The sequence below is a fragment of the Kitasatospora sp. DSM 101779 genome, assembly GCF_025655475.1.
Classification (GTDB): Bacteria; Actinomycetota; Actinomycetes; order Streptomycetales; family Streptomycetaceae; genus Kitasatospora.
The window spans coordinates 3,744,032-3,801,702 of sequence record NZ_JAHTIK010000001.1 but is presented as its reverse complement, the minus strand read 5'-3'; the positions used below and the strand labels follow the sequence as shown (position 1 = coordinate 3,801,702).

Genomic DNA, 57,671 nt, shown 5'->3' with positions numbered 1-57,671 from the left:
ACGACGAGGCCCGCACCGACCTCGACGACCAGTTCCTGCACGCCCTCGGGGTGCGCACCACGCTGGCCGCGCTGCTCGCCGAGCCGCACGGCCCGGAGGAACTGCTGGACCGCCTGGTGGACGAGGCCTCCGAGGTGACCCACCGCCAGCTGCACGGCATCCACACCCAGCTGGCCGCGCTGCCGGCCGAGCGGGTCGAGCCGCTGGACGTCGTCCGGGCGCTCGCCCCGCTGGACCCGGAGACCGGGCGCCGCCCCGACACCACGGTGATCGTGGACGCCGCGCGGGCGGTCGTCGCCGACGCCCCGGACCTGGTCCAGCTGCTGCACGACCACCCGGTGCTGCCGGTGGCCCCCGAGCTGGCCGCGGCGCTCGCCGAGCGGCTGAACGTGTCGCTGGCCAGCGAGGTGGCGGGCGGCCGGGTGCTCTCCGACGGTGTCCTGCACCGGGTGCCGGCCGTGGTCCGCGAGCTGCTGCCGGGCTGCCCGGCCGCCTACGAGGAGCACGAGGAGCTGCTGGTCGTCGGCCCGGACGGCGAGGAGGCGCACGTCGACTGGCGCTGGGACGCGGCCGCCGGCACCCCGGAGGTGCCGTACGCCCCGGAGGACGCCGAGGCGGGCGACGAGGACGACGAGTTCGAGGTGCCGCCGGTGCCGGGCCTGTTGCACGCGGCCACCCCGGAGGGGCTGGCGGCCGGCCTCGCCTGGGCGGTCGGCCAGTGGCACCGCCGCTTCGAGGTCCTCGCCGCCCTCGCCGAGCCGGACCGCGCCTACGAGCTGCTGAACGCCCGCGACTACGAGTCCTGACCGCCCCGGCCGGGGCCCGCACCCGCGGGTCCCGGCCGCAGGCCTCGGTCCGCGCCGTTCCCCGCCGGTTCGGAGCGGAGCACGATCACCCGCCAGCTGATCTCCAGCAGCACGCCCGCGATCCCGGCGATCAGCACCCCGAGCCAGGGGTCGCGGACGCCGGCCAGTTCGAGCTGGAAGAAGTCGGAGAGCCAGGGCACCATCAGCACCAGCGCGAACGCCCCGCCCATCGCCGCGATCAGCAGGATCCGCCACCAGGAGTACGGCCGGGCGACGATCGCCAGCACCCACAACGCCACCAGGAACAGCGTCAGCGTCGCCACGCTGGTGTCCGCCTTCAGCTCGGTGCCGTTGTTGGCCCGGGCCAGCATGTACGAGGTGAAGGTGGCGGCGCCGGCGATCACCCCGCCGGGGACGGCGAACCGCAGCACCCGCCGGACGAAGCCCGTCCTGGCCCGCTCGTTGTTGGGCGCGAGCGCCAGGAAGAAGGCCGGCACGCCGATGGTGAGCGTGGAGAGCACGGTGGAGTGCCGGGGCAGGAACGGGTACGGCACGTGGGTGAAGACGACCAGCAGGGCGAGCAGCACCGAGTAGACGGTCTTCACCAGGAAGAGGTTGGCGACCCGTTCGATGTTGCCGATCACCCGGCGGCCCTCGGCGACCACCGAGGGCAGGGTGGCGAAGGAGTCGTCGAGCAGCACGATCTGGGCGACCGCGCGGGTGGCGTCGCTGCCGGTGCCCATGGCGACGCCGATGTCGGCGTCCTTGAGCGCCAGCACGTCGTTGACGCCGTCACCGGTCATCGCCACGGTGTGCCCGCGCGACTGCAGCGCGCCGACCAGGTCGCGTTTCTGCTGCGGGGTGACTCGCCCGAAGACGGACGCCAGGTCGGCCGCGTCGGCGAGGCCGGCCGGGTCGTCGTGGGGGAGGGTGCGGGCGTCCACCGGCTCGTCGGCGCCGGGCAGCCCGAGGTGGCCGGCGACCGCGCCGACCGCCACCGCGGCGTCGCCGGAGATCACCTTGGCCCGGACGCGCTGCCGCTCGAAGTAGCGCAGGGTGTCGGCGGCGTCCGCGCGCAGCCGCTGCTGCAGGACCACCAGGGCGAGCGGCTCCAGTCCGGCGGCCGGGTCGGGGTCGTCCAGCGGCACCGGGGAGCGGCCGAGCAGCAGCACCCGCAGCCCACGGGCGCCGAGTCCGTCAGACTCGGTCAGCGCCGGGTGCCCGGCCGGCAGCAGCACGTCGGGGGCGCCGAGCAGCCAGCTGCCCTCGCCGCCCTGCGGTTCGGCGAGCCGGGCGGCGCTCCACTTTCGGGCGGACGAGAACGGCACGGACTCGACCACCTGCCAGCGGCCGTCCGGCGGCGGGCCGTAGGCGTCGATGACGGCCTGCATGGAGGCGTTGGGGCGGGCGTCCGCGGCGCCGAGCGCACCGAGCGCCTCGCGGAGGGTCTCGGGTCCGCCGTGCTGGGCCCGGCCGTCGGCGAGCGGCCGCAGCTCCAGCAGGTCCATGCCGCCCTCGGTGAGGGTGCCGGTCTTGTCCAGGCAGACGGTGTCGACCCGGGCGAGGCCCTCGATCGCGGGCAGCTCCTGCACCAGGCACTGGCGCCGGCCGAGCCGGATCACGCCGATCGCGAAGGCGACCGAGGTGAGCAGCACCAGGCCCTCGGGCACCATCGGCACGATGCCGGCGACCATCCGGCGGACGGCCTCCTGCCAGTCGTTGCGCTCCACCGCGAGCTGGCTGATGATCAGGCCGAGCGCGGTCGGCACCAGCAGCCAGGTGATGAACTTGAGGATCTCGTCGATGCCGCTGCGCAGCTCGGAGCGGACGAGGGTGAACTTGGTGGCCTCCTCGGCGAGCCGGGCGGCGTAGGCCTCCCGGCCGACCTCGGTGGCGGTGAACGCTCCCGATCCGGCGACGACGAAGCTGCCGGACATCACGTGGTCGCCGGGGCGCTTGAGGACGGCGTCGGGTTCGCCGGTGAGCAGCGACTCGTCGATCTCCAGTCCGTCCGCCTCGGTGACGGTGCCGTCGACGACGACCTTGTCGCCGGTGCCGAGCAGCACGGTGTCGTCGAGCACGACCGAGGAGGTGGCCACGGCGACGGCGGCGCCGTCCCGGCGCACCTGCGGCTTGGCCTCGCCGATCAGCGCGAGGCTGTCTAGGGTGCGCTTGGCCCGCAGCTCCTGGACGATGCCGATCGCGGTGTTGGCCACGATGACCAGGCCGAACAGGCCGTCCTGGAGCGGGCCGACCACCAGGATGATCGCGAACATCACGCCGATGATGGCGTTGAAGCGGGTGAAGACGTTGGCCCGGACGATCTCGCGGACGGAACGGCTGGAACGCACCGGGACGTCGTTGACCTGGCCGCGGGCGACCCGCTCGGCGACCTCGGCCGCCGTCAGTCCGCCCCGACGCCCGGGCGGCCCCGGGTGTCCTGCCTCGGCCGTACCCTCCGCGGGATGCGTCATGGGACCGACTCTAGGTGGGGCCCCGGACCGGTGCCGCTCCGCCGAGGGGCGGTCAGTCCAGACGAGTGGCGGGGCCCCCGGGGCTACCGGCGCCCGTTCCGCCCCCGGCCGCAGCCTCGGCTTCGGCGGCGCGGGCGCGGCGGATGGCGTCCCGGCGGGCGCGGCAGTACCAGAGGCCGATCAGCCCGAGCAGGCCGCCGGAGAGGCAGATCCACGGCCAGGTGCCGTGGCCGTGCTGCTCCAGGGTGCCCTTGAAGGGCAGCAGAGCGAGGAAGGCGACGAACCACAGCACCGTGCCGCCGCCGACGATGGCGACGTCGTTGGCCTCCAGGGGCGGGGGCGAGGGGCGCAGCGGGGTCTTGGGCATGGCCCCTAGGGTACGGGGACGACCGGCCGCCGGTGCAGGGGTGCTGGGCGCCCGACGACCGATTCTGTGGGCAGATGGCCGTAAGGGCCTTCTTCTACGCGCGAAGATGGCGTGCGAACGAGCGAAAACTCATACTTGAGCTTCCGGTTGCTGCTACGCGCGTCATTCCGCCCGTCCGGCAGGCCGCCGGTGGACCAGGTCAGCGCCGACCCGGGTCCCGCCGTCACCACCCCCGTCCGTGCCCCCCACCCGACGAGGACCCCGCATGTCTCCGCAGGCCCAGTCGACGTCCGCGATCGACGCGCCCTCCGCGCCCGCTGCCGCACCCCAGCCCCCCACCGGTGTGCTCGACCGCTTCTTCCGGATCACCGAGCGCGGCTCCACGCTGCCCCGGGAGATCCGCGGCGGCGTCGCCACCTTCTTCACCATGGCCTACATCCTGGTGCTGAACCCGATCATCCTGGCCAACGCCACGGACATGACCGGCGCGCACCTCGACAGCGGCCAGCTGGTCACCGCCACCGCCCTCACCGCCGGCCTGACCACCCTGCTGATGGGCGTCATCGGCAACGTGCCGATCGCCCTTGCGGCCGGCCTCGGCGTCAACAGCATCGTCGCCCTCCAGCTCGCCCCGAGGATGACCTGGCCCGAGGCGATGGGCATGGTCGTGCTGGCCGGCTTCGCGATCCTGCTGCTGGTCGCCACGGGCCTGCGCGAGCGCGTGATGAACGCGGTGCCGCTCGGCCTGCGCAAGGCCATCGCGATCGGCATCGGCCTGTTCATCGCCCTGATCGGCCTGGTCGACGCCGGCTTCGTCAGCCGGATCCCGGACGCCGCGCACACCACCGTCCCGCTGCAGCTCGGCGGCAGCGGCCACCTGCTCGGCTGGCCGGTGCTGGTCTTCGTGCTCGGTCTGCTGCTCACCCTCGTGCTGCTGGTCCGCAAGGTGCCCGGTGCGATCCTGATCGGCATCGTCGTCGCCACCGCCGTCGCCCTGGTGATCGAGCAGGTGGTCGGCCTCGGGCAGGGATGGGGCCTGACCGTCCCGACCTGGCCGGGCAGCCCGGTCGCCGCCCCGGACTTCGGCCTGATCGGCAAGGTCAGCCTGTTCGGCGGCTTCCACCACGCCGGCGCGCTCACCGGTGCGCTGTTCGTCTTCACCGTGCTGATGTCCTGCTTCTTCGACGCGATGGGCACCATCCTCGGCGTCGCCGACGAGGCGCACCTGCTCGACGAGAAGGGCGACCTGCCGGGCATCAACAAGATCCTCATGGTGGACGGCATCGCCACCGCGGCCGGCGGCGCCACCTCCTGCTCCGCCAACACCTGCTACGTCGAGTCCACCGCGGGTGTCGGCGAGGGCGCCCGGACGGGCTTCGCCTCGGTCGTCACCGGAGTGCTGTTCCTCCTCGCGCTGTTCCTGACCCCGGTGGCCACCATGGTCCCGGCGCAGGCCGCCACCCCGGCGCTGGTCGCGGTCGGCTTCCTGATCCTGGCCAACTCGATCAAGGAGATCGACTGGGCCGACCACACCATCGCGATCCCGGCGTTCCTGACCATCGTCCTGATGCCGTTCACCTACTCGATCACCAACGGCCTCGGCATGGGCTTCATCGCCTTCTGCGTGCTGCGCCTGGCGGCCGGCCGCGGCCGCGAGGTGCCCGCGGCGATGTACGCGGTGTCCGCGGTGTTCGCCTTCTACTACCTGATGCCGGCGCTCGGCCTGCTCTGACCGCCGCCGCCGTACGGGCCCTCCCTCCGGTTCCCGGGGGAGGGCCCGTCGCGTTCCCGGCGTCCTCGGGGTCCGCGAGTGCCCCACGGGTTCCCGGGAGGGGGAGCGGGCCGGCGCGCAAGGGGGCGTACGGGTGGTGATCCGGCGCCGATTCGACGGAGGGGTCGGCCGTTCCGGGCGGGTGTTGTGCAGGGGCCGTCAACACGCCCCGATCTGGCAACTTGCGTGTGCATGACCATGCTTGGATGGCCGGACCCCGCCCGGCGGCGGCCCGTCCGGCCGACCCGGGGCCCGGACCCGGTGACGCCGGCAGCGCTCCCGGGTAGGCATCTTCGGCATTCGGAGCCGACCGGTCGGGACACCCCCCACCACCGTGACATGTCGTCGGAGGGCCACCTTGCGCATCCTGCTGGTCGCCAGCGCGTTCAACAGCCTCACCCAGCGTGTCCACACCGAGCTGCGCGACCGCGGCCACACCGTGGCCGTCGAACTCGCCCTCGGTGACGAGCCCGTCCGCGCCGCCGTCGGCCGGTTCGAACCCGACCTCGTCCTCGCGCCCATGCTCACCCGGGCGGTGCCGGAGGACGTCTGGCGCAGAATCCCCGTCCTGATCGTCCACCCCGGCCCCAAGGGCGACCGCGGGCCGTCCTCACTCGACTGGGCCATCCACGAGGGCGCCGAGGAGTGGGGCGTGACCGTCCTGCAGGCCGTCGCCGAGATGGACGCCGGGCCGATCTGGGCGTCCGTCCCCTTCACCCTGCCCGCCTGCGGCAAGAGCGAGGCGTACCGCACCGAGGTGGCCGACGCCGCCGTGGAGGCCGTGCTGCTCGCCGTCGAGCGCTACGGGAGCGGCTGGTTCGAACCCGAGCCGCTCGACTACTCCCGCTGGGACGTCCGCGGAAAGCCGCGGCCCTACCACTCCCAGGAGTACCGGCGGATCGACTGGGCCGCCGACGGCACCGCCACCGTGCTGCGCAAGCTGCGCTCCGGCGACTCCCAGCCCGGCGTCCTCGACGAGCTGTACGGCCGCGAGTACTTCCTGCACGGCGGCCACCCCGAGGACCTGCTGCGCGGCGCCCCCGGCGCCGTCCTCGCCACCCGCGAGGGCGCGATCTGCCGGGCCACCACGGACGGCGCCGTGTGGATCCCGCAGCTGCGCCCGCGCCGCGCCCCCGGCGGCCCGGCCACCTTCAAGCTGCCCGCCGCCCGGGTGCTCGGCGGCCTCCTCGACGGGGTGCCCGAGGTGCCCGTCACCCCCTTCGACGCCGCCCGCCGCCGCACCTGGTCCCAGCTGCGCTACCGCGAGGAGGCCGGGGTCGGGTACCTGGAGTTCGCCTTCCCCGGCGGGGCGATGAGCACCGAACAGTGCCGCCGGCTGCTCGCCGCCTACCGGGAGGCCTGCGCCCGGCCCACCTCGGTGCTGGTGCTCGGCCCGGCCCGGGACTTCTACTCCAACGGCATCCACCTCAACACCATCGAGGCGGCCGCCGACCCCGCCGAGGAGTCCTGGCGGAACATCAACGCCATGGACGACCTCGTCGAGGCGGTCCTCACCACCACCGACAAGCTCACCGTCTCGGCCCTGGCCGGCAACGCCGCGGCCGGCGGCCTGATGCTCGCCGTCGCCGCGGACGAGGTCTGGTGCCGCGCCTCCGCCGTGCTCAACCCGCACTACCGGCTGATGGGCCTGTACGGCTCCGAGTACTGGACGTACACGCTGCCCCGCCGGGTCGGCGAGGAGACGGCCCGCCGGCTCACCACCGCCGCGCTGCCGGTCGGCGCCCGGGAGGCCGAGGCGGTCGGGCTGGTCGACCGGGTGCGCCGCGGCGGCGCCGCCGAGTTCCGCCGCTGGGTCGAGCGGGAGGCCGCCGCGCTCGCCGACTCGCCCGAACTGGGCGCCCGGCTGCTGGACAAGAAGCGCCGGCGGGCCTCCGACGAGGCCGTCAAGCCGCTCTCCGCGTACCGCGCCGAGGAGCTGGCCCGGATGCGGCGCAACTTCACCGCGCCCGACGAGCCGTACCACCGGCTGCGCCGCGACTTCGTGCACAAGGTCTGCCCGACGGCGACCCCGGAGCACCTGCGGGGCTGACCCGGGAACGGCAATGGGCCGGTCCGCCCCCGTGGCGGACCGGCCCGCTGCCGTACGTGCGGTTGCCCGGGTGTCGCAGGCTCAGTACTGCGGCTGTCCGTCGGCCTGCGGACCCGACCAGGCGGGCACGACCCGGCCGCTGACCGGGGCGGCCTGTGCCGGGCGGGCCCGCCGCCGACCGTTCTGCGCGGTCTGCCCCGCGCCGGGAGCGAACAGGTCCGGCCCGGCGGCGCCGCCCTGCAGCGGCCACTGCGGCCAGTCGTCCGGGGCACGGCGCGCCGCGGCGGGGCGGGACGGCAGCGGAGCCGCCGGCCCGGTCACCACCGGGCGGTGCTTGCTCGGCGCCACCGCGAAGGCCAGCGAACTGATGAAGACGTACGTGCCGAAGCCGACCGCCAGCGGGAAGACGAACTGCAGTGCGACCGGCCCCGGCGGGGCGTGCTCGGTGTCCGAGAGCCGCACCGAGACCGCCAGCATTCCGGTGTAGTGCATGGCGCACACGGCCACGCCCATCACCGGGGAGGCGGCCAGCACCGCCCCGGTGCCCTGGATGTTGAGGGCCGCCCAGAGCGCGGCGGTGGCGGCGAGGACGGCGATGCCGATCGAGGCGCCGACCAGCACCGGGTCGTAGTCGATCCGGCCGGGCAGCCGCATCGCGGCCATGCCCAGGTAGTGCATGGCGGCCACGCCGAGCCCGGTGGCGACGCCGCCCACCAGCAGGGCGGTGCGCCGGTGGGTGCTCTGGCCCACGGTGAAGATGCCGATGCCGACGAAGCCGATGGCGACCAGCAGGCTGACCAGGGTCAGCGGGACGTTGTAGTGGATCTCGACGCCGCTGACGGCGAAGCCGAGCATGGCGACGAAGTGCATGCTCCAGATGCCGCCGCCGAGGGAGATCGTGCCGAGCAGCAGCCAGTTGCGCCGCGAGCGCCCTTCGGCGATCAGTGCCCAGCGGGTGCTGCGCAGCGCCACCATGGCGCCGAGGCATGCGACGAGGTACGAGAACGCCGGTGTCACCCAGCCGTAGACAGCGTGGTGGATGTGACCCATGAGGACTCCCGGGGCGGAGTAGGGGTGCACAGTGCCGGCGTGCTGTGTTCCTGACAAGCCTGAACCCTAGCGACCCGCTCCGCTCGTGGGCAACGCCGGGAGATTCAGTGAACTCGCAGGTCAGTAGCGGTACTTCACGTTTGGCCCAAGATCTTGTCACCGGAGATCGACACGATGTCCCGCCGGTCTTCGCATCGTGGCGGGCGGTGCGCCGGTGGTGCCGGTAAAGGATTTTCCTTAGCGAGAGTAATGACATAGGCTAAGGACCATGCCCGAGATGTCCGAGGACGATCTCGCAGCCGTCAGCCAGCTGCGGTCGTCCACGATGCGCCTTGCCCGCCGGCTGAGACACCAGCGTGTCGAGGAGTCGCTGAGCCCCACCGAAATGGGGGTCCTCGGCACCCTGGCGCGCTGCGGCAAGGCAACCCCTGGCGAGCTCGCCCGCCGCGAGCACGTCCAGCCGCCGTCCATGACGCGGATCATCGCGATGCTGGAGGAGAAGGGGCTGGTACGGCGCGAGCCGCACCCGGACGACCGCCGCCAGGTGGTCGTCAGCAGCACCGAGCAGGCCGACGCGATCCTCGCGGAGAGCCGCCGGCGGCGGAACGCCTGGCTGGCCGAACTGGCCGAAGGGCTGAACGAGGAGGAGTGGGCACTGATCCGCGCAGCGGCACCGGCCCTCTACAAACTCGCTCACCTCTGAGTCGCGCACCCCGAGGAGCACGACGTCTCACGGCACCCGAACGAAGGAGTACCGCATCACCGCAGGACACATCCGCGACACCAGCCGCGCGGCGGCGCACCTGCCCGCCGCCGCGCCCCGAGGGGAGACCACCTTGACACCGCCGGCCGCAGCCAGCGCCGCCGCCACCCGCACCGACGACCTCGCCGCAGACCCCGCAGCCGACCGCGCTGCCACCGCCGAGAGCCAGGCACCCGCCCCCGTGGGCCTGCCGGGCACCGGCGACGACGACCCCGACGAACGCCCCGCGGCGGCCACCACCGCCGCATCCGCCCCTGCCGCCACCCGAGCGGGGGACGGCCCCACCGGGGCCCGCTTCACCCGGCCCGGCGGGATGTTCTCCTCCCTCCGGATCCGCAACTACCGGTACTACTTCGCCGGCCAGGTGGTCTCCAACACCGGTACCTGGATGCAGCGCATCGCCCAGGACTGGCTGGTGCTCAGCCTCACCGGCAGCCCCTTCGCGGTCGGCGTGACCACCGCCATGCAGTTCCTGCCGATGCTTCTGCTGGGTCTGTGGGGCGGCGTGCTCGCCGACCGGCTGCCCAAGCGCCGGCTGCTGCTCGCCACCCAGGGCGCGATGGGCCTGCTCGCCGCCGGCCTGGCCGTACTCACCGTCACCGGCGTCGTGACGGCCGGCTACGTCTACGTCTTCGCGCTGCTGCTCGGCCTGGTCACCGTGGTCGACAACCCGACCCGGCAGGCCTTCGTCAGCGAGATGGTGCCCGCCAAGGACCTCGCCAACGCGGTCAGCCTGAACGCCGCCAACTTCCAGACCGCCCGACTGGTCGGACCGGCCGTCGCCGGCCTGCTGATCGCCGCGGTCGGCAGCGGCTGGGCGTTCGCGGTCAACGCGCTGTCCTTCGCCGCCGTGCTCGGCGGCCTGCTCGCCATGCGCGAGAGCGAGCTGCGCCCCTCCGCCCCCGTCGCCCGGCAGCGCGGCCAGCTGCGCGAAGGCCTGCGCTACGTCCGCGAGCGGCCCGAACTGCTGTGGCCGATGGTGCTGGCCGGATTCATCGGCACCTTCGGCTTCAACTTCCCGACGCTGCTCTCCGGCTTCGCCTACGACACCTTCAAGGTCGGCGCCGGCGAGTACGGCCTGCTGAACACCGCGATGGCGGTCGGCTCGCTGGCCGGCGCACTGCTGGCCGCCCGCCGCGGCGCCCCCAGGCTGCGCCGGCTGGTCGGCGCGGCGATCGCCTTCGGCCTGTTGGAAGTGCTGGCCGCGCTCGCCCCCGGCTACTGGACCTTCGCCGCGCTGCTCACACTGATCGGCGTCTTCGGCCTGACCTTCAACACCTCGGTCAACTCGGCGCTCCAGTTGGGCACCGACCCCGCCGTGCGCGGCCGGGTGATGGGGCTGCTGGTCCTGGTCTTCACCGGCGGCACCCCGATCGGCGCCCCGCTGGTCGGCTGGGTCACCGCCGCGTACGGCCCGCGACTCGGCCTGCTCGCCTGCGGCCTGGTGTCGGCAGCCGCCGCGGCCGTGATCGCCGTGGTGCTGGCCCGCGCCGCCGACCTGAAGGTCCGGGTCGACCTGCACCCCGGTGCCGGCCGCCGGGTGGTCGCGGTGGTGCCGCGCACCCTGCCCAGGAAGGACCTCGCCACCGCCTGCTGAACCCCGGCCCGGCCGGCACCCGTCACCGGGCGCCGGCCGGGCCGCCGTCACACCCGGATCGCCGGGACTTGCCCCCGGGCGGCCAGCCCGGCGAAGGCAGCGTCGAGCAGGGCGAGGGTGGTGGCGGCGTCCTCGGGGCCTCCGGTTCTGATCTTCCTACGGATCGTCGTTCCAGCCGCGCGATCCGCCCGGCGGAAGGGCAGCGACGGGGAAGATGGGGCCCATGAGGCTCTTTGTGGCGGTCAACCCGCCGAGCGAGGCGGTGCAGGAACTGGTGGACGCCGTGGCCGCACTCCGCGGGCAGCCCGGTGCGGACCGGCTGCGCTGGAGCGGGGTCGACGGCTGGCACCTCACCCTGGCCTTCCTGGGCGAGATCCCGGTCACCGAGGTACCCGCACTGGAGGCCGTCCTCGCCCGGACGGCCGGCGAGCACGGCGCGCACCGGCTGCGGATCGCCGGCGGCGGCACCTTCGGCGACCGGGTCCTCTGGGCCGGCGTGGACGGCGAGGTCTGGGCACTGCGGCGGCTCGCCGAGGCCGTCCGCGGGGCGGTCGGAGAGGCCGGCGTGGAGACCGACGAGTACGGCTTCCACCCGCACCTCACCCTGGCCCGCGCCGGGTCGAGCCGCGGGCGGCGCCGGGCGGAGCAGCGGGTGGCCGCCGCCGAGCTGCAGCACCTCGCGGCGGGGCTGGACGGCTTCCGCGGGCTGGAGTGGGAGGCCGGCGAGATCCACCTCGTGCTCAGCGAAACCGGCTTCGGCCCCTCCCACTACCGCACCCTCACCACCTGGCCTCTCGCCCACTGGCAAGCGGACTAGCCCCGAGGGGCACGGGGGACTGCGCAGGTCTGGTGAGGCCGGAACAGGGCTGCCCCGTGCTACGGGTTGCCCCTGTGCGCGCCCGGCGGAGCCTGTCCCAGGTCGGGGGTGGGGCGGAGTTCGATCTTGCGGGGGTGGGTGTTGCCGAGTTCGAGGAGGGTGATCTCGTTGCGGCCTGGGCGGAGGAGGGGTTGCGGGCAGTAGAGCGTGGTCTGCGGGCCCCGGGCGTCGTAGCGCCCCAGCAGGAAGCCGTTGACCCACAGGTAGCCCCGTACGCCGCCCGGCACCGCGAGGAAGGCGTCCCCGGTGGCCGACAGGTCGAGCACGCCGCGGACGAGGCGCTCCGCCTCCCCCGCACCGTCCGCCGGCTCCGGCCCGAAGTCCGCTGCGGGCAGCGGGTCGAGCCGCAGCGGTTCGGCCCGCCACCCGTGCAGGTACTGCCGCTCGTGCCGGACGCCGTCGACGCCCTTGGTCTCGCCCACCAGTGGACCGTAGTTGACCCGGCCGAGCGACTCCGCGAGCAGTTCGACGACGACCCCGCCCGGCACCGCGACCTCCGGCTGCGCCGCGCCGCGGTCCAGGTCGGCCACCCGGACTCCGTCCACCCGCAGCACCGCCCGGTCCCGCAGCCCCTCCACGGTGAGCGGCAGGTCCGGCCGTCCGGCCGGTACCCGGGCGGTGTACCGGACCAGCCCGTGTTCCAGCCCGAGTTCCTCGAAGCGGGGCGGCACCGGCGAGTGGACCGCCGGGCCGAACGGCAGCGGGGCGGATTCGGTGAGGGCGATCGCGGGCGCCTCCAGCACCGGTGGCAGCTCGGGCAGTGCCGGTTCCCGGTCGTCCGGGAAGCGTGCCTCGTCCGGGTGCGCCGCGGCGAACTCGGCCAGCACCTCGCGGAGGAGCGCGAACTTCTCGGTGGGCGCGCCCCGCTCGTCCAGCGGGGCGTCGTAGTCGTACGAGGTGGTCACCGGCTGGTAGGGCGAGTGCGTCCACGCGGTGGAGTTGAACGGCGGGTCGGCGTGGTTGGCGCCCGCGCCGGTGCCGAAGTTGGTGCCGCCGTGCGCCATGTAGAGGTTGACGGAGGCGCCGGCGGCGAGGATGCGGCGCAGCGTGTCCGCGGCGTCCTGCGCGTCGCGGGTGTGGTGCGGCCGGCCCCAGTGGTCGAACCAGCCGTTCCAGAACTCCATGCAGAACGGCGGGTCGTCGGGCCGGTGCCGGCGCAGCGCCCCGAAGCCCTCCTCGGGGGCCGAGCCGAAGTTGACGGTGGCGAGCACGCCGGGCAGCGTCCCGCCGGTGAGCATGTGGTCCTCCGGTCCGTCGGAGGTGAACAGCGGGACGGTCACCCCGCGCCGCAGCAGGCCGTCCGCGAGGTGTCGCAGGTAGCCGGCGTCGCTGCCGAAGGAGCCGTACTCGTTCTCGACCTGCACCATCAGCACGTTCCCGCCCCGGTCGACCTGCCGGGCGACCACGCCGGGCAGCAGTTCGTCGAGGAAGGCGTCCACGGCCGCCAGGTACTCCGGGTCGGCCGTCCGCACCCGCCGCCCCACCCGTGCGGTCAGCCAGCCGGGCAGCCCGCCGTTGTCCCACTCGGCGCAGATGTACGGGCCGGGCCGGACGATCGCCCACAGCCCCTGCCGGGCCGCCTCGTCGAGGAAGGCGCCCAGTTCCGCCGTCCGCTCGTACCGGCCGGGCGCCGGCTCGTGCAGGTTCCAGGCGACGTACGTCTCGACGGTGTTCAGGCCCATCGCGCGGACGGCGGCCAGCCGGGCGGGCCACTGCTCGGGGCGGGTGCGGAAGTAGTGCACGGCGCCGGACAGGATGCGCAGCGGGCGCCCGTCCAGCCGGAAGCCCGTGGAATCGTAGGTCAGCATGCCCCCAGCCTGCCGGGGCGACCCGGCCGCGGCCATGGACAAACCCCGGGCGGGTGTTGGACTGTCGTCCCCGACCGTCCGTCCCCCGCTGCCGTCCCGGAGGTGAGCCGTGCAGCGCTGGTGGCACTACCTGACGCCCGGCCCGGCCCAGCTGGCCACCGGGCTCGCCTGCCTGGGCGTCGGCATGCAGCGCGGCCGGCTGCCCGTGGTCGGGCCGCGCACCCTGGACCGCTGGGTGGCGGTGGTGGTGACCGCGGGCCGCGGCTGGTACGCGGCACCGGACGGCTCCCGCCGCCCGGTGGCGGCCCCCGCGGTGGTCTGGCTGCGCCCCGGCGTGCCGCACCACTACGCGCCGGACGCCGACGGCTGGTCCGAGTCCTTCGTCGACTTCACCGGCCCGGCCCTGGCCGGCTACACCGAGCTCGGCCTGCTGCCGGAGGAGGAGGTGGTGCCGCTGCTCGCCGCCGACCGCGCCCAGCGGGTGATCGCCCGGATCGCCGGCGCCTGCCGCCGCGGCGGGCCGCTGGTGGACACCGAGGCCGCCGCCGCCGTCCACGAGCTGCTGGTCGAGCTGCACCGGCAGCGGGCCGACCTCGACCCGCGCGGCGGCACCGTGCTGGAGGCGCTGCGCCGGGACGCCTTCCTCCCGCTGCCGGTGGCCGAGCACGCCCGCCGCGCCGGGCTGACGGTGGCCGGGCTGCGCCGGGCCGTCCGCGCGGTGGGCGAGACCGGTCCGAAGGAGTACCTGCTGGCGGTGCGGCTCAGCGAGGCCAAGCTGCTGCTCGCCGCGGGGGAGCTGCCGGTGGCGGCGGTGGCCCGCCGGGTGGGCTACGAGGACCCGGCGTACTTCACCCGGCTGTTCACCCGACGGGTCGGGGTCGCGCCGTCGGTCTTCCGGGAGCGCGAGCAGCGGGGGGAGCGCCCGCCACGGGGCAGTGCCGGGGCCGCCGCGGCGACCGACTAACCTCGAAGCGTGGACCCGAAGACTCGCATGCGGATCGTGACCGGCGCACTGGTGCTGCTGCTCGTGGTGGTGGTCGTCAGCGCGCTCGTGGGGAAGTGACCGGTGCCGGGTCGGCCCGGCACCGGACGGCGAAGGGCCACCGCCCGCAGGCGGTGGCCCTTCGGTGTGTCGCAGCCGTCAGAGCTGGTCGACGACGTAGTCGATGCAGGCGGTGAGCGCCTGGACGTCCGCCGGGTCGATGGCCGGGAACATCGCGATCCGCAGCTGGTTGCGGCCCAGCTTGCGGTAGGGCTCGGTGTCCACGATGCCGTTGGCGCGCAGCGCCTTGGCGATCGCGGCGGCGTCGATCGAGTCGTCGAAGTCGATGGTGCCGACGACCTGCGAGCGCTCCTCCGCCTTGGCGACGAACGGCTGCGCGAAGGAGGACTTCTCGGCCCAGGAGTACAGGATCGAGGAGGACTCCGCGGTGCGGGCCACCGCCCACTCCAGGCCGCCGTTGCCGTTCAGCCACTCCAGCTGCTCGGCCAGCAGGAAGAGCGTGCTGATCGCCGGGGTGTTGTAGGTCTGGTCCTTCGACGAGTTGTCGATCGCCGTCGGCAGGTCGAAGAACGGCGGGATGTAGCGGCCGGAGCCGGCGATCTCGGCGGCGCGCTCCAGCGCGGCGGGCGAGAAGGTGGCCAGCCACAGGCCGCCCTCGCTGGCGAAGGACTTCTGCGGGGCGAAGTAGTAGACGTCGGTCGCGGCGATGTCGACCGGCAGGCCGCCGGCGCCCGAGGTGGCGTCGACCAGGACCAGCGAGCCGGCGTCCGCGCCCGCGGGGCGGCGGATCGGCATGGCGACACCGGTGGAGGTCTCGTTGTGGGTCAGCGCATAGACGTCCACGCCCGCCTCGGCGACCGGCAGCGGGTGGGTGCCCGGCTCGGTCTTGATCACCGACGGCTCGGACAGCCACGGGGCCGCCTTCACCGAGGAGGCGAACTTGGACGAGAACTCGCCGAAGTTCAGGTGCTGGGACTTCTCGCGCACCAGGCCGAAGGCGGCGATGTCCCAGAAGGCGGTGGAGCCGCCGTTGCCGAGCACCACCTGGTAGCCCTCGGGGAGGGAGAACAGGCTGCTCACACCCTCGCGGACGCGCTTGACCACGTTCTTGACCGGGGCCTGGCGGTGGGAGGTACCCAGCAGGGAGGTTCCGGTGGCGGCGAGGGCACTCAGGGCCTCGGGGCGCACCTTGGACGGGCCGCAGCCGAAACGGCCGTCTGCGGGCTTGATGTCAGCGGGGATCTGGATCTGGGCCACGGCGGCAGCCTACTGCCCCGGATGGTCGCGCGGGGGCGGACGTCCGCCCGCTGAGATGTGATCTCCGCACCGTTCGGGCGGGTCCGGGCGCGCCCGGACCCGCCCGAAGGAGCGAAGCGTCAGTGTGCGATCGAGTCGTAGCCCTCGACCTCGCGCGGGCTGCGCGGGCCCGGGCCGACGTAGCGCGCGGAGGGGCGCACGAGGCGACCGGTGCGCTTCTGCTCCAGGATGTGCGCCGACCAGCCGGCGGTGCGGGCACAGGTGAACATCGAGGTGAACATGTGCGCCGGGACCTCGGCGAAGTCCAGCATGATCGCGGCCCAGAACTCCACGTTGGTGGCGAGCACGCGGTCGGGGCGGCGGTTGTGCAGCTCCTCCAGCGCGGCCTTCTCCAGCGCCTCGGCGATCTCGAAGCGCGGGGCGCCGAGCTCCTTGGCGGTGCGGCGCAGCACGCGGGCCCGCGGGTCCTCGGCGCGGTAGACGCGGTGGCCGAAGCCCATCAGGCGCTCGCCCTTGTCCAGCGCCTTCTTGACGTAGCCGACCGCGTCGCCGGTGCGCTCGATCTCCTCGATCATGCCGAGCACGCGGGACGGCGCACCGCCGTGCAGGGGGCCGGACATCGCGCCGACCGCGCCGGAGAGCGCGGCCGCGACGTCGGCGCCGGTGGAGGCGATGACGCGGGCGGTGAAGGTGGAGGCGTTCATGCCGTGCTCGGCGGCGGACGTCCAGTAGGCGTCGACGGCCTTGACGTGGCGCGGGTCGGGCTCGCCGCGCCAGCGGATCATGAACCGCTCGACGACCGTCTCGGCCTTGTCGATCTCGCGCTGCGGCACCATCGGCAGGCCCTGGCCGCGGGCGGACTGGGCGACGTACGACAGCGCCATCACGGCGGCCCGAGCGAGGTCGTCGCGGGCCTGGTCGGCGGAGATGTCGAGCAGCGGCTTGAGGCCCCAGACCGGCGCGAGCATGGCGAGGGCGGACTGTACGTCCACCCGGATGTCGCCGGAGTGCACCGGGATCGGGAACGGCTCGGCGGCGGGCAGACCGGGGTTGAACTTGCCGTCGACCAGCAGACCCCAGACATGGCCGAAGGAGACGTGGCCCACCAGGTCGTCGATGTCCACGCCGCGGTAGCGCAGGGCGCCGCCTTCACGGTCGGGTTCGGCGATCTCGCTCTCGAAGGCGACGACACCTTCGAGCCCGGGTACGAAGTCGGACATCAGACGGCTCCTTCAGTGATCCGATCCGGCGCGCCGCGGCGAGTGGTGCGGCGGGCCGGGTGACCGTGGGTGGTTGGCACTCGGTGTCAGCCTGGCAGGCACGGCGTGCATTGCGCCATACACCACGACGGTGATGTTTCCCCCAAGCGACACCCGAACGCTCAGGCGTCCGGCGTCATCGGCGGACACCCGGGAGAAAACCGGCCCATAGCGGACGGTTCCCGGGGCGGCCACCGCCCAAGCGGTGGCGTGACACCTTAACTCCCCCCGGGGTTTGCCGGGACGTAGCAGCCCGCCACGCTTGTCGTACGGGATGATGTTGCCGTGCCTACCGCGGAGCGACCCCCGACTGCCCTGACCACGCCGGCCGAACCCCGGCCGGGCCCGGACCTCGCCGTCATGCGCAAGCACTACCAGCACGAGGGTCTGGCCGAGGGCGACGTGGCCGCCGACCCGGTGACCCAGTTCACCAGATGGTTCCACGAGGCGGACGACGCGGGCGTCGCCGAGCCCAACGCCATGGTGCTCTCCACCGCGGACGCGGCCGGCCGGCCCAGCTCGCGCACCGTGCTGCTCAAGGGGTACGACCTGCGGGGCTTCGTCTTCTACACCAACTACGGCTCCCGCAAGGGCGCCGAACTCGCCGTCAACCCACAGGCCGCTCTGCTCTTCCCGTGGATCGAACTGGCCCGCCAGGTGATCGTCTGCGGCCGCGTCGAGAAGGTCGGCCGGGACGAGACCGCCGCCTACTTCCGCACCCGGCCGCACGGCTCCCAGCTCGGCGCCTGGGCCAGCGAGCAGTCCAGCCCGGTCGCCGGCCGCGAGGTCCTGGAACAGCGCTACGCCGACCTCGCCGCCCGCTACCCCGAGGGCGAGGGCGTCCCCGTGCCCCCCTTCTGGGGCGGCTACCGGGTGGTCCCGGAGACGGTCGAGTTCTGGCAGGGCAGGGAGAACCGCCTCCACGACCGTCTGATCTTCGTCGCGGAGGGCGACGGCGACTGGCGCGTCGAGCGACTGTGCCCCTGATCGAGCATCCTGTCGCGCCGGGCTCATCCGAAGCGGTTCGGTATACCCGATTCGGAGCAAGAGGAAACCCTGATAGCGCGTCAAACCCGTTCTGGTTGGGCATAATGTCCCCGGGGCCACGGGCCCGGGGCCGGACGGGAGCTTTGACCGTACCGTACCGGAGCGGTGCCATTTCGGGTCTCGCCTTGCCGTATTCCCCCATTGGCGCTTTGATCTCGCAGAATCGAGACTTCCCATGGTCGCTGCACTCGCCACCCGGCCTGTCGACGACGCGTCCGCCGAGGAGGCCGTCACACGGCCTTCCCTTGCCGCGCTCGCCGCTCTGGGATCGGACGAACTGACCGCGCAGCTGCACCGCGCGCTGCCCGGCGCGGATGCCGGCCAGGTGGCCGTGGCCGCGTTCAACTCGTCCATCTGACCGGGCGTGGCAGCGTCCGGCAGCCCGCACGACGCGGCTGCCGCGCCGGTGGTCCCGTTCTCGCAGTTCGTGGTGAAGGTCCACAGTCGCTGCGACCTTGCCTGTGACCACTGCTACGTCTACGAGCACGCCGACACCAGCTGGCGGGGGAAGCCGAAGGCCGTCACGGGGGAGGTCCTCGCCCGGACGGCCGACCGGATCGCCGACCACGCCCGCACCCACGCCCTGCCCGCCGTGCACGTCGTGCTGCACGGCGGGGAACCCCTGCTGGCCGGCCCGGCGCTGCTGCGCCGGGCCGCCGAGGAACTCCACCGGGCGCTGCCGGACGGCTGCGCCCTCGACCTGCGGATCCACACCAACGCGGTGCTGCTGAGCAGCGCTTTCCTCGATCTCTTCGCCGAGTACGGCATCAAGGTCGGCGTCTCCCTGGACGGGGACCGGGCGGCCAACGACCGGCACCGCCGCTTCGCCGACGGCCGCTCCAGCCACGCCAAGGTCCTCGCCGCCCTGGAGCTGCTGCGCCGCCCCGAGTACCGGCACCTGTACGCCGGGCTGCTCTGCACGATCGACGTCGAGAACGACCCGATCGCCGTGTACGAGGCGCTCACCGCCCTGGAACCGCCGCGGATCGACTTCCTGCTCCCGCACGCCACCTGGGACACCCCGCCCCCGCGGCCCGAGCGCCTCGGCCCGCACCCCTACGCCGACTGGCTGCTCGCGATCCACGAGCGGTGGACCGCCGACGGGCGCCCGGTGCCGGTGCGGACCTTCGACTCGATCCACCGCACCCTGCGCGGCCGCTCCAGCCTCACCGAGTCCCTCGGCCTCGACCCCGCCGACCTGGTGGTGATCGACACCGACGGCAGCTTCGAGCAGGCCGACAGCCTCAAGACCGCCTACGACGGCGCCCCGGCCACCGGCTTCACCGTGTTCGAGCACAGCCTCGACCGGGTCGCCGACCACCCCGGCATGCGCGAGCGCCAGTCCGGCCTCGCCGGGCTGGCCGAGCAGTGCCGCGGCTGCCCCGTCGTCCGTTCCTGCGGCGGCGGCCTCTATGCACACCGCTGGCGCACCGGCGGCAGCGGTTTCGCCAACCCCTCGGTCTTCTGCGGAGACCTGATGCACCTGATCACCACTGTCCGCGACCGCATCGGCCCGGCCGTCACCGTGCCGGCCCAGGCCGTGCCCGTCGAACCCGACCTGACGGAGGAGCAGTTCGACCAGCTGGCCGCCGGCCACGGCGACCGTGCCACCGTCGAAGCCCTCGCCGCCGCCCAACTCGGCCTCACCCGGCGCATGGTGGCCGCCCTCGCGGACGGCCGGCCGGACGCCTGGCAGCTGCTCGCCGAGCTGGACGGCCGCGCCCCGCACGCCCTGGACGCCGTCCTCGCCCACCCGTACGCCCGGGCCTGGGCGGCCCGGTGCCTGCGCGGGGAGCCGGGCGCCGACCTCGGCGGGCTGGCCGAGCTGGCCGCCGCCGCCGCGATCCGCGCCGGGGTGGAGCTGGACCTGCCGGTGCCCGTCCGCGTGGGCGCCGTGCACCTGCCCACGCTCGGCCGACTGGTCGTCGGCGGGACGGGCGAGGCCCGGCTGACCGGCACCGCCGAGGGCTTCGCCGTGCGCGGCGTCCGGGTCGACCGGGACACCCCGGCCGGCACCGCCTGGCAGCCCGTCCGCCGGGTCGCCCTGCCCGGCTGGACTCTCGCCCTGGAGGACACCGACCCGCAGCGCGACAGCCACCAGTGGCCCGCCGCGGACCGGCTCCCCGAGGACGAACTGCTCGGCTGGACGGGCGCGCTGCGCGAGGCCTGGGAGCTCATCGGCCGCGACCTGCCCGGGCACGTGCCGGGGCTCGCCGCGGGCCTGTCCACCGTCACCCCGCTGCGGCCCGGTCCGCCCGGCCGCGACGTCAGCGCCGCCGCCCGGCAGGCCTTCGGCGCCGTCGGCATCGCCCGGCCCGCCACCGCACCGATCCTCGCCCTGCTGCTGGTCCACGAGTTCCAGCACGTCAAGCTGGGGGCGGTGCTCGACCGGCACGCGCTGTACGACCCCACGGACGACCGGCTGTACCACGCCCCGTGGCGGCCCGACCCGCGTCCGCTGGAGGGCCTGCTCCAGGGCACCTACGCGCACCTCGCGGTGACCGAGTTCTGGGCCGGCCGGGTGCGCACCTACGACGGCCTGCCCGGTGCGGCCGCCGAGCACGCCCGGCTGCAGCTGGCCCGCTGGCGGGCGCACACCGCCACCGCGGTGGAGGACCTCGCCGGCTCCGGCTCGCTGACCCCGCTCGGCGAGCGCCTGGTGGCCGGTATGCGCGCCGCGGTGACCCCGTGGCTCTCCGTGCCGGTCGGGGCCGCCGCCGAGGCCGCCGCCCGGGCCGGGACCGCCGACACACCCGCCGCCGTCCGCTGAAGCCCGCCGCACGCAGTCAGGAGGTACCCCCGCCGTGTCCACCACCGTCGCCGAACCGGGCACGCCGGCACCGCCGACCCTCCCCGTGGCCGGCGGGCCACCGGTGGTCGAGCGGGTCGAACGGCCGGTCGGCGGGCCGCAGCGCGTCCCCTGGACGGTCGGCGACCTGAGCCGCCAGCTCCGGGCGATGGGCCTGCGCCGGGGGGACACCGTCCTGGTGCAGTCCTCGCTCCGGCGGCTCGGCGAGCTCGCCGACGGCGCCGCCACCCTGCTCGACGCCCTGCTGGAGACCGTCGGTCCTGACACCGGCACGGTGGTCGTCTACACCGCCTCCCCGGAGAACAGCGACACCTCGCGGCTGGCCCGCGAGCTGACCGTCGGCATGACGCTGGAGGAGGAGGCGGCGCACAAGCGGGCGATGCCCCCGTACGACCCGGCGACCACCCGCACCTCGCCGGTGCTCGGCTGGTTCCCCGAGCACGTCCGCTCGCACGACAAGGCGGTGCGCAGCGACCACCCGCAGACCTCGTTCACCGCCGTCGGCCGCCGGGCGGTCGAACTCATGGCCGGCCACCGGCTGGACAGCCACCTCGGCCCGCACTCGCCCACCCAGAAGCTGTACGACGACCCGGAGGCCCGCGCGCTGCTGATCGGCCTGCCGGTGTGGTGCTGCACCGCCTTCCACCTCGCCGAGTACCAGCTGCCGCACCCGCCCTCGCAGGTCTACGGCTGCGTGGTGCCCGACGGGGACGGCGGGCACCACTGGGAGCACTTCAACGCCGTCAAGCTGGTCGACGAGCACTTCATGCCGATGGGCCCGGTGCTGGAGAAGACCGTCGCCGGGCTCGTCAGCGGCACGCTCGGCGACGCGGAGTGCTGGCTGGTACCCGTTCGCGCCGGTGTCGATGCGGCGCGCAACTACATCGAAACATGCGCCCGTTGACACGTTCACGCGCTGTTCCGCCGGGGAAGGTCACCTTCCTAGACTGATCCCGTTCGGGGGTCGAGGTGCGGACGGTCTCGGGGGAGGCGCGTGTGAACAGCCCGGCGGGATGGGGGAAGGACGCCGCGCGGCCGTACTTCTTCCTCAGCTACGCGCACACCCCGCGTGCCACCGGCAAGGCCGGCGACCCCAACCACTGGGTGGCCAAGCTCTACGACGACCTCTGCGAGGCCATCACCGAACTGACCGACGTCCCCGAGGGCGTCCCGGTCGGCTTCATGGACCAGTCCATGCACCAGGGGCAGTTCTGGGCCGAACGCCTCTCCCGCGAGCTCGCCGCCTGCCGGGTCTTCGTGCCGCTCTACTCGCCCCGCTACTTCAAGAGCCATGCCTGCGGCCAGGAGTGGCACATATTCAGCCAGCGTCCGGTCTACCAGCGGTGGCAGGACGGCGAGGTGACCAGCGGCATCGTCCCGGTGCTCTGGGTCGCCATGGACCACTACACGCTGCCCCGCTGCGCCAGTGAACTCCAGTTCAACCACGGCAGCTTCGGGCCCGACTACGCCGCCGAGGGCCTGTACGCGCTGATGAAGCTCACCGCGTACCGCGCCCAGTACGAACTCGCCGTCCACCGGCTCGCCCAGCGCATCGTCGAGGTCGCCGAGCGCACGATCATCCCGCTCTCTCGGCCGGCCGCCTTCGAGGACCAGCCGAGCGCGTTCGCCGGCACCGAGCCGGCCGGCAACACCCTGCGGATCTCGGTGTACTCCTACCGGCGCGGCGAACAACCGCCCGGCCGCAGCCCCGAGTTCTACGGCGCACGGCGCACCGACTGGCAGCCGTACCGCCCGGAGTCCCGCCGCCCGCTCGCCGACGACGCCGTGGACGTCGCCCGCAGCATGGGGTTCCAGGCCTCCGTCCACGAGTTCGAGACCGAGGCCACCGCGCTGCTCGGCGGCGCCGAGCCGACCTCGCCCGGCATCGTCCTGATCGACCGCTGGGCCCTCTACGACGGCCGCCGGCGCGAGACCGTCCGCCGGCTCGACCAACGCAATCCGGCCTGGATCACCACCCTCGAACCGTGGAACACCCAGGACGAGGAGAGCACCGCGCAGGACGAGGAGCTCACCCGTCTCAGCGACGACGTGCTGCGCGCCGTCCGGGCCAGGCGGCCCACCCTCCGCGGCGGCGGCTCGGGCGCTCCCGGCAGCCTGGAGGCCTTCCGCGGCGAGATGGAGTGGGCGGTGATCCGCGCCAACCAGGGCTTCGAACGCCGGGACGGGCCGAAGGCCCAGCCCCTGCCGGCCCCGCGCAGACCGAGCCTGCGGGGCGACTTCGACACCGGGCAGCGGACCCGCACCGTGCCGCTCGACGCACCACTGGACGACGAGGACGGCGGAGGCACCGGAAGGGCCGCGCCGGGGGGAGGACAGCCATGAGCAACAGCCAGACCTGGCCCGCCACGGCGGCCCGCCGCACCGGGCCCGAGCCGGCCGCCGAGAGCCGCTCCGACGAGGACCGCCAGGGCCGGATCGTCACCTTCTACTCGTACAAGGGCGGCACCGGCCGCACCATGGCACTGGCGAACACCGCCTGGATCCTGGCGGCCAACGGGTTCCGGGTGCTGACCGTCGACTGGGACCTGGAGGCGCCCGGCCTCGGCCGGTTCTTCCACCCGTTCCTCAACCAGGCCGCCGTCGACGGCACCACCGGCATGATGGACCTCTTCGCCGACTACTACGACGAGGCCCGCCGCCCCGTCGAGCGCGCCGTCGACTGGCACGAGGACTTCGCCCGGATCCACCCGCACGCCATCTCGCTCTCCTGGCGCTTCCCCGGCACCGGCGGCCTCGACTACGTGCCGGCCGGCCAGGTCAACCGTGACTACTCCGCCAACCGGATCGACTGGGACGACTTCTACGAGCGCTACGACGGCCAGCGGTTCCTGCAGTCGCTGCGCCAGGACATGAAGCACCACTACGACTACGTCCTGATCGACAGCCGCACCGGTCTCACCGACACCGCCGACATCTGCACCGTCGAGATGCCCGACGACCTGGTCGTCTGCTTCACCCTCAGCGACCAGAGCATCGACGGCGCCGCCCGGATCGCGCACACCGTCGACGGCCGGTACGCCGACCGCGGGATCCGCATCCTGCCGGTGCCGATGCGCATCGACGAGAACGAGAAGGAGAAGGCCGACGCCGGCCGGGCGCACGCCCGGATCCGCTTCTCCGGCCTGCCCGCCGGCCTCGCCGAGCCCGAACTCGCCCAGTACTGGGCCTCCGTGGAGATCCCGTACCGGCCGTTCTACTCCTACGAGGAGATCCTCGCCCCGTTCGGCGACGCACCGGGCCAGCCCGCCTCGCTGCTCTCCGCCTGCGAGCGGCTCACCGCCGTGCTCACCCGCGACCGGGTCACCGCGCTGCCGCCGATGGACGAGCTCGAACGGCTCCGCAACCTCGACTCGTTCATCCGGCGCAGGCCCACCGCCCCCGCCGACCTCTACCTCAGCTTCGTGCCCGAGGACCGCGTCTGGGCCGACTGGATCGCCGCCGTGCTCTCGGACGCCGGCTTCCGGGTGGTCTCCCGCGACCTCGGCGTCGGCGCCGACCCGCGTTCCTCCACCGAACAGGGCATCGACGCCGCCTACCGCACCGTCGCGGTGCTCTCCTCCGCGTACCTCGTCTCGCCGCAGGCCCAGGCGCTGTGGGAGCGCGCCGTCGGCGGCGACCCGGCCGGCACCCGCCGCCAGGTCATCCCCGTCCGCGTCGGCGACGTGCGGCTCACCGCGCCGTTCAACAACCGCAACCCCGTCGACCTGGTCGGCCGCGACGAGACCCAGGCCGCCGTCACCCTGCTGCGCGCCCTCGGGCACACCGACCCCGCACCCGTCGAGCGCAGCCCCGGCAGCCCGCGCTTCCCCGGCACCCGACCCACCTACTGGTCGGTGCCGCAGCGCAACCCCTCCTTCACCGGCCGCGCCAAGGTCCTCGACGACCTGCGCGAACAGCTCGTCGGCGGCCCCACCGCGGTGCTGCCCACCCCGCAGACCCTGTACGGCCTCGGCGGCGTCGGCAAGACCCAGGTCGCCCTGGAGTACGCGCACCGCTTCATGTCCCACTACGACCTGGTCTGGTGGATCGACGCCGAACAGGCCGAGTCCGTCGTCCTCTCGCTCGCCGAACTCGCCGACAGACTGGGCCTGCGCGTCGGCGAGAGCGTCAACGAGGCCGCCGAGTCCGCCCGCGAGGCGCTGCGCCGCGGTGCCCCCACCTCCCGCTGGCTGCTGATCTTCGACAACGCCGACGAGCCGTCCGAGGTCCGCCGGTACTTCCCCGGCGGCTCCGGCCACATCCTCATCACTTCGCGCAACCAGGGCTGGTCCGGGCAGGCCGGGGTGCTCGGCGTCGACGTCTTCACCCGCGGCGAGAGCATCGACCACCTGCGCCGCCGGGTCCGCGGGCTCACCCGCCAGGACGCCGACCGGGTCGCCGAGGCCGTCGGCGACCTGCCGCTCGCCGTCGAGGTCGCCGCCGCCTGGCTGGAGACCACCCGCACCCCGGTCGACACCTACGTCGCCCAGCTGCAGGCGGAGGCCACCAAGGCGCTCGCCGCCGGCGAGACCCCGGTCGACTACCCGACCCCGGTCGGCGCCACCTGGAACGTCTCCATCACCCGGCTGCGCGAGCAGTCCCCGGCCGCCGTCCGGCTGCTGCAGCTGTGCGCCTTCTTCGCCCCCGAGCCGATCTCGCTCACGCTCTTCTACAACGAGCAGATGACCCGGGCGCTCGCCCCCTACGACGACGAGCTGACCGACAGCTTCATGCTCGGCAAGGTGATCCAGGCGGTCAGCCGCTACGCCCTCGCCAAGACCGACGCCGCCAGCAACAGCTTCCAGGTGCACCGGCTCGTCCAGGCCGTCGTCCGCAGCGGCATGACGGAGGTCGAGCGCCAGGACGCCATGCACGACGTGCACCGCATCCTGGTCAGCGCCCGGCCCTCGCTCGGCGACACCGACGACCCGGGCAACTGGCCCGCCTTCGAGAAGATCTGGCCCCACCTCACCCCCTCCCGCGCCCAGGACTGCGACGAGCGCGAGACCCGCGAGCTGCTCATCGACCGTGTCCGCTACCTGTGGAAGCGCGTCGACCTCGACCGCGCGATGACCCTCGCCCGCAGCCTCGACGCCACCTGGACGGAGCGCTACGCCGCCGAGGGCAACAACGCCGAACGCCGCTTCCTGCGCCGCCAGATGCTCAGCCTCAACTTCCAGCTCGCCAACGTGCTGCGCTCGCAGGGCGCGTACAGCGAGGCGCTGGAACTCGACCGCGCCACCCTCGCCGGACAGAAGGAGCTCCTCGGCGACCACAACGCCTTCACCCTGATGACGGCCGGCTCGCTCGGCGCCGACCTGCGCAACCTCGGCCGGTTCCAGGAGGCGCTGATCCTGGACATCGACACCTACAACCAGTTCCGCGACCTGTTCGGCGACGACAACCCGCGCACCCTGTCGGTGGCCAACAACCTCGCCATCGACCACCGGCTGGTCGGCAACTCCCAACTCGCCCGCGACCTCGACCAGGAGACCTTCGACCGGCGCGCCGCGGTGCTCGGCCCGCGCCACCCGTACACCCTCTCCAGCAAGTCCAACCTCGCCCGCGACCTGCGCGAGATGGGCGACTACAAGGGCTCCGTCGAGCTGCTGCGCGAGGTCACCGAGGTCCTCGACGAGATCCTCCAGCCCGACGCACCGGAGAACCTCCGCAACGCCAAGTCCCTCGCCGTCTCGCTGCGCCGGGCCGGCGAGGTCCGCGAGGCACGCCGCCTCACCGAGCAGACCTACGAGCGGTACGTCGACCGGTACGGCCCGGACAACGCGGACGCCCTCGCCTGCCGGCTCAACCTCGCCGCCGACCACAGCGCCGCCGGCGACAAGGAGACCGCCCGCGACATCGCCGCGGCCGCCTACGAGGGCTACCGGCGGCTGCACGGCGACCAGCACCCCTTCACCGCCGTCTGCCAGAACAACCTCGCCATCTACCTGCGCGGCAGCGGCGACATCGCCGGCGCCATCCGGCACAACGAGGAGGCCGTCGCCGGACTCGCCCACTCCCTCGCCCCCGACCACCCGTACACCCTCAACGCCACCATCAACCTCGCCAACGCCTACGCCGACGACCACCAGCTCGGCCGGGCCGAGGAGCTCGGCCGCTCCGCCTACGCGGGCCTGCACAACCGCTACGGCCCCGGCCACCCCGACGCCGTGGTCTGCTGGCTCAACCTCGCCATCACCCTGCGCACCTCCGGCCGCCAGGAGGAGGCCGAGGCCCTGCGCCGGCAGGCGATCAGCGCGCTGGTCGAACTCTTCGGCGACGACCACCCGACGATCGTCTCCGCCCGCGGCTGGCAGCGGATCAACCGCGACCTCGAACCCCAGCCGCTCTGACGGCCCCGGGCCGGCCGCTCCGGCGGCCGGCCCGGCCGGGGTGTAGCGTGCGGCGGGTGAACGACCACGCACCCCGGCCCGCCGTCCTGGTCACCCGCCGGCTCGCGCCCGGGGTGGCGGAGCGGCTCACCGCCTGCGACCTGCGCTACCACGACAGCGAACAGCCACTGGGCCGCGCCGAGCTGCTCGCCGCCGCGGCCGGCTGCAGCGCCCTGCTCACCACCCTCGACGACACCGTCGACGCGGAACTCCTCGACGCGGCCGGCCCCACCCTGCGGCTCGTCGCCAACCACGCGGTCGGCACCCACAACATCGACCACGCCGCCTGCGCGGCCCGCGGCGTCGCCGTCTCGCACACCCCCGGCGTGCTCACCGAGTCCACCGCCGACATGGCCTGGGCCCTGCTGCTCGCCGCCACCCGGCGGCTCGGCGAGGGCGAGCGGCTGCTGCGCTCCGGCCGGCCCTGGGCCTGGGCGCCGACCTTCCTGCTCGGCGTCGAGCTGTCCGGCACCCCGCTCGGGATCCTCGGCATGGGCCGGATCGGCCGGGCCGTCGCCCGCCGCGCCGCCGGCTTCGGCATGCCGGTGAGCTACCACAACCGCAACCGGCTCCCCGCCGACCTCGAACAGGGCGCCCGCCACCTGCCGCTCGACGAGCTGCTCGCGAGTTCCCCCGTCCTGGTGGTGACCGCCCCGCTGAACGCCGCCACCCGGCACCTGGTCGACGCGGAGCGGATCGCGCTGATGCCCGCCGGAGCCGTCCTGGTCAGCATGACCGCGGGCGTCGTCGACGAGGAGGCGGTGGCCGCCGCCCTCGCCTCCGGGCACCTGTTCGCCGCCGCCGTCGACAACTTCGAGCACGAGCCGGCCGTCCCGGCCGCGCTGCTCGCCCAGGAACGCGCCGTGCTCGCCCCGCACCTCGGCAGCGCCACCGTCCGCACCCGCCAGGCCATGGGCAACCTGGCCGTCGACAACGTCCTCGCCGTGCTCGCCGGGGCCGAACCGCCCACCCGGGTCAGCCCGCCGCCGCCCACTGCAGCGCCTCGGTCATGACCTTGAGCGCACCGAAGTGCGCCGCCCCCGGCTCCAGGTAGAGGTCGGCCCCCGGGATCTGGTCGGCCAGCCACCGGGAGTGGTCGACCGGGGAGAACTGGTCGTCCGCACCGTGCCAGAGCCGGGTCGGCACCCGGATCGACGAGACCTCGAAGCCCCACGGCGCGGTGAACGCCAGCACGTCGTCGATCCAGCCGTCCGCGCCGTGCCGGAACGCCTCCTGGTACGTGGCCAGCAGCATCCGCCGGATCCCCGCGTCGGAGACCAGCGCCCGGTCGGTCGGCGGCAGCTCCGGCACCAGGTCGTTGATCAGCGCGTGCGGGTTGTCCCGGATCAGCCCGGACCGGAAGCGGAACGTGTCGGCGAAGTGCTCCACGCCGCGCTCCACGTCCGTGTACTCCCGCACGTTGGACGGCGTCATCCCGCCGTACCAGTCCAGCCCCTCGGCGTGCCGCGGCGCCAGGCTCACCAGCGCCGCCACCCGGGCCACCCGCTCCGGCAGCAGCGCCGCGCAGGCCAGCGCGTGCGGGCCGCCGCCGGAGCGGCCGAGCACGGCGAAGCCGTCCAGCCCGAAGGCGTCCGCGATGGCCACCACGTCCTCGGCCGCCTCCGCCACCCGGCGGCCCGGCCGCCGGGTCGACTCGCCGTATCCCGGCCGGTCGAACGAGATCAGCCGCATCCCGATCCGGGCCAGCACACTGCTGCGCGGCATCGGCCCCACCCTGCTGCCCGGTGTGCCGTGCAGCAGGAACACCGGCTTCCCGTACGGATCACCGGTGGTCTCGACCGCCAGCCTCCGCCCCCCCACGGCCTCGACCAGTCGTCGTACCACGCGGTTCCTCCAGGTCAGTTGGGCACGTCCAGGCTGCGCACCTCGCGGCGGGCCTGCCAGGTGGTGTGCTCCCGCGAGATGGCGTCCTCGGCGTCCCGGGCCAGCCGGGCCCAGGTCTCCTCGGCGTCCTCGGAGTCCGGCCGGAGCTGGTCCAGCTGGCGCTCCACCAGGACGAGTTCGGACGCGGCCAGCGAATAGGCGGCCGCCTGCGGCCGGTACTGCCGCAGCTGGGCCCAGGCGGCCACCGACGCGGCCACCGCGGAGACCGTGCCCAGCGCGTCGTAGCTGAAATACCCGAGCGCCCGCAGCACCGCCAGCACCAGACCCAGCATCGGCAGGGCGATCCCCAGCCGTCCGGCCCACCGGCCCGCGTTGGCGCACTGCCGAGCCTTGTTCTGGTACCAGGTGCGCTGGGCGTGCACCCGCTCGCGCAGGTAGATGTCCCGGCGCACGGTGAGCGGCTGCCCCCGCAGCTGCTCCATCTTCTCGGTGATCTGCGGATGCCGGGCCGGCCCCCGCCAGCCCTCCAGCTCCGCCCGGACCCGGGCCATCTGCGGGATCACCCGGTCGGTCTCGAACTCGCCGAGGATGCCGTCCAGCTGGATCGCGTACAGCCGCTCGGCGTCCGGCAGCTTCTTCGGCGGCGGCCGGTAGGAGTCGGCGCGCACCGCGTACTTCCAGGACAGCGTCTTCACCGATTCGGCCACCGCCCGGCCCTCGTACCAGAGGCCCTGCGGGTTCTGGACGCTGACCAGCGCCGCCATCAGCACGGTGCACAGGTACGCGGCGGCGGCGACCCAGGCCCACGCGGTGCCGTCGGCCGAGCCGGTCGCGGCGGCGCCGACCAGCAGTACCAGCTCCCAGCGGGCGAGCAGCACGGCCCGCCGCTGCCCCTGCAGCGAGGAGGAGTCGGCGGCCCAGAACAGCTCCGGCAGCAGGTCCTCCTCGCGCACCCAGCCGATCGAACGTACCGGCCCCGTCGTCATGTCGGCCCCCCACCGTCGCTCTGGCCCCAGCAGCCCCCAGCAGCAGCTGTTCTGCCCCGCCCGCCGACGCGGTACGCCTGGGGAACGGCCAGTATGGGTGCGGACCGTCCCGGACGGACAGGCACAGTTCGGACAGAAGCCGTACCCGGACCGCCCCGGAAGGGCTCCGCACCCGGCCGGCGGTCCGTCAGAAGGCGTAGTGGATCCGCTCCCGGTTGTCCGCCATGACCTTGGCGTTCCACTCCGTCCCGCCGTCCACGTTGCCGGACCGGAACAGCGGCGGGGTGATGCCCCGCTCGGTCAGCCGGCCGACCGCCGACACCACCACCGCCTGCATCAGCGCGCTGGTCACGATCGTGGAGACCGGGCCGAAGGTGGTCTCCGCCCCCGCGCAGGACAGCTCCCCGTCGCCGACCGCGATCTTGTTGTCCAGCACCACGTCGCAGTTGTCCTTGAGGTACGTCCCGGACGGGTGGTTGGAGGAGACCGCTCCCGGATAGGCCAGCGAGGTCACCCCGACCACCTTCATGCCGCGCTCCCGGGCGTGCCGGGCGAGCTCGACCGGCATCACCTGGCGGCCGGAGAGCGAGATCACGAACAGCAGGTCGCCCGCGGCCGCCGGGGTGAGGTCCAGGGTCGCGGTGGCCAGCCCGGAAACCCGCTCCAGCGCACTGCCCAGCGGCGCCGGCATCACGTTCACCCCGGTCATCCCCGGCACGTCCAGCAGGTTGATCACCACCAGGCCGCCGGCCCGGTACACCACGTCCTGGGCGGCCAGCGAGGAGTGCCCGGCACCGAACGCGAAGATCCTGCGACCCTCCGCGACCGCGTCGGCGAGCAGCGCGGCCGCCGCCCCGATCGAGGCCGCCTCCTCGCGGCGGACCCGCTCCAGATGGGCCACGGCGGCGTCGAAGTACTGCCCGACCAGGTCGGTCATCGAAATCTCCGAATCTGTGCGGGGCCCGGTGGTCCAGACCGCTCATGGAGGAAGATACGGCGAGCACGGTGCTGCCTGCGGCGGTCCGCTGTCAACAGCGATGAAAAGAGCCGGGCATGTACCACGACCGGCCCCTGTTGACACTGCGGTACGCCAGAATTGGCGGTGAGGACACCGAAGAACGGAGACCAGCGGCGATGTCTGGCCTGATCGACACCACGGAGATGTACCTCCGCACCATCCTCGAACTGGAGGAGGAGGGCATCACGCCGATGCGCGCCCGCATCGCGGAGCGCCTGGAGCAGAGCGGCCCCACGGTCAGCCAGACCGTCGGGCGGATGGAACGCGACGGCCTCCTCCGGGTCGCGGGCGACCGCCACCTGGAACTCACCGAGGAGGGCCGCCGGCTCGCCGTCCGCGTCATGCGCAAGCACCGGATCGCCGAGTGCCTGCTGGTCGACGTGATCGGCCTGGAGTGGGAGCAGGTCCACGAGGAGGCCTGTCGCTGGGAGCACGTGATGAGCGAGACGGTCGAGCGCAAGGTGCTCGCCATGCTCGGCCACCCCACCCAGTCCCCGTACGGCAACCCGATCCCCGGCCTGGACGAGCTCGGCGACACCAAGGCCGAGGGCGAGGGCTTCGACGCGGCCCTGCTCACCCTCGACTCGGTGGCCGGCAGCGGCAGCGCCAGCGTGGTCGTCCGCCGGATCGGCGAGCCGATCCAGACCGACGAGGAGCTGATGCGCACCCTGCGCCGCGCCGGTGTCCGCCCCGGCGCCACCGTCCAGGTCGCCCCGGCCGCCGGCGGCGTCCTGGTCGGCGCGGGCGAGGGCGCGGCCGAACTCGGCAAGGACATCGCCGCCCACGTCTTCGTCGCCCAGGCCTAGGCCCAGGCCTTCCACCGGGCCCCGGTCCGCGCCCCGTGCGCCGGGCCGGCCGTCGGTATGCCCGTGGTTCCTCACCGCAGCAGGGGCCCGGTGCTCCCCGGCACCGGGCCCCTGCTGCGCCCCACCCGTCCCCTCCCTGATCCCCCTGTGCACCGCGGCACCGGCCACCCCGAGCCGGGACGGTGCCGCAGCCCCCGATCCCCCCGTCCCCGCGTCCGGCTTCCCCGACCGAACGCCCCTCCCGGCCCCCCGGGTCCGTGCCCCCTCTCGTGCTCCCCGCCGTGCGTCCTCCCGCCGGAATTTCTCCCCTCGGCAGCTCCCGCCAATCCTTGAGAGCTGTCACCCGAACGAGCAGGCTTGCCGGCCTGACCAGCGGGTACACCCCTGCCTCAGGGCGAAGACACGTCAGGCGGGCCCCGCCCCCGGTGAGGGGCGGGGCCCGCCGGATGCGCGCGAGGGTGTCGCGCGGTTCCCGCCCTCACCCGATAGGAGCAGGGCGGCGATCGGCGGACGGGTGAATTCCCGTCAGGCCCGGTTCAGCGGACGGCCGCCGGCACCGGCCCCGGCTGCGGCCGGAGCGGCTGCAGGACCTCCCGTCCGCAGGCGTACGCGAGCGGATTGATCAGCTCGGCGGCGTCCGGCAGCCAGCGGTTGATCGCGGACGGCGGGCGGGCCCACTGGGCGAAGCCGTAGGGGCCGATCCTGGACGGCGGCGCCACCACGTGGTCGCCCTCGCCGCGGGCCACCAGGTCGAGCCGGCCGGGGGCCCAGCCCAGCTTGCGGAGCATCTCCGGCACCTTCGCCGCCACCCCGGGCAGCACCAGGAAGTGCAGCCGCCGGCCGGCCCGCCCGGAGGCTGCCGGGACGGCCACCACCGGACCGAGCTGCAGCCCCATCCGCTCCATCCGGGCCAGCGCCAGGCAGCCCGCCACCTCCGGCACGTCCAGCACGTCGAAGGAGCTGCCGGTGGGCAGCAGGACGGAGGCCTCCGGGCGCTCCGTCCACCAGCGGCGCACGACGCCCGGGCCCGCGCTGGCCCGACGGCGCCAGTCCTCCTCCGCCGGGTGCGCGCCGGGCAGCGCGCACCCGAGGTCGCCGCACGAGCAGTGGGCCGGCCCGTCGCCGTCGACCAGCCACGTGCCGGGGACGACCTCCCAGTGGCGGTCCTCCGCGTAACTGACGGCTTCGATGAGGAGCGGGGGCGGACCCTGCTCGCGGGCTCCTGGGGTGTTGTCCACGTGGTGCTCAACTACCGTGCGTGAAGGCGGTTACGGCCGAACGGCGGGTGGTCAGCCGACCGCGGCCGATGTCACCCTCGACGGTGAGCCGGCCGCCGTGTCGACCGCCGTTCCGGGGGCGGTAACGGGCGCAACGGGGGCGCACAGGGGCATTCACCAGGGCGCGTGGGGAGTGGATGCGTCACCCTGGGTATTCCGCTGGTGTCGCCGGGTTGCCGGCCGGGGGTCAGGACGCGCCCCCGCCGCCGGCGCAGGCACCAGCAGCAGAATCGTCGCCCCGCGGTCAGGGCCGGGGGCGTTGGGGAGGCGAAGTCCATGGCCGCGAGACCACTCGTCGCACGAGAGCCCAACGAGCGCTTGCAGCAACTGATCCAGGAAGCGGGCTGCTCGAACGCGGGCCTGGCCCGCCGGGTCAACCTCTGCGGCGCGGAGCACGGCCTGGACCTGCGCTACGACAAGACCTCGGTGGCCCGCTGGCTCCGCGGCCAGCAGCCGCGCGGCCAGGCCCCCGCGGTGATCGCCGAGGCGCTGGGCCGCAAGCTCGGCCGCGGTGTCACGGTGGACGAGATCGGCATGGCCGACGGCAAGGGCCTCAGCTCCGCCGTGGGCCTGCAGTTCGCCCCCAACCTGAACGCCGCGCTGGAACAGGTCTGCGAGCTGTGGCGCAGCGACGTCGGCCGCCGCGACTTCCTGGCCGGGGCGGCGGTGGCCGCCTCCGCGCTGGTGGAGCCCAGCCGGGACTGGCTGATCACCCCGCCGGACCCGGTGGTCGCCCGGGCCGGCGCCACCCGGGTCGGCCCGACCGACGTCGCCGCCGTCCGGGCCACCACGCAGATGCTGGTCGAGCTGGACCACCGCTTCGGCAGCGGCCACGTCCGCCCGGTCGTGGTGCACTACCTCAACAGCGTGGTGTCCAACCTGCTCTCCGGCGGATACCGGGACGAGACGGGGCGTCAGCTCTTCGCCGCCGTCGCCCGGCTGACCGAGCTGGCCGGCTACATGGCGGTCGACACCGGGCAGCCGGGGCTGGCCCAGCGCTACTACATCCAGGCGCTGCGGCTGGCCCAGGCGGCCGACGACCGCGGCTACGGCGGCTACGTGCTCGCCGCCTCGATGAGCCACCTGGCGGCCACCCTCGGCAACCCGCGGGAGATCGCCCAGCTCGCCCGGGCCGCCCAGGAGGGCGCCCGCGCGGTCGCCACCCCGACCGCGATGGCGATGTTCTACGCCGCCGAGGCGCGTGGCCACGCGCTGCTCGGCGACGCCCGGGCCTGCGAGGCGGTGGCGGCCAGGGCCCAGGAGGCGATGACGCACCGCAACCCGGCGGACGACCCGGACTGGATCGTCCACTTCGACGAGGCCTACCTCGCCGACGAGCTCGCGCACTGCCACCGGGACCTCGAGCAGGGCGCGAAGGCGGAGGCGTACGCCCGCACCGCGCTGGAACTGCATCCGGTGAGCCGGGTGCGCCGGCGCGCGGTGGACCTCGTGCTGCTCGCCACGGCGCAGCTGCAGCAGCGCGAGGTCGAGCGGGCCTGCGAGACGGGCACGCAGGCCGTGCGGCTGCTGAGCGGTCTGCGTTCGAACCGAGGGGTGGAGTACCTGCACGACTTCCGCAGCAGACTGGAGCCGTACCGGGAACACCGGGTCGTCAGGGAGTTCCAGGCGAGGCTCGCGGGGGAGGCGGCGTAGGGATCGTCCGGTCGTCGGGCCGCCCGGCTTCGTGAGGAGCAGGTGAGGAACGCCCTCCCTGCGTAGTCACCCGTGCAGGTGACGGGGTAGCGTGGGCGTGCTATGCAGCGTTACCCAGGTCGTCGAGCAGTTGTGGTCCGCCGTCAGCGAGCGCGCGGCACAGGTGAGGAATCGCGTTGAGCCAGCGCCGCTTCTCCCACTCCCATTCCTCCAGCGACTTCAATCTGGACGATCTGTTCAGGCCGGAGTCCGGAGGGGAGCAGGGTCAGCCGGGCGTGCCCGCACAGCAGGCGCCGCCCGTCCAGCAGCCGGTGCCGCAGGCAGCGCCACCGGTGCCGGGTCAGGGCGGCCCCGAGTACTGGGGTCCGCCGCCGTCCGGTGCCGCGCAGCCGGCGGCCCCGGCCGAGCACGCGCCGGAGACGCAGTACCTGCCGCCGTACCCGACGGCCGACCCCTCGGTCGGCGGTCAGCCGCAGACGCCCGGTCAGGCGACGCCGGGTCAGCCCGGCTACGGCGCGCAGTCCTACGGCGGCCAGCAGGCCTTCGGCGGGCAGCAGCAGCCGTACGGCGGCCAGACCTTCGGCGGGGGCTTCCCGGCGGAGGCGCAGCCGCAGCAGGCGGTGCAGCAGCCCGCGTACGGCGGCCAGCAGACCTTCGGCGGCCAGTCCTTCCCGGCGCCCCCGGCCGCGCCGCCGGCCGCCCCCGGCTACGGCGACCAGCGCGGTCGGGCGGGCTCCGGCTCCAACCGGCCGTCCAACAAGATCGTCATCGGTGGTGTGATCGCCGGCTGCGCGGCGGCGGGCATCCTGGTCGCGGTGCTGATGAGCGGTGGCGACGACAAGCCGTCCGGCACCGGGACGGCGCCCGTGGCCAAGGCGTCCAGCGGCGCCCCGGCCACGAGCGGCACCGGCGGGATGACGCCGGAGGCCAAGGATCAGGCGAAGGCGCTCTCCGACCTGCTGGGCACCGCCAGTGCCAGCCGGCAGGCCGTGGTCGGCGCGGTGGCGGCGGTCGGCAAGTGCGACAAGCTGCCGGAGTCGCAGGCGGCGCTGACCGGCGCGGCCACCCAGCGGCAGGGCCTGATGACCAAGCTCGGCGCGCTCAAGGTGGACAAGCTGACCGGCGGCGCCGAGCTGGCCTCCCAGCTGCAGAAGGCCTGGCAGGCCTCCGCCACCGCGGACACCGAGTACGCGGCCTGGGCGGGCGACGCCGCGGCCGGCTGCGACCCGGCGGCGATCAAGAACAACCCGCACCTGAAGGCGGCCAACGAGGCCAGCGGCACCGCGACCGGGGCGAAGGAGAAGGCGTCCTCGCTCTGGAACGCGATCGCCGGCCAGGCCGGGCTGCCGAACAAGGACAAGACGGAGCTCTGAGCTCCGCGGCCCGCGGGCCGGGAACGCCGAGGGGCGGACGGGAGTGATCCCGTCCGCCCCTCGGCCGTGTCCGAGTGCCCACCGCCGTCAGGACGGGCTCTTGCCCCCGGCGAGCACCCAGCGGACGTCGACGAAGCCCTTGTGCTGCTCGACCAGGCGGCCGCCCTGCACGTGCTGGAAGGTGACCGAGGTGTTTACCAGCCGCGGCGAGTCCGCGCTGGCGAGCATGTTGGTCATGCCCCAGCTGAGCGGCGGGGTGGCGCCGTTGGTCTCGATCGGGTCGCCGCTGTCGAGTACGGCGCGCAGCGTCTTGGCGGTGAGCGGCTTGCCGGCGTCCACCCGGGTCGTGGCGGCCCGCAGCACCTCGTAGGCGACCCAGGTGGTCTGCACGCCCGGGTCGGCGACGTCGATCGCGGTGTCGCCGCCGCCGTAGCCGTGGACGGTGCCGCGCAGCGCGTCCCACACGGGGGAGGACTCGGGCGGGAACCAGCCGGTCGCGTAGGCGCCGCCGAGCGGGCCGCCGTCACCGCCGGTGGAGTCCACCACGGACTGCTGGAAGCTGCCGATCACCGAGGCCAGCGCGGTGTGCTTGGGGCCGAGCCGGCGGAACGGGTCGAGCAGGTTGGAGGTCGGCTCGGGCCCGAGCGCGACCGTGATGCAGTTGCCGCTCCGGTCGTCCCCGATGGCCTTCTGCGCGATCGGGGTGTAGTCGTTGGACCGCTCCGGCGCCTTGACGTCGGTCAGCCTGATCCCGGCCGGCCGCAGCGCGGCGTCCAGGTAGCCGACCAGGGTGTCGCCGGCCCGGGTGTCCGGGCGGATCAGCGCGACCGACTTGCAGCCCGCCTCGACCAGCTGGCGGCCGCTGCCGGCGATCAGCGCGGGCGTGCCGCCGGCCACCGGGTAGGACAGCGGGCTGCTGAACTCCGGCGTCGACAGGCCGTAGCCGCCCAGGTAGGGGATGCCGGCCTGCTCCAGCGTGGAGACGAAGCTGTTGCCGTACTGGCTGTAGGAGCCGACCACCGCGACGGCCTTCGCGTCGATCGCCTGCCGGGCGCAGGCGGTGACCCCGTCGGCGGTGTTGTGCTCGTTGCAGGTCAGCACGCGCAGCTTGCGGCCGTGCAGGCCGCCCTTGGCGTTGATCTCGCGGCCGATCGCCTCGGCGAGCGCGGTCATGCCGGGGCGGTCCGCGGAGCCGGTGCCGGACGGCGCCCAGGTCATCACGGTCAGGTCGCTGGAGGCCGAGGCGGCGTCGGCCGGCCCCCCGCAGGCGGAGGTGGCGAAGACGGCGGGGACGAGGGCCGCTGCCGCGGCCAGGACGCCCGCTCTGCGGCGGTGCCGTCGGAGGCCGGTGCTCTGCCGGCCGGCGGGCCGATGGTCGTCGGGCGATCCGTTCCGCCTCATGGTGACTCTCCCCTCCCGGGTACACACCCTCGGCCGCACTGTGATTCGGCCGAAATCAAGCCTTGACCTGGCCGGGCAAGCCGAGAGGGACGAAAAGCGAACGGAAAGCCAACGCAGGCGGAACTCCGGGGGGTGACGCGTGTAGACCGACGGTCGGTGGCGACACGTACGATCGAGGCACGATGTCCGACTCCACAGATTCTTCGTATCGGTCCGCCAACACCTCTTCTCGCGGCGGCCGCCGCTCCAGCACGATGGGCCGCATGCCGCTCAACGATCTGCCCTGGTGGCGCTGGCGGGCCCGCATCCGCTCGGCGCTGCACATGCTCTCCGACCCGTCCTTCCAGCACCACACCTGGCTGGCCGGCCGGGACGGCTACGGCGACGTCACCGACGCCGTCTACCGTCTGGTCGAGGACAGCTGGCTGGACCGCTGGTCCGCCGAGAAGTACATCGGCACCGTCGTCCGGGACGCCACCGAGGCCGCCGCCCTGGACGCCGCGGTGCTGCGGGTGCTGCGGGTGCTGCACCAGGTCGGTGCGGACGCCCCCGCCGCCTCCTACCTCGGGCACCCGCTGTGGCCGGAGGCGGTCGCGGCCGCCCGGGAGGCCCACGTCCTGTTCACGGTCAACGACGGCGAGGACCCGGACGCCCCGCCGCGCAGCCTGGAGGTGCTGCGGATCATGACGCAGGCGGCCTGACCGGCGCCCCGGCACGCGGCGGCGTCCCGCACTCCGGGCAGCGGCGCGCCGGGCGTCCGGAATGTGACACGCTTGGCCGTCCGTCGCGAACGAGTGGAGGAACCCGCACGTGGAAGAGCAGAAGGCCGGCGTCCAGTACGTCCTCACGCTGTCCTGCCCGGACAAGCAGGGCATCGTGCACGCGGTCTCCAGCTTCCTGTTCATGACCGGCTGCAACATCATCGACAGCCAGCAGTTCGGTGACGCCGACAGCGGGCTGTTCTTCATGCGGGTGCACTTCTCCGCCCCCGGGCCGGTCACCGCGGAGAAGCTGAGGGCCAGCTTCGCCGCCGTCGGCGCCTCCTTCCACATGGACTGGCACATCCACTCGACGGCCGAGCGGATGCGTGTCGTGCTCATGGTGTCGAAGTTCGGCCACTGCCTGAACGACCTGCTGTTCCGCACCCGGATCGGTGCCCTGCCCGTCGAGATCGCCGCGGTGGTCTCCAACCACACGGACTTCCGCGAGCTCACCGAGTCCTACGGCATCCCGTTCCACCACATCCCGGTCACCCGGGAGAACAAGGCCGAGGCCGAGCGCCGCCTGCTCGACCTGGTCGCCGAGGAGAGCGTCGACCTGGTCGTGCTCGCCCGCTACATGCAGGTGCTCTCGGACGACCTCTGCAAGGAGCTCTCCGGCCGGGTGATCAACATCCACCACTCCTTCCTGCCGAGCTTCAAGGGCGCCAAGCCCTACCACCAGGCGCACACCCGCGGGGTGAAGCTCATCGGTGCCACCGCGCACTACGTCACCGCCGACCTCGACGAGGGCCCGATCATCGAGCAGGAGGTGGCCCGGGTGACCCACGACGTGACCCCGGAGCAGCTGGTCGCGATCGGCCGGGACGTCGAGTGCCAGGCGCTCGCCCGCGCCGTCAAGTGGCACAGCGAGCGGCGGGTGCTGCTCAACGGCAGCCGTACGGTCGTCTTCGCCTGACCTTACCGGGGCGTACGTCACGGTCCGGAGCGCACGTCCGTCCGGCCCTGCCCCCGGGCGTCAGGGCCGGGAGAGCAGCGGCAGCGCGTGCAGCACCTGCCGGATCGCGTCCCGGTCGCCCTCCCGGCCGACCGGGATCAGATCCGGGTCGCGGTGGGCGGCCGCCAGGTAGCAGAACTCCAGCCCGTCCAGCGCCATCTCCGCCACCGGCTCGGCGGACCCGCCCGACCCGTCCAGGGGGATCAGCCACTCGCCGGCCGCCGGGCCGTCGATCACCAGCCGCAGCGCCCGGCCCGGCGAACCGGCCGGGACGGGCTGGGCCCGGCGGGCGGCGAACAGCCGGGGAAGTATCCGCGCCCCGAGGTCGATCAGCCGGTGCAGGTGAGCCGGTGCGGGCGGCGGGTAGGGGTAGTCCACCGCGCGGGCGATGTCGTCGCCGTGGATCCAGCACTCGAAGGCGCGGTCCAGGAAGGCGTCGCGCAGCGGCAGCACGGCGAAGCCGTAGTCCACCGGCGCGCCGCCGTCGCCGTCACCCGCCGACGCGGCCTGCAGCAGCGCACGGCTCTGCCGCCGCCAGCGCTGCCGCACCTGCTCGGGGTCGTCCCCGCCGGCCGCGGTGATCAGTGCCAGGGTGCGGTCCAGGACGTCGGCGGGCTCGCCCCGCTGCGGCACCCGGGGAGCCGGCGGACGGCGGCCGACCACCGGCGGACGGGCGCCGCCGAGCGGATCGGGCAGGCCGACGGTGCGGGCGAGGTAGCCGTCGACGGCGGTCAGGTGGCAGACCACCTCGGCCGGCCGCCAGCGCTGCACCCCGCCGTGCCAGGGCAGCTCGGCGACCTCCTGCCACTCGGCCGGGCCGAGGTCGCGCAGCAGGGCGTCCAGCTTGGCGCTCTCCGCGGCGTACGGGCCGGCCCAGACCGGTATCGGCAGCTCGGGCGGACGGCGGCCCAGACACCAGTCGATCACCTGGCGGCGGAGCGTCGCGGAGAGGTCGAGCGGTTCGTCGGGGGTGAGTTCGGCGGCGGCACCGCGCAGCCGGGACGCCTCCTCGGCACACTCCGGGCAGTCGGCGAGGTGCCGGGCGACCTCGGCGGCCTCGTCCCGCGGGCAGGCGCCGAGCGCCCACGCCCCCAGCAGGGAGCGCAGCGCATCGTGCCGCCCGGGCGCCGTCACGGCCCCGGCCGTCCGGCCACCGGGACGGGCTCCGGGCAAAAGCCGTCGCAGGCACCCGTGTGGGCACCCGGGCGGGTGTCGTCGTGGCCGTCGTCGGCCCCGCCGTGGGGGGCCGCCAGCTCGCCGGCCACCAGCTGCAGGCCGAGCCGCATCCGGTGCTTGGCCGCGGTCTCGCTGATGCCGAGCCGGCGGGCGGTGTCCCGGTAGGTGCGGCCGTCGTGGTGGCCGGGGGCGATGGCCTCGCGCAGCGGGTCGGGCAGCGAGGCGACGGCGTGGTGGGCGCTGGCGGCGGCGGACCGGGCCGCGATCCTCCGCTCGTCGCCGCAGTCCTCGCGCAGCCGCTGCACCGCCCGCCGGTGGGTGAGCCGGCCCAGCCAGGACCGCAGGGTGCCCTGCCCGGGGTGCCAGCGGCCCGGGTCCGTCCAGACCTGGGCGAAGACGTCGCGGGTGAGCTGCTCGGCGGCGTCCTGGTCGTCGAGGACGCGCAGGGCGAGGCCGTGCACGAGCGGCGCGAACCGGTCGTACAGCTCGCCGAGCGCCGTCTCCTCGCCGCGGACGAGGCGGAGCGCGAGTCCTTCGTCGGAACTGCTCATCCGCTGCCGCGCTCTCTGCTCACGAGGGTGTCCCTCCCCGCTCTCCCCGGCGTGTCGCAGGCACCGGCCGCACCGCGTCCGCCCCGGCACGCCGGCCGACGGGCCATGCCTGCGACCACGGTATCCAAGACCGCGGACCCGCCGGGTGAAATGCGGAAATGAGGGGGCGGGAAGTTTCACCCCGTCAGATCATTCCGGTACCCCGGCTCGGACGGCGGGTTCGGACAGATGTGGGATGGGTGGTTCGCTCGTGGCGGGCACCCCGGACGGCCGCTCTGGCGGTACCGTCGTTGTGCTCGTGCACAGGCCCCGACCCGGCCGGACGATCGTCGGTGCGACGCTCGTCAGGGTGAGCGGGACAGTATGCACCGAGCTGTCCCCCGATCGCTGGAATATGCCCGAAGCGCTTGCTGCGACCACGCGGTCGAATCATCCTGAGGCGTATTCGTGTCGAAGCCATGGGTAATCCGACCAGGCAGACCGGCCGAGCGCGGCCGGCCGACCGGTGTGATGAAGGCGCTGCCGCCCGGGCCGGGCGGCAGGGTGTGGGTGGCCGATTACCGAGTGCGGGTGGTGGAGCGGTGCAGGTACTTCAGGTGCAGCTGGCGGTCCAGGCGGACCCGGCGGAGGTCGGCAGGGCGCGCCGGTGGGTACGGACCAGGCTTCAGGGGCACGGGCTCGACCCCGATGCGCCGATCGCCGAGACCCTGGTGCTGGTCGTCTCCGAACTCGTCACCAACGCCGTGGTGCACACCGGCTGTCCGGCCGTGCTGAGACTCAGCATGCCGGTGGCCGACGCCGCGTCGCCTGACGCCCTCTCATCGCCGGTCCGGGTCGAGGTCGCCGACGCCAGCCGCACCGCGCCCGCTCCCCGGCACGCCGGCCGGGACGCCACCAACGGCCGTGGCCTGGAGCTGGTCGAGCTGCTCTGCGTGCGCTGGGGCTGGTACCCGGAGGGATCCGGCAAGCGGGTCTGGTGCGAGATCGACCCGGCCGTGGAGACACCGGTCCCGGCCGCGGCGCCCGCCCTGGACGAACTCGCCTGGCAGCTCTGACCGCGGCTCCTCCTCGTCCGGCCCCGCACCGCTGCACCCCCACGCCCCCGCCGGAGACCGCCGCCCGCACGGCCGCACCCGGGGCGCACGGGTCGCCCGCACCGGCCCGGCCGTGCTCCGTATTCCGGCCGATGCGCCGCAACCTCGCCGAATTTACGACAAGCCATTGACGTGACGTATCCGACTGATCACGCTTGGGTGCAGCTCCGTCGCGAGGGGACGCCGAGGGAAGCCCGGGTGGTGCCAGCACATCAGGGGGACCGGCTGCCGACCGCCCGCAGGCCTCCTCGGCGAGTGCGGAGCGAAGGCGCGCGGGTTCAGGGCTCGCGCGTCGGCTCGGACGGTGTCCCGGCGTGCCGTGCTCGGGGCGTGCGCGGCGGGGCACCGTCCGGCGAGGGCTCGTCCAAGAAACAAATCGCGCCAACTATGGCTGCCCCATCGCCTGTGATGACGCCCTAGCGGCGCGGCGCGCGGGCTCCGTGGTGCGGAAGGTCCGCCGGTAGGCGCTCGGCGCGACGTCCAGCCGACCGCGCAGGTGCAGCCGCATCGAGGCCGCGGTGCCGAACCCGGCCCGCCGGGCCACCTGGTCCACCGACAGGTCGGTCTCCTCCAGCAGCCGCCGGGCCAGGTCGGTGCGCTGCAGCGCCAGCCACTCGCCCGGGCTGCTGCCGGTCTCCTCGCGGAACCGCCGGGTGAAGGTCCGCACGCTCATGCCCGCCCGGGCGGCCAGCTCGCCGAGCGGCAGCGGCCGGTCCAGCCGCTCCAGCGCCCAGGCCCGGACGGCGGCCGTGCCGGACCCGCCCTGCACCGGGTCGGGCCCGGGCGTCGCGACGTACTGCTTCTGCCCGCCCTCCCGCCACGGCGGCACCAGGCAGGTCCGGGCCACCGCGTTGGCGACCGCGCTGCCGTGGTCGCGGCGCACCAGGTGCAGGCAGACGTCGACGCCCGCGGCGACCCCGCCGGAGGTCAGCACGTCGCCGTCGTCGGTGAAGAGCACGTCCGGGTCCACCCGCACCTGCGGGAACATCCGGGCGAAGCGCTCGGTGTACGCCCAGTGCGTGGTGGCCGGGCGCCCGTCGAGCAGGCCGGCCGCGGCGAGGACGAAGGCGCCGGTGCAGATCGACACCAGCCGGGTGCCGGGACGGATCACCGCCAGGGCGGCCGCGATCCGCGGGTCGAGGACCCCGTCCACCACGTCGCCGGGGCCGTCCTGCTGTGCGGGGATCACCACGGTGTCGGCCTCGGCGAGGAGTTCGGGGCCGTGGTCGACCGCGATCCGGAAGTCCGTGCTGGTGGCGACCGGCCCGCCGTCCACGGTGCAGGTGGCCACCCGGTACAGCGGAACGCCGTCCGGGCCCTTGGCCGATTCGAAGATCCGTGCCGGGATGGCCAGTTCGAAGGCGATCACCCGGTCCAGTGCCAGCACCGCGACCCGGTGCTGCCGCGCGGCCCCTGCCATCCTGGTCTCCCTTCGTGCGGGCGGTGCCACATTGTGACCCGTAAACCACTGGCCCGCGGAAGTGGTCTGGACCAAAACTGCTGCTGTGCCTGAACTGAGACCCGCGCCCGCCCCGGCCGACACCGCCGTCGCACCTGCCGCCGGCCCGGCCATCTGGACCCGCAACTTCCGGCTCTACTTCACCGCCCGCAGCTCCGGTCTGCTCAGCGACGCGATGCTCCCGGTCGCCGTCGCGGCCGGCCTGATCGGCGCCGGCCGTCCGCTCGGCAGCGTCGGCTACGCCATGGCCTTCCTGATGGCCCCCTTCGCCGGGCTGGTGCTGGTCGGCGGGGTGCTCGCCGACCGCTTCACCGCCCGCCGGCTGATGATCGCCGCCGACCTGCTCAACCTGGCCACCAGGGTGCTGATGGCCTGGCTCTTCTTCACCGGCGTCGACCGGCTCTGGCAGCTGTACGTGCTGCTCGCCCTGGCCGGCACCGCCGCGGCGATGTTCCAGCCCGGCGCCGCCTCCACCGTCCCGCTGACCGCCCGCGACGTGCAGGGCGCCAACGGTGTGCTGCGCACCTCCGAGGCGCTCACCGCGCTGCTCGGCCCGGCCCTCGCCGGCCTGCTGGCGGGCGCCGCCGCCACCGGGTGGGTGATGGTGGTCGCGGCCTGCGCCTATGCGCTGAGCGCCTGCTGCCTGCTCGCCCTGCGCCTCGGCCCGGTGCCCACGCCGCCGCCCGGCGACAGCCTCTGGCGCAACCTGGTGGAGGGCTGGCACGAGTTCCGCGCCCGCACCTGGATGTGGGGCGTCATCGTGATCTGGCTGTTCTTCAGCGCGCTCTGCTACGGCCCGCTGCTGCCGGTCGCGGCCGGCCTGCTCGTCCCCGCGCACGGCTCCGCCGCGTACGGTCTCCTGAACGCCGTGTTCGGGGCCGGGACCGTGCTCGGCGGGCTGCTCGGCATCCGCGTCCGCCCGCGGCACCCGCTGCGCGGCGGGGCGCTGGCGATGCTGGCCTTCCCGCTGTACCCGCTGGGCATCGTGCTGGGGCTGCCCGTTCCGCTGCTCGCCGTCTGCTTCCTGGTCACCGGGGCCGGTGTCACCTTCTGGGGCGTCATGTGGGCGACCAGCGTGCAGACCCAGGTGCCGGCCGAGGTGCTCAACCGGATCCACGCCTACGAGGTCGCCGGGTCGGTCTGCATGGCCCCGGTCGGCGCGGCGCTGGCCGGCCCGGCCGCCGAGGCCTTCGGCCCGAAGGCGGTGCTCGCCGCAGGCGTCGCCGTCGCGCTGCTGGTGGTCGCCGCGCTGCTGCTCGTCCGGCCGGTGCGCGACCTGCGACGGGTGGCCGACCGCTGAGCGGGGCGGGGCGGCCGGGACGTTTGGCCCGATCCTGACGAAAGCTGGCAGTCAGGCCACTCGTTCGCTCCCGCCCCGCCCGGGACACTCGTCCGGTGACCGATCTGAGCACCCGCAGACCCGACGCCCCCGCCGACACCCGACCGGCCCGCCTCCACTACGCCTGGGTGGTGGCCGGCGTCGCGCTGGTCGTCCTGCTCGGCTCGGCCGGCTTCCGCTCCGCGCCCGGCCTGATGATGGACGCCCTGAACGCCGAGTTCGGCTGGTCGCACGCCACGATCGGCAGCGCCGTCTCGGTCAACCTCACGCTGTACGGCCTCACCGCGCCGTTCGCCGCCGCGCTGATGGACCGCTTCGGCATCCGGCTGATCGTGGTCAGCGCCCTGCTGACCATCGCCACCGGCGCCGGCCTCACCGTCCTGATGACGGAGAGCTGGCAGCTGATCCTCTGCTGGGGCGTGCTGGTCGGCCTCGGCAGCGGGTCGATGGCCGGCGCCTTCGCCACCACCGTCACCGGTCGCTGGTTCCACGCCAGGCAGGGCCTGGTCACCGGCGTGCTGACCGCCGCCGGGGCGGCCGGCAACCTGGTCTTCATGCCGGTGCTCGCCGCCCTGGTCGAGCACCACGGCTGGCGCACCGCGGTCGTCGTGGTCTCGCTGTCGGCCACCGCCGTCGCCGTTCCCGTGCTGCTGCTGATGCGCGAGCGCCCCGCCGACGTCGGCCTGCTCCCGTACGGCGCCACCGAGCAGCCGCCCGCCCCGGTGACCGACGGCAGCGCGCTCGCCCGCTCGCTGCGGGTGCTCCGGGAGGCCGCCCGCACGAGGGCCTTCTGGCTGCTGGCCGGCTCCTTCGCGATCTGCGGCGCGACCACCGCCGGCCTGGTCGGCACCCACTTCATCCCGGCCGCGCACGACCACGGCATGCCCGTCACCACCGGCGCGAGCCTGCTCGCCCTGGTCGGCGTCTTCGACGTGGCCGGCACCATCGCCAGCGGCTGGTTCACCGACCGCTTCGACTCCCGGCGGCTGCTGGTCGTCTACTACGGCCTGCGCGGTCTGTCCCTGCTCTTCCTGCCGCAGCTGTTCGGGCACTCGCTGCAGCCCCCGATCCTCGCCTTCGTGATCTTCTACGGGCTGGACTGGGTCGCCACCGTGCCGCCCACCGTGGCGCTCTGCCGGCGCCACTTCGGGGCCGACGCGCCGATCGTCTTCGGCTGGGTGCTCGCCGCCCACCAGATCGGCGCCGCCGTCGTCGCCGGGCTGGCCGGCCTCGTCCGCGACCGCTTCGGCGACTACGACCTCGCCTGGTACGCGGCCGGCGGACTGTGCGCCGTCGCCGTGGTGCTCTGCCTGGCGCTGCGCGGCAGCGCCCGGACGGGCGGTGCACCGGCTGCCGTGACCGCCTGAGGGCGCGGCTGCCGGCGGATGTCCGGTCGGGGGGCGCCCGAGCGGGGCCGAGCGGGGCCGGTCGGGGGTGTCCGGTCCGTGGACGCAGCGGACGGCAGCGGACGGCTGTCGTAAGGAGCAGATAGCCTCTACGGCTATGACGCTGTCCTTCACCCTGGACCCCGCCCTCACCCCGGGGCTGCGCGACGAGCTCGTGGAACTGTGGACGGACGTCAGCAACGCCGGCGGCGCGGTCGGCTTCGTCGCGCCGGTCACCGCCGACCGGGTGCGGTCCACCGCGGAGGAGCAGTTCGCCGGGCTCGGCCCCGGCGGCCCCGACCGGCTGCTGATTGGCCGCGAGCGCGCGACCGGCCGGCTCGCCGGTGCCCTCTTCCTCACCTCCATGCGCTTCGACCTCATGGAGCACTGGCGGATGGTCAAGCGCGTCATGGTCCACCCCGAGCTGCAGGGCCGCGGCTACGGCGCCGGCCTCCTCGCCGAGGCCGAGCGCACCGCCCGCGACCAGGGCCTCGCCGGCCTGCGGCTCACCCTGCGCGGCGGCCTCGGCCTGGAGGACTTCTACAGGCGCTGCGGCTACCGGGAGGTCGGCCGGGTGCCCGGCGCGATCCGGGTCGGGCCCGGCGACGACCGCGACGACGTCACCATGTGGCTGGACCTCCGCCACGACATCGGCTGACCCCGTGCGGGCGCCGCCGCCCGGCATGCTTCACTGGGAGACCGGCACCCGGCGAAGGCCGCTCCAGGCGGTCGTGCCCGAGCCGCCCGTCGTACCCCAGTCGTGAAGGACGCCACCCGTGAGCAGCCGCAAGTCGCACGCCACGCTCCGCTACACCTCCCTGCGGGCGAGTATTTTCCTCGGCTGTCTGCTGCTGGCCATCCTGCTCGGGCACTTCGGCGTGATCCCGGTCGCGGGCAGCAGCGGCGTCGTCTTCCTCATCCTGCTCGCCCTCCTGGTGTCCGCCCCGATCAGCTACGTCGTGCTCAGCAAGCAGCGTGACGCGATGTCCGAGCAGATCGTCGACAAGGTCGGCGGCATGCGCACCCGCACCGCGCAGCGGATCGCCGACCAGAACGCCGAGGAGGACGCGGCCGACGACGCCGCCCGCGCCGCCGCCGTGCAGGACTGACCTTGCCCGACCCCGCGCCGCCGCGCCGCCCGACCGGGCGGGACGTGGCCCGGCTGGCCGGCGTCTCGCAGGCCACCGTCTCGCTGGTCTTCTCCGGCGCCGGTGGCCACCGCGTCTCCGACGCCACCCGCGAGCGCGTCCGGGAGGCCGCCCGCACCCTCGGCTACCAGCCGCAGGCCGCCGGCCGCCAACTGCGGCTCGGCCGCAGCGGCATGGTGATGCTCGCCGTGCCCAACCTGCTCGGCCCGTTCTTCGGCCGGGTGCTCTCGGGCGTCCACGAGGAGGCCCACCGGCGCGGCCTCGCCGTGGTCGTCTCCTCCGGCTGGGACGGTGCCACCCTCGCCGAGGCCGCCACCGCCGGCCGCTTCGACGGCCTGCTGATCTGCTCGCCGGACGACAGCCAACTCGGCGAACTCCCCACCGACACCCCCGCGGTCTTCCTCGACGCCGACCCGGCCCGCAGCCCCGGCCGCCCGACCGTCGAGCTCGACGTCGCGGGCGGCATGCGCGCCGCCGTTGACCACCTCGCGGAGCGCGGCCACCGCCGGATCGGCCACCTGCGCTCCACGCTGTCCGCGCACACCTTCCGCACCCGCCAGGCCGGTTTCGAGGCGGCCACCGCGGGCCTGGAGGTCGTCGAGGTCGGGGTCAGCCTGAACGAGGGCGCCGAAGCCGCCCGCGCCGTCGCCCGCGACCTGCTGCAGCGGCCCGACCGGCCGGCCGCCGTGATCTGCGACGACGACGTGGTCGCGTCCGGCCTCTACCAGGCCGCCGCCGAACTCGGCCTGCGGATCCCCGAGGACGTCTCGGTGGTGGGCATCGACAACATCCCGGTGGCCGGACTGCTCGTCCCGCCGCTCACCACCGTCGACCTGCCCGGTGAGCAACTCGGCCGCACCGGCGTCATCGCCCTCGCCGCCCTCCTCGCCGGAGATCCGGTCACCCCCGTCCCGCCGCTCCCCACCACCCTGGTCGTCCGCGCCTCCACCCGCCCGGCCTGACCGAAGGCCCAAGGCCCGGCACGGGTACCGAACCGTGCGGGGCGGACGGTGCGGCGCGTTCCGTTCAGGCCGCCAGGACGGTCCGGGCCGGGGCGTCGGCCGCCGCGGGCCGGAACCAGCCGCGGCAGGCGAACAGCAGCACCCCGCCGACGCCGATCCCGGCCGCCGCACACACCGCGACCCGCAGCAGCGAGCCCTCGACCAGGGCGCCGGACACCGCATACCCCGCCGCGTTCCCGGTCGCGAACAGCGTGATCAGCCAGGCGAAGGCCTCGGTGACCGTCCCGGTCGGCGCCAGCTCGGCGATCAGCACGAAGGCGGCCGCCAGCAGCGGCGCCAGGCCGATCCCGGAGAGCAGCGAGAGCGCGGACATCGCGAACGGACCGGGCAGGGCGAGCAGCGGCAGGTACGAGGCCGCCATCAGCAGCGCGATCACCCAGGTGCGGGTGGCGGTGGTGCTCCTCCACCGGACGGCGCCGTAGCCGAGCGCGCCGAGCAGCCCGCCGAGCGCCGCGAGCGCCAGCATCACGCCCGCCCCGCCGGGCAGGGCGCCGGGGTGCTGCTCGGCGTAGGCGATGAACAGCACGCTCTGGGCGCCGACCGTCCAGCCGGCCCCGGCCAGACCGACCAGCAGCAGGACGAGCCCGGGCGAGCGCAGCGGTCCGAGGAACCCGGCGGAGGCGCCGCGCGCCGGTGCCCGCCAGGCCCGGGCGGGTGCGGCGGTGGCGACGACCAGCGAGCCGAGCAGGCCGAGCGCGGCGGCTGTCCACAGGGCTGTGGACGGGCCGAAGCCGGCGGCGATGCCGGCCACCGCGAGCGGGCCCGCCACGTAGAGGATCTGCTGGGAGGCGGAGTCGAAGGCGTACGCGGTGTCGAGCTGCTCCTCCTTCACCACGGACGGCCACAGGGCCCGCAGGCAGGGTTCGAGCGGCGGCATGGCGAGGCCTGCGAGCGCGGCGCCGGCCGGTGCGGCGACCGCGGAGCCGGGGGCGAGGGCGAGCAGGGCGTAGCCGAGCCCGGCCACCAGGGCAGTGGTGAGCAGCACCCGCGGCTGGCCGGTGCGGTCGACGATCCGCCCGAGCACCGGGCCGCCGATCGCGGCGGAGACGGCGTAGGCGGCGGTGGCGAGGCCGATCCGGCTGTACGGCGCACCCGCCTCGCGCAGGGCGAGGGCGATCACCAGACCGGTCATGCCGGCGGGGAGCCGGCCGAGCAGGGTGCCGAGGAGCAGCCGGGTGACGTGCGGGGCGCGGAGCAGCGCGATGTAGCCCATACCTGAAGTTATACGTATAACCGACCTCGTCGGTCAATCTGCGCCGACGGCGTCCGCTGCGGCCACTGGCTGGTTCGTGGCCATAGCTCAAACCAATACTTTGAACATCTCAAATGTTTACTGCTAACGTTCCGGCCATGACCACCGCAGGCGCCGCGCTCCAGGCCGGGTCGAGCACCCCGCTCGCCCCTCGCCGCGCCTGCACGCCCCGAGCCGTGGCCGGCCCCCGCGCCTGCCGCGCCTGCGGCTGTACCGGGGCGGCACGCCTCTCCTGACGGTCCCTCCGCGGCCCCGCCCGGACGGGCCCCGCGTGCCGCCGTGTCCGACCTCCCCCCGTCTGCCACCCGACCCGGAGTCGCATCCCCATGCCCGGACCCCTGTCCGCAGTCCGCCGCACGCCCTTCTGGGCGCAGATCGCCGGAGGCCTCGTCCTCGGCCTGCTGCTCGGCTGGATCGCCCGCGCCAGCGACGTCGCCTGGCTCACCACCACCCTCGACACCGTCGGCAAGACCTTCGTCCAGCTGCTGAAGCTGGCCGTCCCGCCGCTGGTCTTCACCGCGATCGTGGTCAGCGTCGCCAACCTGCGGAACGTCGCCAACGCCGCGCGGCTCGCCGTCCGCACCCTGCTCTGGTTCCTCGCCACCTCGCTGATCGCGGTCGCCGTGGGCCTCGGCCTCGGCCTGCTCACCGACCCCGGCAGCGGCGCCGGCCTCTCCACCGAGGGCCTCAAGGCCCCGGAGGAGGCCGGCAGCTGGGTCGACTTCCTGACCGGCATCGTTCCGACGAACATCGCCACCGCGTTCGTCGAGGTGAACGTCCTGCAGATCGTCTTCCTCGGCATCGTCACCGGTGCCGCCGTGCTGAAGATCGGTGAGAAGGCCGAGCCCGTCCGCCGGCTCGCCGAGTCCGTCCTCGACCTCACCCAGACCGCGCTCTGGTGGGTCATCAGACTGGCGCCGCTCGGCACCCTCGGCCTGATCGGCAAGTCCGTCGCCAAGTACGGCTGGGACCTGCTCGCCCCGTTCGCCACGCTCACCGCCGACGTCTACATCGGCTGCGCGATCGTGCTGTTCGCGGTCTACCCGCTGCTGCTGCGCTTCGCCGGCGGCCTCAACCCCGTGCACTTCTTCCGCGGTGCCTGGCCGGCCATCCAGCTGGCCTTCGTCTCCCGCTCCTCGGTCGGCACCCTGCCGGTCACCCGCCGGGTCACCGAACGCCTCGGCGTCCCGAGCGAGTACGCCAGCTTCGCCGTCCCGTTCGGCGCGACCACCAAGATGGACGGCTGCGCCGCGATCTACCCCGCGCTCGCCGCGATCTTCGTGGGCCAGGTCTACGGCATCCACCTCGGCGTCGGCGACTACCTGCTGATCGCCTTCGTCTCGGTGATCGGCTCCGCCGCGACCGCGGGCCTCACCGGCGCGATCGTCATGCTGACCCTCACCCTGTCGACGGTCGGCCTGCCGCTGGAGGGCGTCGGCCTGCTGCTCGCGATCGACCCGATCCTCGACATGGTCCGCACCGCCACCAACGTGGCCGGCCAGGCGGTCGTGCCGATCCTGGTCGCGGCCCGTGAGAAGACGCTGGACCGCGCGGCCTACGACCACCCGACCGGCGATCTGCTGGCCGAGCCCGCGCCCGCCCGGCCCGCCGAGCCGGTGACCGCCGCGGCCTGACGCCGGATCACCGCAGGACCCGCCCAGGGCCCCTTCCCCGAACCGGGGGAGGGGCCCTGGTCCGTGTGCGGCCCGGCGGAGGAGCCCGGGCATCGACCCGCAAGAACAGACGTATTCATCTGCATCAAATCAACAGATATTCGAAAATTACTTGCACGGTTCTTGTGGGGCCTCGCCGCGGAGCCCTACGCTCCGCCGCGAGCGCCTACGGCCGCCACCACCCCGAGAGAAACGAGCAAGCGATGTCACGGAGCATCAGAGGAGCGGAGCGCCGGGCCGGCGGGCCGCTGCGTCGTGCCGCGGCCGTGCTGGCGGCGGTGACCGCGGCCACCGTCGGCTACGCCGGGCCGGCCGCCGCCGGCACCGGGAAGCCCGCCGCCGGGGCCGTCGTGACACGGGTGGGCCTGGCGCCGGCGCTGGCCGCCGGACGCGGCGCCGACCTGGGCGCGGCCGAGCAGGAGGCCGAGAACGCGCGGAGCAACGGCACGGTGATCGGTCCGGACCGCACCGCCTACACCCTGCCCTCGGAGGCCTCCGGCCGCTCCGCGGTGAAGCTGACGCCCGGCCAGTACGTCGAGTTCACCCTGCCCGCGGCGGCCAACGCGATCACCGTGCGCTACAGCGTCCCGGACGCCCCGGGCGGCGGCGGCACCACCGCGCCGCTGGACGTCGCGGTGAACGGCCGCAAGTACAGCACCATGACGCTGACCTCGCAGTACTCGTGGCTCTACAACCAGTACCCGTTCAGCAACGACCCGCAGGCCGGGCTGCTCCACCCCGACTGGTGGATCACCGAGTGCTCCTGCGTGCCGAGCGCCACCACCCCGGCCCCGGAGATCGCCAAGCCGTTCCGGCCCACCCACTTCTACGACGAGCAGCGCCTGCTGCTCGGCCGCACCTACCGGGCCGGCGACACCGTGCGGCTGACCGTGCCGCGGGGCAGCAGGGCCGCCTGGACGGTGGTCGACCTGCTCGACTCCGAACTCGTGGCCGCCCCGCACGTGAACCCCGCCGCCGCCAACGTGCTCGCCTTCGGCGCCGACCCGACCGGCCGGCGCGACTCCGCGGACGCGATCGACCGGGCGATCGCCTTCGCCCGCGGGGTGCGCCTGCCGGTCTACCTGCCGCCGGGCACCTACCAGGTGAACCGTCACATCGTGGTCGACGACGTGACGATCGAGGGCGCCGGCAGCTGGTACACGATCGTCAAGGGGCACCGGGTCGAGCTCGCGACCCCGGCCCCATGGGGGTCTCCCCGGCCGGAGGCTGGGGGAGGTTCGGTGCACACCGGCGTCGGCTTCTACGGCAAGGACGCCGCCGCGGGCGGCAGCCGCAACGTCCACCTGTCCGGCTTCGCGGTCGAGGGCGATGTCCGCGAGCGGATCGACACCGACCAGGTGAACGGCATCGGCGGAGCGATGAGCGACTCCATGATCGAGGGCCTGTACATCCATCACACCAAGGTGGGCCTCTGGTTCGACGGGCCGATGAAGAACCTCAGGGTGACCCGCAACGTGATTACCGACCAGATCGCCGACGGCCTGAACCTCCACACCGGCGTGACCGACTCGGTGGTCTCGCACAACCTCGTCCGCAACAGCGGCGACGACGGCCTCGCCATGTGGTCCGAGAGGACCGGGGACGCCCGCAACACCTTCGACCACAACACCGTGCAGTCGCCGGTGCTGGCCAACGGCATCGCGATCTACGGCGGCACCGACAACACCGTCTCGGGCAACCTGGTCGCCGACCCGGTCCGCGAGGGCAGTGCCGTCCACGTCGGCTCCCGCTTCGGCGCCGAGCCGTTCGCCGGGCACCTGTGGATCACCGACAACACCACCGTCCGCTCCGGCACCTTCGAGCTGAACTGGAAGATCGGCCTCGGCGCGATCTGGTTCTACGCGCTGGAGAAGGACATCGCCGCGGACGTCCGGGTGACCGGGGACCACTTCCTCGACAGCACCTACAACGCGGTGATGGTGGTGGCCGACTGGCCGGTCAAGGACCTCTACGAGGTCACCGGCCTGCACTTCAAGGACATCCGGGTCGACGGCACGGGCGCCTCGGTGCTCAGCGCCCGCGCGGCAGGCTCCGCCGACTTCGAGAACGTGGACGCCCGCAACGTCGGCGCGGTCGGTGTGAACAACTGCGGCAGCTTCCACTTCACCCCGGCCGGGTCGGAGTTCTCGCTGACCGACCTCGGCGGCAACGACGGCGGCGGCACCACCGGTGCCTGGCTCGCGCCGTGGGAGCTGCCCAACACCATCACCTGCGACGACCGCCCTCCGGTGGTGGCGCCGCCGGCGCCGTCCGCCTGGTGACGGCGTGCGGCGGCCACCCCCGAGAAAGCCGTCGGGGCGCCCGTCCGGATCCCCCCTCCGGACGGACGCCCCGACGGCGTTCGGGTCAGCGCGTCACCACTTGTCCCAGGAGATGTTCCAGCCGCTCAGACCGTTGTCCGGCTTCACCTGCTGGCCGACCGAGTTCTGCACGGTGACCGGGTCGCCGACCATCGCGGCGTCGTAGAACTGCCCGGCCGACGAGCCCGGCGAGCCGTCCTTGGCCGAGGTGTCCTCCAGGCCGATGCAGCCGTGGCTGGTGTTGGTGTGGCCGAACACGCCGGGGGCGTACTTGCCGTGCACGTAGGTGCCGGTCGGGGTCAGCCGCAGGGCGTGCGGCATCTCGACCTTGTAGGCAGGGCCCTCGTGGTTGACCACGGTGGAGGAGTCCATGACGGTCGTCCCCTCCTTGGCCATGACCACCATCGTGCCGTTGAAGGTGTTCTGCGAGGCGGGCGAGCTGGCGCCGGCGCTGATCGGGATGGTGGCGTCCGGCTTGCCGTCCTCCTTGACCACCATCTGGTGGGTGGAGGCGTCCGCGACGCTGACCCGGGAGCGGCCGATGGTGAAGCTCTGGTCGCTGTCGACCTCGCCGTACACGTCCGGGGCGGTCTCGACGCTCTTCAGCCGGTAGTGCACGGTGACCTTGGTCTGCGGCTTCCAGAACGTCTCCGGGCGGAAGTCCACCCGGGTGTTGCCGAACCAGTGCGGCTTGACCACGGTGCCGTCGGAGGCCTCGAAGGTGACGGCCTTCTCGACCGCCGCCTTGTTCTCGACGCCCTTCTTGAAGTTCAGCGAGACGATCATGCCGACGCCGTAGGTCTGCTTGTCCGAGATGTTGTCGTACGGGCTCGCGCCCTTGGTCGGCGTCAGGGTGGTGAAGCTGCTCTCCGCGGTGGTCGCCACGCCGGAGGCGTCGGCGGCCTGGGCGCTCACCTTGTACTCGGTGGAGACGGCGAGGTTCTGCGAGGGCGTCCAGCCGAGGCCGTCGGGGGTGATGGTGCCCGGGACGTCCTTGCCGTCCTTGCCCGTCACCTTGACCGCGGTGAGCTTGCCGTTCGCCACCGCGACCTTGAGCGCGCCGGTCGGCTTCACCTTGGTGGCACCGTTGGCCGGCTCGATGCTCAGCTGGGCCTGGGACTTCTTCTGCTCCGCCTGCTTGTCGGGGCCCGAGGACGAACCCCCGCCGCTGCTGCTGCACGCGGTGGTGAGCACCAGCGCCCCACCGAGCACCGCTGCCGCCACGATCCTGCCTGCCGCCCGCTTCACTGCCATACCCCTTCGCCGTATTCCCTTCGATAGACGCGCGAAGGGCCCCGGCAGTTTCGCACCCGGGGGACCGTCCGGTCACGAATCGACAACAGCCCCCGGCCGCGTGGCGAGGATCACTCGATCGAGCGATGCCGCGTGGCCGACGGAGCAGTGCTCCCCGCGTGTCAGGGCCCGGCCGGGCGCGGAACAGGCAGGGGGGCCCGCCACAACGTGGCGGGCCCCCTTGGTACTGCTCTTCGTGCTCGTGTGGCGGCCCGGGTGGCCGCCGTGGACCCGGAGGTCCGGAGCGATCAGATCATCAGAGGATCGTCAGACAGCGGTGACGTTCTCCGCCTGCGGGCCCTTCGGGCCCTGGGTGACGTCGAAGGTGACCGCCTGGTTCTCCTCGAGCGACCGGAAGCCGGTCGAGTTGATGGCGGAGTAGTGGACGAAGACGTCGGGGCCGCCGCCCTCCTGGGCGATGAAGCCGAAGCCCTTCTCAGCGTTGAACCACTTGACGGTTCCCTGAGCCATGCCGTTCTCCTTGCGAGGGACGTATTGGAGGCCACACCGTGTGACCTCCGGTCCGCTGCGCTGATCGCCCTGCCTCCGGGAAGGTCCGGAGTTTTTCGCACAGTGCTCAATCAATGCTCAATTGCGCTGAAACTGCTGAAAAACTACGAAAAGCCCGCGGTTACATGCTCCGCAGGCTTCAAGTACTGCAAGGGGAATCAAACTGCAACTGGAGGAGACGGTAGCACGCGGGCGCGGCCCCGACCAGGGGTGACCGAAGGGCGCGCCGGTGTGTCGCCCGCCTGGTGTCGGGACCTGAACGCGGCAGGCATACGCTGCGGGGAGAGTACGAACATCAGAGGGAGCGCACGGTGACCGGTAGCGAGGCGGGCAGCTCGGCGGCGGTAAGGCCCCGAGTCGGACATATTCAGTTCCTCAACTGTTTGCCCCTCTACTGGGGGCTCGCGCGGACCGGCAACCTCCTCGATCTCGACCTCACCCGGGACACCCCCGAGAAGCTCAGCGACCGCCTGGTCGCCGGCGACCTCGACATCGGCCCGATCACCTGCGTCGAATACCTGCGGCACGCCGAGGACCTCGTGGTGCTGCCCGACATCGCCGTGGGCAGCGACGGCCCGGTGATGTCCTGCGTGATCGTCAGCAAGCTGCCGCTGGCCGACCTCGACGGCCGCCGCGTCGCCCTCGGCTCCACCAGCCGCACCTCCGTCCGGCTCGCCCGCCTGCTGCTGGAGGAGCGCGAGGGCGTCCGGCCCGAGTACTTCTCCTGCCCGCCCGACCTCGACGCGATGCTCGCCCGCGCCGACGCCGCCGTCCTCATCGGCGACCCCGCCCTGCGCGCCTCCCTGGAGCAGGCCCCCAGCCAGGGCCTCGCCGTGCACGACCTCGGCGCCATGTGGAAGGACTGGACGGGCCTGCCCTTCGTCTTCGCCGTCTGGGCCGCCCGCCGCAGCTACGCCGAACAGCAGCCCGGCACCGTCGCCGCCGTGCACCGCGCGTTCCTGGAGTCCCGCGACCTCTCCCTCACCGAGGCCGGCAAGGTCGCCGAGCAGGCCGCCCGCTGGGAGTCCTTCGACGCGCCGCTGCTGGAGCGGTACTTCACCGAGGCCCTGGACTACTCGCTCGGCGGCCGCCAGCTCGCCGGCATCACCGAGTTCGCCCGCCGGGTGGCCCACGACAGCGGCTTCGCCCCGGACGTGACGGTGCGCCTGCTGGAGTCCGTCCCGGCCGCCGGGTAACACCGGCGAGCAGGGACTCCGGTTGGTACTGTCCGGCGGGGCCCACCAGGGCCGGCGGGAGGCGGGGGCGATGGAACCACTGGGCGCTGCGGACCCGACACGGGTCGGCGGGTACCGGCTGCTGCGCCGCCTCGGCGCGGGCGGCATGGGGCGGGTCTACCTCGGCCGCACGGCCGGCGGCCGGACGGTCGCGGTCAAGGTGGTGCGCGGCGAACTCGCCGACGACCCCGAGTTCCGGGCCAGGTTCCGGCAGGAGGTCGCGGCCGCACGGCTGGTCGGCGGCCGCTGGACGGCCCCGGTGCTCGACGCCGACACCGAGGGCGACCAGCCCTGGGTGGCCAGCGGCTACGTCGCCGGACCCTCGCTGGACGCCGCCGTCCGCCGGCACGGCCCGCTGCCCGTCCCGGCCGTGCACACCCTCGGCGCCGCCCTCGCCGAGGCCCTGGAGCAGGTGCACGCCCTCGGCCTGGTGCACCGCGACGTCAAGCCGTCCAACGTGCTGCTCGCCCTGGACGGCCCCCGCCTGATCGACTTCGGTATCGCCCGCGCCCTGGACGCCGCCACCGCCCTCACCCGCTCCGGGTACGTGGTCGGCTCGCCCGGCTACCTCTCGCCCGAGCAGGCCGCCGGCGAACCGGCCGGACCCGCCGGGGACGTCTTCTCGCTCGGCGCCGTCCTCGCCTTCGCCGCCACCGGCACCGCGCCCTTCGGCGAGGGCGTCAGCGCGGCCGTCCTGCTCTACCGGGTCCTGCACGAGGAGCCCGACCTCGCCGGGATCACCGGCCCGCTGCACGAGGCCGTCCGGGCCTGCCTCCACAAGGACGCCGCCGACCGGCCCACCCCGGCC

At 73.9% G+C, this 57,671-nt stretch carries 47 protein-coding genes (1 of these 47 cut by a window edge); 30 read left to right on the top strand and 17 right to left on the bottom strand.

The features are described 5' to 3' along the window. On the top strand, nucleotides 1-806 hold the final stretch of the coding sequence (locus tag KSNIM_RS17145; RefSeq protein WP_263104086.1) for a sacsin N-terminal ATP-binding-like domain-containing protein. It extends 2,485 nt beyond the left edge of the window; only the last 806 of its 3,291 coding nucleotides appear in the window; its start codon lies beyond the left edge, outside the window; the stop codon is at nucleotides 804-806. On the opposite strand, the gene KSNIM_RS17140 is transcribed toward KSNIM_RS17145, so the two are convergent. Together KSNIM_RS17140 and KSNIM_RS17135 are read right to left on the bottom strand one after the other, a co-directional pair. Further along, entirely contained in the window at nucleotides 794-3,280 is a 2,487-nt protein-coding gene (locus tag KSNIM_RS17140) for an HAD-IC family P-type ATPase (protein ID WP_263104085.1), read from the bottom strand. The genes KSNIM_RS17145 and KSNIM_RS17140 overlap by 13 nt on opposite strands. 52 nt (nucleotides 3,281-3,332) lie before the next feature. Beyond that, nucleotides 3,333-3,647, bottom strand: coding sequence for a DUF2530 domain-containing protein (locus KSNIM_RS17135; RefSeq protein ID WP_263104084.1), 315 nt, complete (start codon nucleotides 3,645-3,647; stop codon nucleotides 3,333-3,335). Between the two features lie 265 nt (nucleotides 3,648-3,912). Between KSNIM_RS17135 and KSNIM_RS17130 the strand changes: the two genes are divergently transcribed. Continuing rightward, a complete protein-coding gene (locus tag KSNIM_RS17130; RefSeq protein ID WP_263104083.1) occupies nucleotides 3,913-5,379 on the top strand; it encodes an NCS2 family permease in 1,467 nt (488 codons plus the stop codon). A gap of 397 nt (nucleotides 5,380-5,776) precedes the next feature. Continuing rightward, nucleotides 5,777-7,468 carry a hydrogenase maturation protein gene (locus tag KSNIM_RS17125; RefSeq protein ID WP_263104082.1) on the top strand — a complete coding sequence of 564 codons (1,692 nt, stop codon included), beginning with the start codon at nucleotides 5,777-5,779 and terminating at the stop codon, nucleotides 7,466-7,468. A gap of 81 nt (nucleotides 7,469-7,549) precedes the next feature. Here the strand turns inward: KSNIM_RS17125 and KSNIM_RS17120 are convergent, their stop codons facing one another. Beyond that, the gene (locus KSNIM_RS17120) at nucleotides 7,550-8,518 is read right to left on the bottom strand and encodes an MHYT domain-containing protein (RefSeq protein ID WP_317634027.1); all 969 of its coding nucleotides are present in this window, start codon (nucleotides 8,516-8,518) and stop codon (nucleotides 7,550-7,552) included. Nucleotides 8,519-8,786: 268 nt separating this feature from the next. On the opposite strand from KSNIM_RS17120, the gene KSNIM_RS17115 reads away from it, so the two are divergent. The 3 genes from KSNIM_RS17115 (at nucleotide 8,787) to thpR (ending at nucleotide 11,695) form a co-directional block, all read left to right on the top strand. Further along, complete coding sequence (locus KSNIM_RS17115) at nucleotides 8,787-9,221, top strand: MarR family winged helix-turn-helix transcriptional regulator (protein ID WP_263104081.1); 435 nt, start codon at nucleotides 8,787-8,789, stop codon at nucleotides 9,219-9,221. A 133-nt stretch (nucleotides 9,222-9,354) separates the two neighbouring features. Beyond that, a complete protein-coding gene (locus KSNIM_RS17110) occupies nucleotides 9,355-10,878 on the top strand; it encodes an MFS transporter (RefSeq protein WP_263104080.1) in 1,524 nt (507 codons plus the stop codon). Nucleotides 10,879-11,101: 223 nt separating this feature from the next. After that, on the top strand, nucleotides 11,102-11,695 hold the full coding sequence (gene thpR / locus KSNIM_RS17105; RefSeq protein ID WP_263104079.1) for an RNA 2',3'-cyclic phosphodiesterase: 594 nt from the start codon (nucleotides 11,102-11,104) through the stop codon (nucleotides 11,693-11,695). A gap of 59 nt (nucleotides 11,696-11,754) precedes the next feature. Here thpR and KSNIM_RS17100 read toward each other — a convergent pair whose 3' ends face one another. Continuing rightward, nucleotides 11,755-13,563 (bottom strand): glycoside hydrolase family 35 protein, encoded by a 1,809-nt coding sequence (locus tag KSNIM_RS17100; RefSeq protein ID WP_263104078.1) that lies wholly within the window; start codon nucleotides 13,561-13,563, stop codon nucleotides 11,755-11,757. 109 nt (nucleotides 13,564-13,672) lie between these two features. On the opposite strand from KSNIM_RS17100, the gene KSNIM_RS17095 reads away from it, so the two are divergent. Next, the gene (locus tag KSNIM_RS17095; protein WP_263104076.1) at nucleotides 13,673-14,527 is read left to right on the top strand and encodes an AraC family transcriptional regulator; all 855 of its coding nucleotides are present in this window, start codon (nucleotides 13,673-13,675) and stop codon (nucleotides 14,525-14,527) included. Nucleotides 14,528-14,704: 177 nt separating this feature from the next. On the opposite strand, the gene serC is transcribed toward KSNIM_RS17095, so the two are convergent. Next, nucleotides 14,705-15,823, bottom strand: a complete 1,119-nt coding sequence (gene serC / locus KSNIM_RS17090; RefSeq protein ID WP_263104075.1) for a phosphoserine transaminase — start codon at nucleotides 15,821-15,823, stop codon at nucleotides 14,705-14,707. A 119-nt stretch (nucleotides 15,824-15,942) separates the two neighbouring features. After that, a complete protein-coding gene (locus KSNIM_RS17085; protein ID WP_263104074.1) occupies nucleotides 15,943-17,043 on the bottom strand; it encodes a citrate synthase 2 in 1,101 nt (366 codons plus the stop codon). 324 nt (nucleotides 17,044-17,367) lie between these two features. On the opposite strand from KSNIM_RS17085, the gene pdxH reads away from it, so the two are divergent. The 7 genes from pdxH (at nucleotide 17,368) to KSNIM_RS17050 (ending at nucleotide 28,343) form a co-directional block, all read left to right on the top strand. Continuing rightward, on the top strand, nucleotides 17,368-18,069 hold the full coding sequence (gene pdxH / locus KSNIM_RS17080) for a pyridoxamine 5'-phosphate oxidase (protein ID WP_411543730.1): 702 nt from the start codon (nucleotides 17,368-17,370) through the stop codon (nucleotides 18,067-18,069). A gap of 235 nt (nucleotides 18,070-18,304) precedes the next feature. Beyond that, the gene (gene fxsA / locus KSNIM_RS17075; RefSeq protein WP_030268897.1) at nucleotides 18,305-18,487 is read left to right on the top strand and encodes an FxSxx-COOH cyclophane-containing RiPP peptide; all 183 of its coding nucleotides are present in this window, start codon (nucleotides 18,305-18,307) and stop codon (nucleotides 18,485-18,487) included. Nucleotides 18,488-18,493: 6 nt separating this feature from the next. Next, nucleotides 18,494-20,899: an FxsB family cyclophane-forming radical SAM/SPASM peptide maturase gene (locus KSNIM_RS17070; protein ID WP_263104073.1), complete on the top strand. Its 2,406-nt coding sequence runs from the start codon at nucleotides 18,494-18,496 to the stop codon at nucleotides 20,897-20,899. Nucleotides 20,900-20,933: 34 nt separating this feature from the next. Further along, nucleotides 20,934-21,842, top strand: coding sequence for an aminoglycoside N(3)-acetyltransferase (locus tag KSNIM_RS17065; RefSeq protein WP_263104072.1), 909 nt, complete (start codon nucleotides 20,934-20,936; stop codon nucleotides 21,840-21,842). Nucleotides 21,843-21,934: 92 nt separating this feature from the next. Then, the gene (locus tag KSNIM_RS17060) at nucleotides 21,935-23,281 is read left to right on the top strand and encodes a TIR-like protein FxsC (RefSeq protein WP_263104071.1); all 1,347 of its coding nucleotides are present in this window, start codon (nucleotides 21,935-21,937) and stop codon (nucleotides 23,279-23,281) included. Continuing rightward, nucleotides 23,278-27,291, top strand: coding sequence for an FxSxx-COOH system tetratricopeptide repeat protein (fxsT, locus tag KSNIM_RS17055; protein WP_411543729.1), 4,014 nt, complete (start codon nucleotides 23,278-23,280; stop codon nucleotides 27,289-27,291). The genes KSNIM_RS17060 and fxsT overlap by 4 nt, the downstream gene beginning before the upstream one ends. Before the next feature lie 56 nt (nucleotides 27,292-27,347). Then, nucleotides 27,348-28,343, top strand: a complete 996-nt coding sequence (locus KSNIM_RS17050; RefSeq protein WP_263104070.1) for a 2-hydroxyacid dehydrogenase — start codon at nucleotides 27,348-27,350, stop codon at nucleotides 28,341-28,343. On the opposite strand, the gene KSNIM_RS17045 is transcribed toward KSNIM_RS17050, so the two are convergent. The 3 genes from KSNIM_RS17045 to KSNIM_RS17035 all read right to left on the bottom strand — a co-directional run bounded on the left by KSNIM_RS17045 (nucleotide 28,306) and on the right by KSNIM_RS17035 (nucleotide 31,098). Next, nucleotides 28,306-29,175, bottom strand: a complete 870-nt coding sequence (locus tag KSNIM_RS17045) for an alpha/beta hydrolase (protein WP_263104069.1) — start codon at nucleotides 29,173-29,175, stop codon at nucleotides 28,306-28,308. The two genes, KSNIM_RS17050 and KSNIM_RS17045, sit on opposite strands and share 38 nt — an antisense overlap. Nucleotides 29,176-29,189: 14 nt before the next feature. Then, nucleotides 29,190-30,161 (bottom strand): DUF4231 domain-containing protein, encoded by a 972-nt coding sequence (locus KSNIM_RS17040; RefSeq protein ID WP_263104068.1) that lies wholly within the window; start codon nucleotides 30,159-30,161, stop codon nucleotides 29,190-29,192. Between the two features lie 187 nt (nucleotides 30,162-30,348). Further along, complete coding sequence (locus KSNIM_RS17035) at nucleotides 30,349-31,098, bottom strand: sugar isomerase domain-containing protein (protein WP_411543728.1); 750 nt, start codon at nucleotides 31,096-31,098, stop codon at nucleotides 30,349-30,351. 197 nt (nucleotides 31,099-31,295) lie between these two features. Between KSNIM_RS17035 and KSNIM_RS17030 the strand changes: the two genes are divergently transcribed. Next, a complete protein-coding gene (locus KSNIM_RS17030; RefSeq protein WP_030268918.1) occupies nucleotides 31,296-31,985 on the top strand; it encodes a metal-dependent transcriptional regulator in 690 nt (229 codons plus the stop codon). 536 nt (nucleotides 31,986-32,521) lie between these two features. On the opposite strand, the gene KSNIM_RS17025 is transcribed toward KSNIM_RS17030, so the two are convergent. Next, nucleotides 32,522-33,223, bottom strand: a complete 702-nt coding sequence (locus tag KSNIM_RS17025; RefSeq protein WP_263104067.1) for a bifunctional DNA primase/polymerase — start codon at nucleotides 33,221-33,223, stop codon at nucleotides 32,522-32,524. A gap of 315 nt (nucleotides 33,224-33,538) precedes the next feature. Between KSNIM_RS17025 and KSNIM_RS17020 the strand changes: the two genes are divergently transcribed. Both KSNIM_RS17020 and KSNIM_RS17015 read left to right on the top strand, forming a co-directional pair. Beyond that, on the top strand, nucleotides 33,539-34,915 hold the full coding sequence (locus KSNIM_RS17020; RefSeq protein WP_263104066.1) for a transcriptional regulator: 1,377 nt from the start codon (nucleotides 33,539-33,541) through the stop codon (nucleotides 34,913-34,915). A 275-nt stretch (nucleotides 34,916-35,190) separates the two neighbouring features. Then, entirely contained in the window at nucleotides 35,191-36,288 is a 1,098-nt protein-coding gene (locus tag KSNIM_RS17015; RefSeq protein WP_263104065.1) for a hypothetical protein, read from the top strand. 87 nt (nucleotides 36,289-36,375) lie between these two features. Here KSNIM_RS17015 and KSNIM_RS17010 read toward each other — a convergent pair whose 3' ends face one another. Continuing rightward, a complete protein-coding gene (locus KSNIM_RS17010) occupies nucleotides 36,376-37,689 on the bottom strand; it encodes an ABC transporter substrate-binding protein (protein ID WP_263104064.1) in 1,314 nt (437 codons plus the stop codon). Between the two features lie 263 nt (nucleotides 37,690-37,952). Between KSNIM_RS17010 and KSNIM_RS17005 the strand changes: the two genes are divergently transcribed. Beyond that, entirely contained in the window at nucleotides 37,953-38,390 is a 438-nt protein-coding gene (locus tag KSNIM_RS17005; RefSeq protein WP_263104063.1) for an SCO4402 family protein, read from the top strand. Between the two features lie 109 nt (nucleotides 38,391-38,499). After that, entirely contained in the window at nucleotides 38,500-39,366 is an 867-nt protein-coding gene (purU, locus tag KSNIM_RS17000; RefSeq protein WP_263104062.1) for a formyltetrahydrofolate deformylase, read from the top strand. A gap of 60 nt (nucleotides 39,367-39,426) precedes the next feature. On the opposite strand, the gene KSNIM_RS16995 is transcribed toward purU, so the two are convergent. Together KSNIM_RS16995 and KSNIM_RS16990 are read right to left on the bottom strand one after the other, a co-directional pair. After that, entirely contained in the window at nucleotides 39,427-40,539 is a 1,113-nt protein-coding gene (locus KSNIM_RS16995) for a maleylpyruvate isomerase N-terminal domain-containing protein (protein ID WP_263104061.1), read from the bottom strand. Further along, the gene (locus tag KSNIM_RS16990; protein WP_263104060.1) at nucleotides 40,536-41,132 is read right to left on the bottom strand and encodes a sigma factor; all 597 of its coding nucleotides are present in this window, start codon (nucleotides 41,130-41,132) and stop codon (nucleotides 40,536-40,538) included. Before KSNIM_RS16990 ends, KSNIM_RS16995 begins: the two co-directional genes overlap by 4 nt. 581 nt (nucleotides 41,133-41,713) lie before the next feature. Here KSNIM_RS16990 and KSNIM_RS16985 point away from each other — a divergent pair. Further along, nucleotides 41,714-42,187, top strand: a complete 474-nt coding sequence (locus KSNIM_RS16985) for an ATP-binding protein (RefSeq protein ID WP_263104059.1) — start codon at nucleotides 41,714-41,716, stop codon at nucleotides 42,185-42,187. A gap of 424 nt (nucleotides 42,188-42,611) precedes the next feature. Here KSNIM_RS16985 and KSNIM_RS16980 read toward each other — a convergent pair whose 3' ends face one another. Continuing rightward, nucleotides 42,612-43,646: a GlxA family transcriptional regulator gene (locus tag KSNIM_RS16980; protein WP_263104058.1), complete on the bottom strand. Its 1,035-nt coding sequence runs from the start codon at nucleotides 43,644-43,646 to the stop codon at nucleotides 42,612-42,614. A gap of 85 nt (nucleotides 43,647-43,731) precedes the next feature. Here KSNIM_RS16980 and KSNIM_RS16975 point away from each other — a divergent pair, with 85 nt between their 5' ends. From KSNIM_RS16975 to KSNIM_RS16955, 5 genes are all read left to right on the top strand, one after another. After that, entirely contained in the window at nucleotides 43,732-44,985 is a 1,254-nt protein-coding gene (locus KSNIM_RS16975; protein WP_263104057.1) for an MFS transporter, read from the top strand. Between the two features lie 95 nt (nucleotides 44,986-45,080). Continuing rightward, nucleotides 45,081-46,391, top strand: coding sequence for an MFS transporter (locus tag KSNIM_RS16970; protein ID WP_263104056.1), 1,311 nt, complete (start codon nucleotides 45,081-45,083; stop codon nucleotides 46,389-46,391). A 136-nt stretch (nucleotides 46,392-46,527) separates the two neighbouring features. Continuing rightward, nucleotides 46,528-47,067 (top strand): GNAT family N-acetyltransferase, encoded by a 540-nt coding sequence (locus KSNIM_RS16965; protein WP_263104055.1) that lies wholly within the window; start codon nucleotides 46,528-46,530, stop codon nucleotides 47,065-47,067. A gap of 118 nt (nucleotides 47,068-47,185) precedes the next feature. Continuing rightward, nucleotides 47,186-47,518: a DUF4229 domain-containing protein gene (locus KSNIM_RS16960; RefSeq protein WP_263104054.1), complete on the top strand. Its 333-nt coding sequence runs from the start codon at nucleotides 47,186-47,188 to the stop codon at nucleotides 47,516-47,518. A gap of 2 nt (nucleotides 47,519-47,520) precedes the next feature. Then, entirely contained in the window at nucleotides 47,521-48,519 is a 999-nt protein-coding gene (locus tag KSNIM_RS16955; RefSeq protein WP_263104053.1) for a LacI family DNA-binding transcriptional regulator, read from the top strand. 64 nt (nucleotides 48,520-48,583) lie between these two features. Here the strand turns inward: KSNIM_RS16955 and KSNIM_RS16950 are convergent, their stop codons facing one another. After that, nucleotides 48,584-49,792, bottom strand: coding sequence for an MFS transporter (locus KSNIM_RS16950; RefSeq protein ID WP_263104052.1), 1,209 nt, complete (start codon nucleotides 49,790-49,792; stop codon nucleotides 48,584-48,586). A 137-nt stretch (nucleotides 49,793-49,929) separates the two neighbouring features. Here KSNIM_RS16950 and KSNIM_RS16945 point away from each other — a divergent pair, with 137 nt between their 5' ends. The 3 genes from KSNIM_RS16945 to KSNIM_RS16935 all read left to right on the top strand — a co-directional run bounded on the left by KSNIM_RS16945 (nucleotide 49,930) and on the right by KSNIM_RS16935 (nucleotide 53,786). After that, on the top strand, nucleotides 49,930-50,067 hold the full coding sequence (locus KSNIM_RS16945) for a hypothetical protein (RefSeq protein WP_263104051.1): 138 nt from the start codon (nucleotides 49,930-49,932) through the stop codon (nucleotides 50,065-50,067). A 90-nt stretch (nucleotides 50,068-50,157) separates the two neighbouring features. After that, nucleotides 50,158-51,465, top strand: a complete 1,308-nt coding sequence (locus KSNIM_RS16940) for a dicarboxylate/amino acid:cation symporter (RefSeq protein ID WP_263104050.1) — start codon at nucleotides 50,158-50,160, stop codon at nucleotides 51,463-51,465. A 242-nt stretch (nucleotides 51,466-51,707) separates the two neighbouring features. Then, nucleotides 51,708-53,786 carry a glycosyl hydrolase family 28-related protein gene (locus KSNIM_RS16935; RefSeq protein WP_263104049.1) on the top strand — a complete coding sequence of 693 codons (2,079 nt, stop codon included), beginning with the start codon at nucleotides 51,708-51,710 and terminating at the stop codon, nucleotides 53,784-53,786. Nucleotides 53,787-53,879: 93 nt separating this feature from the next. On the opposite strand, the gene KSNIM_RS16930 is transcribed toward KSNIM_RS16935, so the two are convergent. Both KSNIM_RS16930 and KSNIM_RS16925 read right to left on the bottom strand, forming a co-directional pair. Continuing rightward, nucleotides 53,880-55,079, bottom strand: coding sequence for an Ig-like domain-containing protein (locus KSNIM_RS16930; protein ID WP_263104048.1), 1,200 nt, complete (start codon nucleotides 55,077-55,079; stop codon nucleotides 53,880-53,882). A 306-nt stretch (nucleotides 55,080-55,385) separates the two neighbouring features. Next, the gene (locus KSNIM_RS16925) at nucleotides 55,386-55,589 is read right to left on the bottom strand and encodes a cold-shock protein (protein ID WP_030268950.1); all 204 of its coding nucleotides are present in this window, start codon (nucleotides 55,587-55,589) and stop codon (nucleotides 55,386-55,388) included. Nucleotides 55,590-55,939: 350 nt separating this feature from the next. Here KSNIM_RS16925 and KSNIM_RS16920 point away from each other — a divergent pair, with 350 nt between their 5' ends. Beyond that, nucleotides 55,940-56,824 carry a menaquinone biosynthetic enzyme MqnA/MqnD family protein gene (locus KSNIM_RS16920; protein WP_263104047.1) on the top strand — a complete coding sequence of 295 codons (885 nt, stop codon included), beginning with the start codon at nucleotides 55,940-55,942 and terminating at the stop codon, nucleotides 56,822-56,824. A gap of 70 nt (nucleotides 56,825-56,894) precedes the next feature. Further along, nucleotides 56,895-57,671, top strand: a 777-nt coding sequence (locus KSNIM_RS16915; protein ID WP_263104046.1) for a serine/threonine-protein kinase, incomplete at its 3' end; no start/stop codon positions are given.

Coding starts and splice junctions, on each gene's coding strand:
- KSNIM_RS17140 (WP_263104085.1), bottom strand. CDS start 3,280: ATGACGCATCCCGCGGAGGGTACGGCCGAGGCAGGACACCCGGGGCCG.
- KSNIM_RS17135 (WP_263104084.1), bottom strand. CDS start 3,647: ATGCCCAAGACCCCGCTGCGCCCCTCGCCCCCGCCCCTGGAGGCCAAC.
- KSNIM_RS17130 (WP_263104083.1), top strand. CDS start 3,913: ATGTCTCCGCAGGCCCAGTCGACGTCCGCGATCGACGCGCCCTCCGCG.
- KSNIM_RS17120 (WP_317634027.1), bottom strand. CDS start 8,518: ATGGGTCACATCCACCACGCTGTCTACGGCTGGGTGACACCGGCGTTC.
- KSNIM_RS17115 (WP_263104081.1), top strand. CDS start 8,787: ATGCCCGAGATGTCCGAGGACGATCTCGCAGCCGTCAGCCAGCTGCGG.
- thpR (WP_263104079.1), top strand. CDS start 11,102: ATGAGGCTCTTTGTGGCGGTCAACCCGCCGAGCGAGGCGGTGCAGGAA.
- KSNIM_RS17100 (WP_263104078.1), bottom strand. CDS start 13,563: ATGCTGACCTACGATTCCACGGGCTTCCGGCTGGACGGGCGCCCGCTG.
- KSNIM_RS17085 (WP_263104074.1), bottom strand. CDS start 17,043: ATGTCCGACTTCGTACCCGGGCTCGAAGGTGTCGTCGCCTTCGAGAGC.
- fxsA (WP_030268897.1), top strand. CDS start 18,305: ATGGTCGCTGCACTCGCCACCCGGCCTGTCGACGACGCGTCCGCCGAG.
- fxsT (WP_411543729.1), top strand. CDS start 23,278: ATGAGCAACAGCCAGACCTGGCCCGCCACGGCGGCCCGCCGCACCGGG.
- KSNIM_RS17040 (WP_263104068.1), bottom strand. CDS start 30,161: ATGACGACGGGGCCGGTACGTTCGATCGGCTGGGTGCGCGAGGAGGAC.
- KSNIM_RS17035 (WP_411543728.1), bottom strand. CDS start 31,098: ATGACCGACCTGGTCGGGCAGTACTTCGACGCCGCCGTGGCCCATCTG.
- KSNIM_RS17030 (WP_030268918.1), top strand. CDS start 31,296: ATGTCTGGCCTGATCGACACCACGGAGATGTACCTCCGCACCATCCTC.
- KSNIM_RS17020 (WP_263104066.1), top strand. CDS start 33,539: ATGGCCGCGAGACCACTCGTCGCACGAGAGCCCAACGAGCGCTTGCAG.
- KSNIM_RS17010 (WP_263104064.1), bottom strand. CDS start 37,689: ATGAGGCGGAACGGATCGCCCGACGACCATCGGCCCGCCGGCCGGCAG.
- KSNIM_RS17005 (WP_263104063.1), top strand. CDS start 37,953: ATGCCGCTCAACGATCTGCCCTGGTGGCGCTGGCGGGCCCGCATCCGC.
- KSNIM_RS16990 (WP_263104060.1), bottom strand. CDS start 41,132: ATGAGCAGTTCCGACGAAGGACTCGCGCTCCGCCTCGTCCGCGGCGAG.
- KSNIM_RS16980 (WP_263104058.1), bottom strand. CDS start 43,646: ATGGCAGGGGCCGCGCGGCAGCACCGGGTCGCGGTGCTGGCACTGGAC.
- KSNIM_RS16965 (WP_263104055.1), top strand. CDS start 46,528: ATGACGCTGTCCTTCACCCTGGACCCCGCCCTCACCCCGGGGCTGCGC.
- KSNIM_RS16950 (WP_263104052.1), bottom strand. CDS start 49,792: ATGGGCTACATCGCGCTGCTCCGCGCCCCGCACGTCACCCGGCTGCTC.
- KSNIM_RS16945 (WP_263104051.1), top strand. CDS start 49,930: ATGACCACCGCAGGCGCCGCGCTCCAGGCCGGGTCGAGCACCCCGCTC.
- KSNIM_RS16940 (WP_263104050.1), top strand. CDS start 50,158: ATGCCCGGACCCCTGTCCGCAGTCCGCCGCACGCCCTTCTGGGCGCAG.
- KSNIM_RS16935 (WP_263104049.1), top strand. CDS start 51,708: ATGTCACGGAGCATCAGAGGAGCGGAGCGCCGGGCCGGCGGGCCGCTG.
- KSNIM_RS16930 (WP_263104048.1), bottom strand. CDS start 55,079: ATGGCAGTGAAGCGGGCGGCAGGCAGGATCGTGGCGGCAGCGGTGCTC.
- KSNIM_RS16925 (WP_030268950.1), bottom strand. CDS start 55,589: ATGGCTCAGGGAACCGTCAAGTGGTTCAACGCTGAGAAGGGCTTCGGC.